The 55268-nt window shown below is 73.1% G+C and carries 55 protein-coding genes and 1 pseudogene (1 of these 56 only partly in view); 29 read left to right on the plus strand and 27 right to left on the minus strand.

Features of this window, described 5'->3' with window-relative positions:
- Positions 1-22: 22 nt before the first annotated feature.
- The 4 genes from AB2U05_RS30565 to AB2U05_RS30580 all read right to left on the minus strand — a co-directional run bounded on the left by AB2U05_RS30565 (position 23) and on the right by AB2U05_RS30580 (position 4169).
- Entirely contained in the window at positions 23-1672 is a 1650-nt protein-coding gene (locus AB2U05_RS30565) for a phospholipase D-like domain-containing protein (RefSeq protein ID WP_369184875.1), read from the minus strand.
- Between the two features lie 113 nt (positions 1673-1785).
- On the minus strand, positions 1786-2427 hold the full coding sequence (pcp, locus tag AB2U05_RS30570; RefSeq protein WP_045710702.1) for a pyroglutamyl-peptidase I: 642 nt from the start codon (positions 2425-2427) through the stop codon (positions 1786-1788).
- Between the two features lie 33 nt (positions 2428-2460).
- Entirely contained in the window at positions 2461-3429 is a 969-nt protein-coding gene (locus AB2U05_RS30575; RefSeq protein ID WP_369184876.1) for a DUF979 domain-containing protein, read from the minus strand.
- Positions 3426-4169 carry a DUF969 domain-containing protein gene (locus AB2U05_RS30580; RefSeq protein ID WP_369184877.1) on the minus strand — a complete coding sequence of 248 codons (744 nt, stop codon included), beginning with the start codon at positions 4167-4169 and terminating at the stop codon, positions 3426-3428. Before AB2U05_RS30580 ends, AB2U05_RS30575 begins: the two co-directional genes overlap by 4 nt.
- A 191-nt stretch (positions 4170-4360) precedes the next feature.
- Between AB2U05_RS30580 and AB2U05_RS30585 the strand changes: the two genes are divergently transcribed.
- The 8 genes from AB2U05_RS30585 (at position 4361) to AB2U05_RS30620 (ending at position 12918) form a co-directional block, all read left to right on the plus strand.
- Complete coding sequence (locus AB2U05_RS30585; RefSeq protein ID WP_045691985.1) at positions 4361-5068, plus strand: GntR family transcriptional regulator; 708 nt, start codon at positions 4361-4363, stop codon at positions 5066-5068.
- Between the two features lie 38 nt (positions 5069-5106).
- Positions 5107-5865 carry a LamB/YcsF family protein gene (locus AB2U05_RS30590; protein WP_208615383.1) on the plus strand — a complete coding sequence of 253 codons (759 nt, stop codon included), beginning with the start codon at positions 5107-5109 and terminating at the stop codon, positions 5863-5865.
- A complete protein-coding gene (locus AB2U05_RS30595) occupies positions 5862-6479 on the plus strand; it encodes an allophanate hydrolase subunit 1 (protein WP_369184878.1) in 618 nt (205 codons plus the stop codon). The genes AB2U05_RS30590 and AB2U05_RS30595 overlap by 4 nt, the downstream gene beginning before the upstream one ends.
- A gap of 68 nt (positions 6480-6547) precedes the next feature.
- Positions 6548-7438, plus strand: coding sequence for a biotin-dependent carboxyltransferase family protein (locus tag AB2U05_RS30600; RefSeq protein WP_369184879.1), 891 nt, complete (start codon positions 6548-6550; stop codon positions 7436-7438).
- Between the two features lie 233 nt (positions 7439-7671).
- Positions 7672-9147 (plus strand): cytosine permease, encoded by a 1476-nt coding sequence (locus AB2U05_RS30605; protein WP_369184880.1) that lies wholly within the window; start codon positions 7672-7674, stop codon positions 9145-9147.
- A gap of 521 nt (positions 9148-9668) precedes the next feature.
- On the plus strand, positions 9669-10025 hold the full coding sequence (locus tag AB2U05_RS30610; RefSeq protein WP_045691980.1) for a beta/gamma crystallin domain-containing protein: 357 nt from the start codon (positions 9669-9671) through the stop codon (positions 10023-10025).
- A gap of 559 nt (positions 10026-10584) precedes the next feature.
- Positions 10585-10872 carry a hypothetical protein gene (locus tag AB2U05_RS30615; protein WP_369184881.1) on the plus strand — a complete coding sequence of 96 codons (288 nt, stop codon included), beginning with the start codon at positions 10585-10587 and terminating at the stop codon, positions 10870-10872.
- Positions 10873-10908: 36 nt separating this feature from the next.
- Positions 10909-12918 carry an AAA family ATPase gene (locus AB2U05_RS30620; protein WP_369184882.1) on the plus strand — a complete coding sequence of 670 codons (2010 nt, stop codon included), beginning with the start codon at positions 10909-10911 and terminating at the stop codon, positions 12916-12918.
- A gap of 101 nt (positions 12919-13019) precedes the next feature.
- Here AB2U05_RS30620 and AB2U05_RS30625 read toward each other — a convergent pair whose 3' ends face one another.
- From AB2U05_RS30625 to AB2U05_RS30635, 3 genes are all read right to left on the minus strand, one after another.
- Entirely contained in the window at positions 13020-14384 is a 1365-nt protein-coding gene (locus AB2U05_RS30625; RefSeq protein WP_369184883.1) for a carotenoid oxygenase family protein, read from the minus strand.
- Positions 14385-14434: 50 nt separating this feature from the next.
- Positions 14435-14932 carry a nuclear transport factor 2 family protein gene (locus AB2U05_RS30630; protein WP_078859493.1) on the minus strand — a complete coding sequence of 166 codons (498 nt, stop codon included), beginning with the start codon at positions 14930-14932 and terminating at the stop codon, positions 14435-14437.
- 149 nt (positions 14933-15081) lie between these two features.
- Entirely contained in the window at positions 15082-16578 is a 1497-nt protein-coding gene (locus AB2U05_RS30635) for an MFS transporter (RefSeq protein ID WP_369184884.1), read from the minus strand.
- Positions 16579-16729: 151 nt separating this feature from the next.
- Between AB2U05_RS30635 and AB2U05_RS30640 the strand changes: the two genes are divergently transcribed.
- Positions 16730-17134, plus strand: a complete 405-nt coding sequence (locus AB2U05_RS30640; protein ID WP_369184885.1) for a nuclear transport factor 2 family protein — start codon at positions 16730-16732, stop codon at positions 17132-17134.
- Positions 17135-17483: 349 nt separating this feature from the next.
- On the opposite strand, the gene AB2U05_RS30645 is transcribed toward AB2U05_RS30640, so the two are convergent.
- The gene (locus AB2U05_RS30645; protein WP_369184886.1) at positions 17484-18452 is read right to left on the minus strand and encodes an NADP-dependent oxidoreductase; all 969 of its coding nucleotides are present in this window, start codon (positions 18450-18452) and stop codon (positions 17484-17486) included.
- Positions 18453-18591: 139 nt separating this feature from the next.
- Here AB2U05_RS30645 and AB2U05_RS30650 point away from each other — a divergent pair, with 139 nt between their 5' ends.
- From AB2U05_RS30650 to AB2U05_RS30665, 4 genes and pseudogenes are all read left to right on the plus strand, one after another.
- A complete protein-coding gene (locus AB2U05_RS30650; RefSeq protein WP_369184887.1) occupies positions 18592-18969 on the plus strand; it encodes a winged helix-turn-helix transcriptional regulator in 378 nt (125 codons plus the stop codon).
- Between the two features lie 231 nt (positions 18970-19200).
- A pseudogene (locus AB2U05_RS30655) lies at positions 19201-19332 on the plus strand (RNA polymerase subunit sigma-24); the annotation flags it as partial.
- A 178-nt stretch (positions 19333-19510) separates the two neighbouring features.
- Positions 19511-20305 (plus strand): hypothetical protein, encoded by a 795-nt coding sequence (locus AB2U05_RS30660; protein WP_369184888.1) that lies wholly within the window; start codon positions 19511-19513, stop codon positions 20303-20305.
- 191 nt (positions 20306-20496) lie between these two features.
- The gene (locus tag AB2U05_RS30665; protein ID WP_369184889.1) at positions 20497-21654 is read left to right on the plus strand and encodes an HBL/NHE enterotoxin family protein; all 1158 of its coding nucleotides are present in this window, start codon (positions 20497-20499) and stop codon (positions 21652-21654) included.
- A 370-nt stretch (positions 21655-22024) separates the two neighbouring features.
- Here AB2U05_RS30665 and AB2U05_RS30670 read toward each other — a convergent pair whose 3' ends face one another.
- A complete protein-coding gene (locus AB2U05_RS30670) occupies positions 22025-22831 on the minus strand; it encodes an exodeoxyribonuclease III (RefSeq protein ID WP_369184890.1) in 807 nt (268 codons plus the stop codon).
- 338 nt (positions 22832-23169) lie between these two features.
- On the opposite strand from AB2U05_RS30670, the gene AB2U05_RS30675 reads away from it, so the two are divergent.
- Entirely contained in the window at positions 23170-23943 is a 774-nt protein-coding gene (locus AB2U05_RS30675; RefSeq protein WP_045692054.1) for a GntR family transcriptional regulator, read from the plus strand.
- 128 nt (positions 23944-24071) lie between these two features.
- On the opposite strand, the gene AB2U05_RS30680 is transcribed toward AB2U05_RS30675, so the two are convergent.
- Together AB2U05_RS30680 and AB2U05_RS30685 are read right to left on the minus strand one after the other, a co-directional pair.
- On the minus strand, positions 24072-25235 hold the full coding sequence (locus AB2U05_RS30680) for an ROK family protein (protein ID WP_045691938.1): 1164 nt from the start codon (positions 25233-25235) through the stop codon (positions 24072-24074).
- A 347-nt stretch (positions 25236-25582) separates the two neighbouring features.
- Positions 25583-27166: a hypothetical protein gene (locus tag AB2U05_RS30685; RefSeq protein WP_369184891.1), complete on the minus strand. Its 1584-nt coding sequence runs from the start codon at positions 27164-27166 to the stop codon at positions 25583-25585.
- A gap of 295 nt (positions 27167-27461) precedes the next feature.
- Here AB2U05_RS30685 and paaK point away from each other — a divergent pair, with 295 nt between their 5' ends.
- The 3 genes from paaK (at position 27462) to AB2U05_RS30700 (ending at position 30248) form a co-directional block, all read left to right on the plus strand.
- Entirely contained in the window at positions 27462-28796 is a 1335-nt protein-coding gene (gene paaK / locus AB2U05_RS30690; RefSeq protein WP_369184892.1) for a phenylacetate--CoA ligase PaaK, read from the plus strand.
- A gap of 234 nt (positions 28797-29030) precedes the next feature.
- Positions 29031-29702, plus strand: a complete 672-nt coding sequence (locus AB2U05_RS30695; protein ID WP_369184893.1) for a methyltransferase — start codon at positions 29031-29033, stop codon at positions 29700-29702.
- Positions 29703-29810: 108 nt separating this feature from the next.
- On the plus strand, positions 29811-30248 hold the full coding sequence (locus AB2U05_RS30700) for a GNAT family N-acetyltransferase (protein WP_045710329.1): 438 nt from the start codon (positions 29811-29813) through the stop codon (positions 30246-30248).
- A gap of 7 nt (positions 30249-30255) precedes the next feature.
- Here the strand turns inward: AB2U05_RS30700 and AB2U05_RS30705 are convergent, their stop codons facing one another.
- The gene (locus tag AB2U05_RS30705; RefSeq protein ID WP_369184894.1) at positions 30256-31707 is read right to left on the minus strand and encodes an aminopeptidase P family protein; all 1452 of its coding nucleotides are present in this window, start codon (positions 31705-31707) and stop codon (positions 30256-30258) included.
- A gap of 128 nt (positions 31708-31835) precedes the next feature.
- On the opposite strand from AB2U05_RS30705, the gene AB2U05_RS30710 reads away from it, so the two are divergent.
- On the plus strand, positions 31836-32474 hold the full coding sequence (locus tag AB2U05_RS30710; protein ID WP_045691932.1) for a helix-turn-helix domain-containing protein: 639 nt from the start codon (positions 31836-31838) through the stop codon (positions 32472-32474).
- An 18-nt stretch (positions 32475-32492) separates the two neighbouring features.
- On the opposite strand, the gene AB2U05_RS30715 is transcribed toward AB2U05_RS30710, so the two are convergent.
- Positions 32493-33077: a hypothetical protein gene (locus AB2U05_RS30715; RefSeq protein ID WP_369184895.1), complete on the minus strand. Its 585-nt coding sequence runs from the start codon at positions 33075-33077 to the stop codon at positions 32493-32495.
- A gap of 229 nt (positions 33078-33306) precedes the next feature.
- On the opposite strand from AB2U05_RS30715, the gene AB2U05_RS30720 reads away from it, so the two are divergent.
- Positions 33307-33705: a hypothetical protein gene (locus tag AB2U05_RS30720; protein WP_157881956.1), complete on the plus strand. Its 399-nt coding sequence runs from the start codon at positions 33307-33309 to the stop codon at positions 33703-33705.
- Between the two features lie 15 nt (positions 33706-33720).
- Here AB2U05_RS30720 and AB2U05_RS30725 read toward each other — a convergent pair whose 3' ends face one another.
- Entirely contained in the window at positions 33721-34392 is a 672-nt protein-coding gene (locus tag AB2U05_RS30725) for a TetR/AcrR family transcriptional regulator (RefSeq protein ID WP_369184896.1), read from the minus strand.
- 124 nt (positions 34393-34516) lie between these two features.
- On the opposite strand from AB2U05_RS30725, the gene AB2U05_RS30730 reads away from it, so the two are divergent.
- The 5 genes from AB2U05_RS30730 (at position 34517) to AB2U05_RS30750 (ending at position 38953) form a co-directional block, all read left to right on the plus strand.
- Complete coding sequence (locus tag AB2U05_RS30730) at positions 34517-35494, plus strand: alpha/beta hydrolase (RefSeq protein ID WP_369184897.1); 978 nt, start codon at positions 34517-34519, stop codon at positions 35492-35494.
- Between the two features lie 191 nt (positions 35495-35685).
- The gene (locus AB2U05_RS30735; protein WP_369184898.1) at positions 35686-36225 is read left to right on the plus strand and encodes a hypothetical protein; all 540 of its coding nucleotides are present in this window, start codon (positions 35686-35688) and stop codon (positions 36223-36225) included.
- A 135-nt stretch (positions 36226-36360) separates the two neighbouring features.
- Positions 36361-37446: a cell division protein ZapE gene (zapE, locus tag AB2U05_RS30740; protein WP_369184899.1), complete on the plus strand. Its 1086-nt coding sequence runs from the start codon at positions 36361-36363 to the stop codon at positions 37444-37446.
- A 57-nt stretch (positions 37447-37503) separates the two neighbouring features.
- Entirely contained in the window at positions 37504-38079 is a 576-nt protein-coding gene (locus AB2U05_RS30745; RefSeq protein WP_369184900.1) for a hypothetical protein, read from the plus strand.
- A gap of 103 nt (positions 38080-38182) precedes the next feature.
- Positions 38183-38953: a DJ-1/PfpI family protein gene (locus AB2U05_RS30750; protein WP_045710324.1), complete on the plus strand. Its 771-nt coding sequence runs from the start codon at positions 38183-38185 to the stop codon at positions 38951-38953.
- Between the two features lie 12 nt (positions 38954-38965).
- Here the strand turns inward: AB2U05_RS30750 and AB2U05_RS30755 are convergent, their stop codons facing one another.
- The 4 genes from AB2U05_RS30755 to AB2U05_RS30770 form a co-directional block, all read right to left on the minus strand.
- The gene (locus tag AB2U05_RS30755) at positions 38966-39742 is read right to left on the minus strand and encodes an alpha/beta hydrolase family protein (RefSeq protein WP_369186016.1); all 777 of its coding nucleotides are present in this window, start codon (positions 39740-39742) and stop codon (positions 38966-38968) included.
- Between the two features lie 138 nt (positions 39743-39880).
- Complete coding sequence (locus AB2U05_RS30760; protein WP_369184901.1) at positions 39881-40537, minus strand: hypothetical protein; 657 nt, start codon at positions 40535-40537, stop codon at positions 39881-39883.
- A 157-nt stretch (positions 40538-40694) separates the two neighbouring features.
- Entirely contained in the window at positions 40695-40919 is a 225-nt protein-coding gene (locus AB2U05_RS30765; protein ID WP_369184902.1) for a hypothetical protein, read from the minus strand.
- Between the two features lie 40 nt (positions 40920-40959).
- Entirely contained in the window at positions 40960-41724 is a 765-nt protein-coding gene (locus tag AB2U05_RS30770; protein WP_369184903.1) for a MerR family transcriptional regulator, read from the minus strand.
- A gap of 467 nt (positions 41725-42191) precedes the next feature.
- On the opposite strand from AB2U05_RS30770, the gene AB2U05_RS30775 reads away from it, so the two are divergent.
- The gene (locus AB2U05_RS30775) at positions 42192-42731 is read left to right on the plus strand and encodes an NUDIX hydrolase (RefSeq protein ID WP_369184904.1); all 540 of its coding nucleotides are present in this window, start codon (positions 42192-42194) and stop codon (positions 42729-42731) included.
- 68 nt (positions 42732-42799) lie between these two features.
- Positions 42800-44416 (plus strand): phytanoyl-CoA dioxygenase family protein, encoded by a 1617-nt coding sequence (locus AB2U05_RS30780; RefSeq protein ID WP_369184905.1) that lies wholly within the window; start codon positions 42800-42802, stop codon positions 44414-44416.
- A gap of 93 nt (positions 44417-44509) precedes the next feature.
- Here the strand turns inward: AB2U05_RS30780 and AB2U05_RS30785 are convergent, their stop codons facing one another.
- Together AB2U05_RS30785 and AB2U05_RS30790 are read right to left on the minus strand one after the other, a co-directional pair.
- Complete coding sequence (locus AB2U05_RS30785) at positions 44510-44743, minus strand: DUF397 domain-containing protein (protein ID WP_369184906.1); 234 nt, start codon at positions 44741-44743, stop codon at positions 44510-44512.
- Positions 44740-45567 (minus strand): Scr1 family TA system antitoxin-like transcriptional regulator, encoded by an 828-nt coding sequence (locus AB2U05_RS30790; protein WP_369184907.1) that lies wholly within the window; start codon positions 45565-45567, stop codon positions 44740-44742. The genes AB2U05_RS30785 and AB2U05_RS30790 overlap by 4 nt, the downstream gene beginning before the upstream one ends.
- Before the next feature lie 131 nt (positions 45568-45698).
- On the opposite strand from AB2U05_RS30790, the gene AB2U05_RS30795 reads away from it, so the two are divergent.
- Positions 45699-46019, plus strand: coding sequence for a hypothetical protein (locus AB2U05_RS30795; protein ID WP_369184908.1), 321 nt, complete (start codon positions 45699-45701; stop codon positions 46017-46019).
- 8 nt (positions 46020-46027) lie between these two features.
- The gene (locus AB2U05_RS30800; RefSeq protein WP_369184909.1) at positions 46028-46255 is read left to right on the plus strand and encodes a hypothetical protein; all 228 of its coding nucleotides are present in this window, start codon (positions 46028-46030) and stop codon (positions 46253-46255) included.
- A gap of 224 nt (positions 46256-46479) precedes the next feature.
- Here the strand turns inward: AB2U05_RS30800 and AB2U05_RS30805 are convergent, their stop codons facing one another.
- From AB2U05_RS30805 to bioB, 4 genes are all read right to left on the minus strand, one after another.
- A complete protein-coding gene (locus AB2U05_RS30805; RefSeq protein ID WP_045691916.1) occupies positions 46480-46926 on the minus strand; it encodes a hypothetical protein in 447 nt (148 codons plus the stop codon).
- 79 nt (positions 46927-47005) lie between these two features.
- Positions 47006-47743 (minus strand): dethiobiotin synthase, encoded by a 738-nt coding sequence (gene bioD / locus AB2U05_RS30810; protein ID WP_369184910.1) that lies wholly within the window; start codon positions 47741-47743, stop codon positions 47006-47008.
- Complete coding sequence (locus AB2U05_RS30815; RefSeq protein WP_369184911.1) at positions 47740-49044, minus strand: adenosylmethionine--8-amino-7-oxononanoate transaminase; 1305 nt, start codon at positions 49042-49044, stop codon at positions 47740-47742. The genes bioD and AB2U05_RS30815 overlap by 4 nt, the downstream gene beginning before the upstream one ends.
- Before the next feature lie 35 nt (positions 49045-49079).
- Positions 49080-50288 (minus strand): biotin synthase BioB, encoded by a 1209-nt coding sequence (gene bioB, locus AB2U05_RS30820; protein WP_369184912.1) that lies wholly within the window; start codon positions 50286-50288, stop codon positions 49080-49082.
- 248 nt (positions 50289-50536) lie between these two features.
- Between bioB and AB2U05_RS30825 the strand changes: the two genes are divergently transcribed.
- The gene (locus AB2U05_RS30825) at positions 50537-51385 is read left to right on the plus strand and encodes a hypothetical protein (protein WP_369184913.1); all 849 of its coding nucleotides are present in this window, start codon (positions 50537-50539) and stop codon (positions 51383-51385) included.
- A 130-nt stretch (positions 51386-51515) separates the two neighbouring features.
- On the opposite strand, the gene AB2U05_RS30830 is transcribed toward AB2U05_RS30825, so the two are convergent.
- The 3 genes from AB2U05_RS30830 to AB2U05_RS30840 all read right to left on the minus strand — a co-directional run.
- Positions 51516-54026, minus strand: coding sequence for an RNA helicase (locus tag AB2U05_RS30830; protein ID WP_045710308.1), 2511 nt, complete (start codon positions 54024-54026; stop codon positions 51516-51518).
- A 69-nt stretch (positions 54027-54095) separates the two neighbouring features.
- Positions 54096-54821 (minus strand): hypothetical protein, encoded by a 726-nt coding sequence (locus tag AB2U05_RS30835; RefSeq protein WP_369184914.1) that lies wholly within the window; start codon positions 54819-54821, stop codon positions 54096-54098.
- A 3-nt stretch (positions 54822-54824) separates the two neighbouring features.
- Positions 54825-55268, minus strand: partial view of a hypothetical protein gene (locus AB2U05_RS30840; RefSeq protein WP_369184915.1) — the end only. 1836 nt of this gene lie beyond the right edge of the window; the window shows 444 of its 2280 coding nt (coding positions 1837-2280); the start codon falls outside the window, past its right edge — the gene reads right to left on this strand; the stop codon is at positions 54825-54827.

Consider the following 55268-nt stretch of genomic DNA (forward strand, 5'->3'; position numbering starts at 1 on the left):
TCCGCCGCCCCGCCGAGTGGGCTCAGCCGCAGATGCCGCGCGCGTAGTCGTAGGTCGCCGTCGCCTGCGAGTACTGCCACTGCGGGGCCAGCAGGCCCGTGTTCAACTGCTCCGCGGCCTTGGCGTCCTCGACGACGTAGCCGAAGTCCTGGAGGTAGGCCGGGTAGAGGTTCTTGGAGCCGATGAAGAACGCCGAGCCGTCGACCGAGACCAGCTTGTGGTGCAGCGCGTACGGGTGGCCGTCGGCCCAGGTGGGGGTCGGGGCGGCGCGGAACGAGGCGAGCTGGAGGTTCTGGCACATCGCCGTGCGCGCGCTCCCGCTGCTGCCGGTCAGGGTGGTCAGGTGGTTCAGCAGCGCGTCGCTGACCTCGTTGAGCGACTTGATCTGCGAGTAGCCGCCGCTGCCGACCCGGCCGCGGTTGGCGGGGTCGCTGACCACGATCCGGACCTTGACGCCGGCCGCGAGCTTGGCGGCCAGGGTGTCGTACAGCTTGACGTCGTAGCGCGGCATCGGCGGGCAGGTGCCGTTCAGGTCCTGCTGGGAGATCTCGATGTGGCCGGTCGCGCTCGCGATGAGGGTGCGCAGCGCGCTCTCCTCGGGGTTGACGGTGGCGTAGCCGCGGTCGGTGTTGGTGTAGTCGTGCACGCCGATCGGCCCGCAGCTGACGGCCGGGGAGGTGGCCGGGGTGAACCGGTGGCCGGAGGAAGGGTCCGCGTCCCGGATGCCGACGCCGAGGCCGCCGACCGCGATGACCGGGGTGCTGCCGGTCGCGGCGGCGGGTGCCGGGTTGGCGTCCCGTTCCAGGGTGGGGTTGCAGGCGGCGCCGCGGGAGGAGGCGAACCAGGCGGCGGAGAGCGGGCCGGTGTTGCGGCAGGTCCAGTCCCAGAGCGTGTCCAGGTAGCGCCCGGCGGTGGTCGCGGCCGGGCCGGTCAGCGCGAGGTCGACGTCCGACACCGGGTGCGTGGTGTCGAGGTAGTCGTCCTTCCAGTTGTTGATGCCGCCAGTGATCACCCGCTGTCCGTCCACCACCAGGAGCTTGGAGTGGTTCCAGGAGAACGCCGTCTTGGCGGTGGTCATCGACGCGACGGTGAGCGTGATCCGGTCGGCCGCGTCGCCGAGCCTGCCGACCAGTTCGTCGCGGTAGCGGGTGGGCAGCGCGGTGACGTTGAGGAGCGGGGCCGCGCCGACCAGGATCCGCACCTGGAGGTGGTTGCCCTTGGCCGCGGCGGACTTGAGCCCGGCCACGATGGCGTCCTCGAAGGCGCCGTTCGGGAACGGCGCGAGGGTGGAGATGTCGACCGTGCGGGTGGCGCTGCCGATCGTGTCGGTCATCCGGGCCAGCAGCTGCCGGGTGCCGGGCCGGTCGGTGCACTTCGGGTCGCCCCAGCAGGCGGGCGTCTGGAGCAGCCAGCCGGCCGGGTCGTCGGCGGGTGCGTCGAGGGCGTTGCCGGCGGTCCGCTGCCAGACCGTGCCCTCCAGGCCGGGGGAGACCTCACGCAGGGCCTGTTCCACGGCGTCGAGGTGCGGGGTCGGGCTGCTCTGAACGCCCCCCGGTGGTACGGGCGTTGCGGGGTCGGCGAAGGCCGGGGCGGTCGGCACGGCGGCGAGGACGGCGGTGGCGAGCGCGAGCGACGCCGCTCGGAGGAGACGGTGGGACTGCGTGTGGAGCAAGGACGTACCTTCGGGACAGAGGGCGGAGTTTGATGATTGTTCATACGATAACCGCCAAAAATTACCCGCACGTCACCTGTGTCTCCATCAGATCCCCGCAGAGGGACGCCGCGTCAGTGGGTGGTCCCCTCCGGGGTGCGCAGGTCGGTGGGGCGGGTCGAGGCCGTGAGCAGGGCGCGCACGGCGTGGGCGGCCGTGGCGGCGGGCAGGGAGGGCTGAGCCCGGTCGAGGACCTGTTCGGGCAGCGCGGGCAGGTGGACGAAGCCGCCGCGGGTGGCGGGGCGTTCGGTGGCGATCAGGTGCATCAGCGCGTAGAAGACGTGGTTGCAGACGAACGTCCCGGCGCTGTGGGACAGGGAGGCCGGCAAGCCGGCCTCCCGGACGGCGGCCACGCACGCCTTCACCGGCAGCGCGGCGAAGTAGGCGGCGGGGCCGCCGGGGACGACGGGCCGGTCCACCGGCTGCCGGCCCGCGTTGTCCGGGATGCGCGCGTCGTCGACGTTGACGGCGATGCGCTCGACGCCGACGTCCGGGCGGCCGGTCGCCTGGCCGAGGCAGAGCACCACGTCCGGGTCGCTGCCGCGCACCGCCGTCCGCAGTTCCTCGGCCGCCCGCCCGAAGACGCAGCTCAGCCGGACGGGGGTGACCTCCATCCCCGCGGGCGGCTGCTCGGCGACGAGGCGGGCGACCTCCCAGGACGGGTTGAGGGCGGCGCCGTCGAACGGCTCGAAGCCGGTGAGCAGGACCCGGGTCATGGGCGGGCGGAGCCTTCCTGTGAGGTGGAGAGGTCAGAACGCGAACAGCGACATGATGGCGATGTTGCACACCAACAGGACGCCCGCGGTGGGCAGTTGGGCCTTGATCGGCCCGTACTGGTCCTTGAGTTCGAGCAGGGTGGCCGGGACCAGGTTGAAGTTGGCGGCCATCGGGGTGGCGAGGGTGCCGCAGAAGCCGGCCAGCATGCCCACGGCCAGGACGACCGCCGGGTTGCCGTGCAACTGGGTGATCAGGACGGGCCAGCCGATGGCGGCGGTCATGACGGGGAACGCGGCGAAGGCGTTGCCCATGATGACGGTGAACAGGGCCATGCCGAGGCAGTAGAGCGCCACCGCCGCGTAGGTGTTGCCGTCCGGCAGGAAGTGCGTGGTGATCCGGCCGACCTGGGTGCCGACCCCGGAGGCCTGGAAGATCGTGCCGAGCACGGCGAGGAGTTGGGGCAGCAGCAGCGCCCAGCCGATGGCCTCCACCAGTGAGCGGCCGGCGTGCAGGGCGGTGACGGGCCTGCGCTCGCGGGTGAGGAGGAGGGCGACGGCCAGGGCGACGAGCGTGCCGATGCCGAGCCCGAGCAGCGCCTCGCTGCCGGACTGGAGCAGCAGGCCGCTGCCCAGGTGCACGTCCTTGAGGAGGGTGGCGCAGGTCAGCGCGACCAGCGGCAGGGTGAGCGCGGGGACGAACAGCCGGCTGCCGAGACGGGCGGCGGAGGCGGCCCGCTGCTCGGGGGTGGTGGTCGTGGGCGTGCCGCGACCGGTGAAGCCGAGGCCGCCCAGGCAGATCATGGCGAGGACGGCCGCACCCAGGGGCGCGGCGGGCGCGCTCTTGTCGGCGACCCACGTGCCGTAGACGAAGCTCGCGCCGAACAGGCCCCAGAAGGCGGCGCTGCCGAACCGCTTGGGGTTGCTGCGGTCGGCCGCCATCTGCACGGCCATCGCGAGGAAGACGGCGCCGACGAGCCAGTACAGCCATTCGACCTTGATCACTTGCTGTCCTCCGCGGTGAGGGTGGCGGCGGCGCGGGCGCCGGCGGGGGCGTCGGCGGGGCGGCCGGACGCGGCGGCCAGGTCCCGGGCGAGGACGGTGTCCAGCCGCAGCAGCCGCAGGCCGTGGACGAGGGTGGCGCAGACCGCGGTGGGGACGGCCCACAGCGCGAGCTGCACCGGCTCCAGGCTGGTGTGGTAGGTCGCGTTGACGAAGCCGGTGATCAGGAGGATTGAGCCGACGGCGAGGAAGCAGTCCTCGCCGAAGAACAGGCCGACGTTGTCGGCGCTCGCGGCGAAGGAGCGCAGCCGTTCGCGGGCCTTCTCCGTCAGGGTGCCGTGGCGGCGCTCGACGGCGGCCTCCGCCATCGGCGCGATCATCGGCCGCACCGCCTGGGGGTGTCCGCCGAGCGCGGTGAGCCCGAGGGCGGCGCCGAGCTGACGGATCACCAGGTAGCAGGCGAGCAGGCGGCCGGCGCTGACCTTCGCGAGCCGGTTCATCAGGGTGCGGGCCTGCTCCTGCAGGCCGTGGCGCTCCAGGAGGCCGATGACCGGCAGGGTGACGGCGAAGAGGGTCACCGAGCGGCTGGAGGCGAAGCCCGTCCCGAACGTCTCCAGGACCTTCACCGGGCTCAGCCCGCCCAGCAGGCCGGTGACGATGCCGGCCGCGCCGACGACGAGGAGTGGATTTCGCCGGGTGGCGAATCCGGCCACCACGATGAGGATGCCGACAAGAACGATCATGTGGCTGGTCGCCTTTCGGAGGGGTCCACGCCGGGTGCGCGGTCGTCTGCGACGCCACGGGCGCGGGAGGTCCCGGCCGGTGGGCCGCGACCTCGCGGGGGGTTGCCGAGAGGTTAGGGGATTGTGGAACAATCCGACAAGAGTTCAGGAGCGGCTCCGTACGAGCGGAACGCGGCGGCAGGAGGCAGGACTTGACCGGGGTTTTCGACGCACTCGCGGCCGACCGGGGCCGGCTCGAACGCGCCAGCGCCGCCCAGCGGGTGGCCGAAGTGCTGCGCGAGCACATCACCGAGGGCCGACTCGCCTCCGGAACGCGGCTGTCGGAGGAGGCGCTGGGCGAGGCGCTCGCGGTCTCGCGCAACACCCTCCGGGAGGCGTTCCGGCAGCTGGCCGACCAGCGCCTGGTCGTCCACGAGCTGAACCGCGGGGTGTTCGTCCGGGTCCTCGAACCGGAGGACGTCGCCGACATCTACACGCTGCGCCTGGCCCTGGAGATGGCCGGGGTGCGCGCGCTGCGCAGCGCGGCGCCGGAGCGCCTGGCCGCCGTGCGGGCCGCGCTCGCGCGGGCGGAGGCGGCCGAACTGCTCGGTGACTGGGCCGCGGTGGGCACCGCCGACCTGCACTTCCACCAGGCCGTCGCCGGGCTGGCCGGCAGCGGGAGGATCGACGAGTGCATGACCCGGCTGATGGCGGAACTGCGGCTGGCCTTCGCCGCCGTCCCCTCCCCGCGCGCGCTCCACGAACCGTTCCTGGGGCGCAACCAGACGCTCGCGGGGCTGCTGGAGTCGGGCGAGATCGACGACGCCGAGGTCGAGTTGACCAGGTACCTGGACGACGCGCGCGCGATGATCGTCCGCGCCATGGCCGAGCGCGGGCAGGCCCCGGGAGCCGGGCGGTGACGGACGGACGGGCGGAGCCCGCGGCCGTACCGGAACCGGTGATCGACCTGAACGCCGACCTCGGCGAGGGCTTCGGCCGCTGGACGCTCACCGACGACGCGGCCCTGCTGTCGGTGGTCACCAGCGCCAACGTCGCCTGCGGCTTCCACGCCGGGGACCCGTCCACCATGCGACGGGTGTGCGCGCTGGCCGCCGAGCGCGGGGTGCGGATCGGCGCGCAGGTCTCCTACCGGGACCTGGCCGGCTTCGGGCGGCGGGCGATGGACGTCCCCCCGGACGAGCTGGCCGACGAAATCGCCTACCAGATAGGGGCGTTGCAGGTGTTCGCGCAGGCCGCCGGCGCCAAGGTCGGCTACGTCAAACCGCACGGCGCGCTCTACAACCGCACGGTGCACGACGAGGAACAGGCGGCGGCCGTGGTCCGTGGCGTCCGGCTCGCCCTGCCCGGAACACCGTCGCCGGTGCTCGGGCTGCCCGGCTCGCGACTGCACGAGGCGGCCCGGCGGGCCGGACTGCCGGTCGTCGCCGAGGCGTTCGGCGACCGCGCCTACACCCCGGAGGGCACGCTGCTCTCCCGCCGGGAACCGGGCGCGGTCGTCCACGACCCCGACGCCGTGGTCCGCCGCTCGGTCGGCATCGCCCGCGACGGCCTGCTCGCCGCCCACACCGGCGAGCGGATCCGCCTGCGCGCCCGCTCGCTGTGCCTGCACGGCGACACCCCCGGGGCGGCGGACCTCGCCCGCCGCGTCCGGACGGCGCTGCGCGCGGCCGGGGTGCGCGTCGAGGCGTTCGCATGAGAGTGCTGCGGGTCGGCCCGCACGCCCTGCTGGTCGAACTCGCCGACGCCGACCGGACCGCCGCCTTCCACGCCGAACTCCTGCGCAGGCGCGCGGTGTTCGGGCTGCCGCCGGTGGACGAGATCGTCCCGGCCGAGCGGACCGTGCTGCTCGACGGGGTGGCCGACCCGCGCGCCCTGGCCACCGAACTGGCCACCTGGCGGGTGCCGCCCGCCCCGGAGCGGCTCGGCCCGGTGGTGACCGTCCCCGTCCGCTACGACGGCGCGGACCTCGCGGAGGTCGCCGCGCTCTGGGGCGTCGCGGAGGACGCCGTCGCGCGCATCCACTCCGCGACCGAATTCCGCGTCGCCTTCAGCGGGTTCGCCCCCGGCTTCGGCTACCTCACCGGCCTCGCCGAGCGGTACCACGTCCCGCGCCGGGCCGTGCCCCGCAGCGCCGTGCCGGCCGGCGCGGTCGCCCTGGCCGGCCCGTACACCGGCGTCTATCCGCGCTCCTCCCCGGGCGGCTGGCAGCTGATCGGCCGCACCCGGGCCCCGCTGTGGGACGCCGCGCGCGAGCCGGCCGCCCTGTTCGCCCCGGGGACGCGGGTGCGGTTCGTCATCGAGGAATCGTGATCGAGGGATCGTGATCGAGGAAGCGTGTATCGAAGAAGCATGATCGAGGAAGCATGATCGGGGGAGCCGTGACAGGGGAACCGGCGAGCGGCGGACCAGCGACCGTCACCGTCGTCAGCGCGGGTCTGCTGACCACCGTCCAGGACCTCGGCCGGCCGGGCCACGCCCACCTGGGCGTGCCGCGCTCCGGTGCGCTCGACCGGCCGGCCCACCTGCTGGCCAACCGGCTGGTCGGCAACCCGGCCGGGGCGGCCGCCCTGGAGACCACGGTGCTCGGTTGCGCGGTCCGGGTCGACCGGCCGGTCACGGTGGCCGTGGCCGGGGCGCCCTGCGCCGTCCGGGTCGACGGCCGGCCCGCCGCCTGGGGCGCCCCGGTCCGGCTGCCCGCCGGCGCGCGGCTCGACCTCGGCCCCGCGACCCGGGGGGTGCGCAGCTACCTCGCCTTCGCGGGCGGGGTCGCCGCCGCCCCGGTCCTCGGCAGTCGTTCGACCGACCTGCTCTCCGGACTGGGACCCGCGCCGCTGTCCGCCGGGGACCACCTGCCGCTCGGGGCCCCGGCCGGCCCGCCGGCCGGGGCGGACGTGCTGCCCTGGGCCGCCCCGCCCGCCCGGCTGGTCCTCCCGCTCGTGCTCGGCCCGCGTGACGACTGGTTCACCGCCGGGGCCCTCGACGCCCTGGCACGCTCCGTCTACCACGTCTCGACGACCAGCAACCGGATCGGCCTGCGCCTGGACGGCCCGCCGCTGGAGCGCGCCGCCGAGGGCGAACTGCCCAGCGAGGGCATGGTGCTGGGCGCCGTCCAGGTGCCGCCCTCCGGCCGCCCGGTGGTCTTCCTCGCCGACCACCCGACCACCGGCGGCTACCCCGTCATCGGCGTGGTCCCCGCCGCCGCCCTCCCCGCCGCCGCCCAGGCCGCCCCGGGGACCCCGGTCCGCTTCACCCCCGTCCGCCTGCGCTGACGGACCCGTCCCACGCGTCGTCGATCGACCGGATACTCCGCGCGGGCGGGCGACCTCGGCGGCGTCCCCGCGGCCGCGCTCGTCGTGGGGCCCCGCTCATGATCGCCAGGATGGTGCCGAGAGTCGAAATGGACAAAGTAGGATGACTCAACTCCCGCGCTACGCGCGAAGAGTTCCATGTATGTCCCATTTGACCGATTTATCTCCCGCTTCACACGCACGGAGTCACCCTCATGGACAACCTGTCCACCGTCGACGCAGACGGCGCGATAGAGACACGCGGCATCGAACCCGTCCCCGACCACGAGCGCGGGGGCAGAGTCCGCGAGCTCTTCCCGACCTGGGTCGCGGCGAACATCAGCGTCCTGCTGCTCACCATGGGCGCCGCCCTGGTGGTGTTCAACCACTTGAACTTCTGGCAGGTCCTGGTCGTCGCCGCGTGCGCCGCGCTCGTCTCGTTCGGGCTGGTCGGCGTGCTGTCGGTCTCCGGGAAGTGGGGCGGGGCGCCGGGCGCGACCCTCTCCCGGGCCACCTTCGGCGTGCGCGGGAACCTCTTCCCCGGTGCGATCCTCTGGATCGCCCGGTTCGGCTGGGAGACGATCAACGCCGTCACCGGCGCCTACGCCGTGCTGACCGTCCTCGACCTGGTCTTCGGCGTCAAGAGCAACACCGCGCTGATCGTGGTCACCCTGTTCGCCTTCGTCGCCTGCACCTTCCTGGTCTCCGGCATGGGCCGCAAGGCGCTGAACGTCTGCAACACCTGGTCGACGTACCTCTTCGGGATCTTCAGCGTCCTGGTGCTGGGCTACCTGATCGCGACCATGCGGTGGAGCGAGGTCTTCGCCAAGCCCGCGGGCACCACGGCGATGATGATCGCCGGCGTCGGGACCATCGCCGCCGGTGGCATCAGCTGGGTCCCCACCGGCCCGGACTTCGCCCGCTACCTGCCGCACGCCGCCTCCGGCCGGAAGATCGTCGGCGTGACGGTCTCCGGTGCCGGCATCGTCATGGTGCCGATGGTGCTGATGGGCGCCGTGATGGCGGTGGCCTCGCCCGGCCTCGCGGATGCCGCGGACCCGGTCTCCTTCCTCGGTGACCTGCTGCCGACCTGGCTGGCCGTGCCCTACCTGCTGACCGCGATCGTGGGCATGCTGCTGATCAACAGCCTCTCCATGTACTCGGCCGGCTTCACCGCGCAGACCATGGGCGTCCGGCTGCCGCGCGCCCTGGCCGTCAGCATCAACGCCGTGATCTCGCTGGTCGGCGGCCTGCTGCTGATGCTGGTCGCCAAGAGCTTCCTGGGCTCCTTCATCACCTTCCTGATCCTGCTCGCGGTCTCCTTCTCGGCCTGGATCGGCGTCTACGCGGTGGACATGTACCGTCGCCGCTCGCGCGCGGTGCGCTACGACCCCGCCGCGCTGATGGACACCAGCAGGAACAGCCGCTACTGGTACGTGGGCGGCTTCTGCTGGCAGGCGATGGTGTCCTGGGTCCTGGCGCTGCTGATCGGGCTCGCCTTCACCAAGTGCGACTGGTTCGCCGGCCCGCTCTCCGGCACTCCGGTCGGCCGGTACGGGCTCGCCTGGGCGGCGACCATCGTGATCTCCGGCGTGATCATGGCCGTGCTCCCCACCCCCCGGGAGAACACCCCCGCCACCCCGGAGGCCGAGCGGACCGAGCGGACCGAACGGGCCGCCGCCACCGTCTGACCGCACGACGCCTCTTCCGGACCGCCCGGTCGCCGACTCACCCGAGCCGGCGACCGGGCGGTCCCGTTACCGCCCCCCTGCGGCGATCCGTTGACGGCTCTCGTCCGGTGGCCGGTGCGGCAGCAGCGGCCTCGCAGGATCGGCCGCCCGTCCCCTCCCGGCAGCGCGCGGCACGTCATTGCGCGAACTCGCCGGCCCCACCCTCCTCTCCCGGCCACGTGCCCCTCGGCGCCCGTCCGGCGCGGTCGGCGGTCCGGCTGTCACTCCACGTCGGAGCGGGCAGGAGGCGGACTCCGGTCGACGATTCGTCCGCCCGGTCCCGGAACCGCTCGCGACACACCAGAACAACACGCCCCACGCCGCTCGGAAACTCCGGACGGGAATGGCCGAGAACAAATGAGAGCGAGGGCTGTTCGATTGACCCCCAGAAAGGCGGTCCGGATACTGATCGGGTACGACGCAACGGAAACTCGTTGCGCACCGGACTCCGATTCGACGTTTCATCAGACTGGGGAGAATCCATGATCTCGAAAGCGAAGAAGGCCGCGAGCTCGCTGGCCGTGGCCTTCGCCGCGGCGGCCACGCTCACCGTGGCCGTGCCGTCCGGCAACGCGTTCGCCATCGACCACGTCCAGTGCGACGGGAGCCGCAACGACTTCCTGAAGATCTGGTCGCACCTCGACGGCCGTGACAGCGTCGACTGCTACGCGAACGCGGGGTCGATCGGCTTCGGCGGGCGGTGGGTCGACCGGATCTCCACGGGGAACAACGACCTGGTCTACAGCGACGCCAACGGCGACTCGGTGAGGATCAACCGCTGGACCGACATCACGTTCCCGAACCGCCCGCCGAAGGTGAACTCCATCCGGATCCTCTGACGAATCGGCGGGGCGGGCCTCGAACGGAAATTCGTTCGGCCTTATTGTCGTGAGTTCCGCACCACTTGGGTCGCCGACGAATTTCCGTGACCCGAATCGGCTCCGCCCCGCTTCGCCGGTGCCGGTCACGCCCTCCGGGTGTGACCGGCACCGGCATGTGGTGCCGCGGCGCGCGAACTACCCCTGGGTCGGCATGCTCAGCGAGCGGTGCCGTAGACGCGAATCTTTCGCGTTAAGCAGTTACGCTGGGCGCATGACTGAGCGAGCGAGCACGCGGCCCGGCGGGCGGAGTGCGCGGGTTCAGCAGTCGGTGTAGGGGCGCTCACCGTGCCGGCGCTCGCCGCGCGGGCGGGGGGGGCGGCGCCCCCGGCCCCTAAAGGCTAAGTAGTTGCGTTTAGCGGCGAGGCGCCCCCGGCGCCCGCTATCTCACCAGCCGCACCGAATACCGGCTGCTCGCCGAGCCTGCCGCCGAGCCCGTCGCCGAGCTGCCGGCGACCGCGGCCTGACGGTCCGCCGTACGACCGCCCTTTCCCCGGCCCTCGAAAGGCCCGCCATGCCCGTGCCCGCCACGCCTGTGGTCGATCCCCCCTTCAGCATCCTGTCCGAGGACTTCGCCGCCGACCCCTACCGCTACTTCGCCGGACTGCACCAGTGCGCCGGGGCGGCCTTCGCCCGCGCGGAGCTGGAGACGGTGGCCGCGCTGCTGCTCCCGCTGCTCGACGGGGTCCGCCTCGCCCCCGGCTTCCGCTACCGGGAGACCGGGCTGTACACCCGCGGCCCCGTCGCGCTTCCCCTGGAGTTCACGCCCGTCCGCGCGACAGCCGGCACGTTCCGGCACCTTGGTTAGGATCGCGCCACCGGTACTTGGGGGAAGGGAGCCGCGATGGTGTCAGTCGGGGAGCGGCTGAGCAGTGCGCGGGTCCAGGCCTTCATAGGCCGGGACGAGGAACTCGACCGCTTCGCCCGGGCGCTGACCGGGGATCCACAGGCGCCCTTCGCCTTCTACCTGTACGGGCCCGGCGGCATCGGGAAGTCCACCCTGCTGCGGCGCCTGGCGGACCACGCCCGCGCGGCGGGCCGGCTGCTGGTCGAGCTCGACGGCCGCTTCGTCGGCCGGGACCCGGCCGACTTCGAGCGGGCGGCCGGCCCCTTCCTCGACGTCCCCGGCACGGTCCTGTTCCTGGACTCCTTCGAGCACTGCCAGTGGCTGGAGGGCTGGCTCTGGCACCGCTTCCTGCCCCGCGCCGCGGACGGCGCCCTGGTCGTCCTCGGCGGCCGGCTCGCGCCGCAGCCGCAGTGGACCGCCGACCCGGCCTGGGCCGGCCTGCTGCACGTGGCCGAACTGGAGCCGTTCTCCGAGGAGCAGGCCCGCACGCTGCTGGCCACGGCGCAGATCCGCCCCGAGATGCGGGAGCTGGTGCTGCGCTTCGCCGGCGGCAACCCACTGGCCCTGTCCCTCGCCGCGGCCGCGGGCTCGACCGGCTGGAGCTACGACCAGACCTGGGCCCCCTCGGCCGACGTGCTGCGGACCCTGCTGGTGGGCCTGATCGGCGAGGTGCCGTCGGCCGCCCACCGCCGCGCCCTGGAGGTGGCGGCCCAGGCCTACTCGACCTCCGAGGAACTGCTCGCCGCGGTGCTGCCCGACCACGACGCCCACCTGCTCTTCGCCTGGCTCCGCGAGCTGCCCTTCATGGAGGCCACCCACCGCGGCCTGCACCCGCACGACGCCGCCCGCGAGACGCTCGCCGCCGACCTGCGCTGGCGCGCCCCCAACGCCTTCGTCGCGATGCGCAAGCGGCTGGCCGAGGAGTACCTGCGCCTGCTGCGCGAGGCCCCCGAGGAGCGGGTCTGGACCGTCACCGACGAACTCTTCTACCTCTTCCGGGACGGGCAGATCGTCGCCCGGCTGCGCACCTGGTCCCGCGAGGACGAGGTGCACGACCGTCCGCTGCACCCGGACGACCTCGGCACGGTGCTGCGCATGGCCGCGGAGACCGAGGGCCCCGAGTCCGCGGCGCTGGTCCACTACTGGGCACAGCGCCAGCCGCAGGCCTTCAGCGTCTACCGCCTGGTGAGCACCGGCCGGATCGTCGCGTTCACCGCCCGGCTCGCGCTGCCGGCCCCGCCCGACCCCGAGGACCTGGCCACCGACCCCGTCGTGGCGGCCGCCTGGGCGCACACCGACGCCACCGCGCCGGTCGGACCGGGCGAACACATCGGCATCAGCCGCTTCACCGTCTACCCCGAGCGGTACCAGGTGCCCTCGCGCGTCATCGACCTGAGCAGCTCGCGGGCCCAGGCCGAGTCCGCCCGCGCCCGCGGCCGCGCCTTCGGCTTCGCGGTGTGGCGGGACGCCGAGGCCTGGGCGGCCCGGGTCAAGGGCAGCCTCGCCGACACCGGCGCGCGGCCGCGGGTCGGCGAGCACACGTACGGGGTGTTCTGCGTCGACTGGCGCCAGGTGCCCGTCGAGACCTGGCTGCGCCACTTCATCGCGTCCACCGAGGTGCCGACCCCGTCCGGGCCCTCGGGCTTCTCGCGCACCGCGTTCGACCGGGCCGTCCGCGAGGCCCTGCCGCACTGGCGCGACCCGGCCGCGTTCGCCGCCTGCGCCCTGGCCCGCACCCGGCTGGCGGCCGACTTCGCCGACCCCGCCGAGGAGTTGCGGGCCCTGCTGCGCCGGAGCGTGGACGACCTCGCCCGTGACCCGCGGGGGGTGCGCGCCCGCGAGGCCCTGACGGCGGGCTACTTCTCCGGCGCCCCCACGCAGGAGGCCGCCGCCCGGCGCCTCGGCCTGCCGTACGGCACGTACCGGCGCCACCTGCGCCAGGGCCTGGACCTGCTCTGCGAGTCGCTGTGGCAGCAGGAGTTGCGCGGGCCGTACGGGGAGCAGTAGGGCCGGCCGACACCGCACCGCCGCCGCGCCGCACCGCCGCCGCCCGGGCGAGCGGGGGCTCGTCCGGGCGGCGCGATCGGGCGGCGCGATCGGGGCAGGCGTCAGGCCGCGGCGCCGTCCGGGGCCGGGTCGGGGATCCAGGAGCCGTGCAGCCCGGCCGCCACCCGGTGCGGCAGGTGGACGGTGGCGACCCGGTCGAGTCCGGAGGCGTCGATGACCAGCAGCTGCGAGGCGTCCTGCTTGAGGTCGGAGACCACGGTGAGCAGGTAGCCGTCGTCCTCGCGGGTGGCGCCGGCCGCGGGGACGAAGACCGCCTCGCTCGGCATCCGGGCGTCGCCGGCCCGGTGGATCCGGCGGGCGCCGGTGGTGCGGTCGTACTTGACGATGCCGTAGCCGCCGAAGCCCTGCTCGTCGGGGAAGGAGACGGCGTACTGGTAGCGGTTCTCGGCGCCCAGGTACGCCTCGTTGAGGGTCGGGAACTCCACCGGCAGGTCGTCGATGATCTGCTCGTCGACCGTGCCGGCCGTGGCGTCGATGACCCAGCGGCGGGTGTAGGAGCGCGAGACGGGCTCGCTGCCGCGGCCGGGCGCGCCGATCCACCAGTTCCAGGAGAGGCGGAAGCCCTCGCGGTCCACGGTCGGACCCTCCAGGACGATGCGGCCCCGGCCGTCCTCGTAGGCGTTGGAGACGTGCAGCATGTTGCCCGGCTCGATGGTGAACCAGCGGACCTGCGGGGCACCGTGGGGCCCGCGCGGCAGCACGCCGATGCGGGCGGGCTGCTGGTCGCTCCAGCCGTACGGGATGCCGGAGCGGTCGTTCGGGTCGAAGGTGACGTTGCCCTCGACGAAGACCACGTGGTGGCGGGTGAGGGCGAAGTCGTGCTTGAGGGCGGCACTCGCCCCGGGGACCTCGGCGGTGTGGACGATCCCGCCCTTGGCGTCGGCGACGTGGTAGGTCAGGAACGGCGGGACGGGCGAGGAGCCGAAGAAGTGCAGTTCCCCGGTGAGCGGGTCCTCCTTGGGGTGCGCGGTCATCGCGGTGCGCAGCTTGCCGGCGAAGTCGTAGGCGCCGACGGTCTCCAGCTCCTCGGTGAGCTCGAAGGGCAGGTTGGCCTCGCACAGGGCCAGCAGGCGGCCCGCGTGCTCGATGACGTGGGTGCCGGCGGCGCTGGCGGTCAGGTCGGGGCCGTGCTCGGTCATGTACGGCGCGCCGTCCAGGGCGGGGGTGCGCACCCAGCGGTTGCGGTACCACTCGGCGCGGCCCCCGCCCAGCCGGATCCCGTGGACCATGCCGCTGCCCTTGAACCAGTGGGTGGGGGTGACTCCGGGCTTGGGGTTGTGGCCGTTGCGCAGCAGTCGGCCGGTCAGCTCGGGCGGCAGCGTGCCCTCGACGGTGAGCTCGGTGGCGACGACCTCGTCGACCACGGGGGTGAAGTGGCCGGTCAGGTAGGGCTTTGCGGCAGTCATGGGGAGGAACCTCTTTCGGGGAGACGTGGGGTGGCGGCGGTGAGGGGTCGTCACGGGGTCCAGTCGGCCGGCAGGCCGGACTGGGCGAGGACGGCGTTGAGGCTGTAGTAGTCCTGGTCGGAGGCGATCCGGTCGTGGTCGTCCAGGTCGAGCAGGGTTGCCATCGGGACGGCGAACGGCTTGGGGGCGCCCTTGAGGTGCCCGGCGTAGACGGCCTCGACGGTGATGTGGCCGCCGTCGCGGTGGGCCGCGCGCACCGTGACGTGCACGTCGTCGATCACCGCGTCGGCGCGGGCCTTCCAGCCGGCGATCTCCTGGCGGCCGTGGAAGACCACGCCCACGGCCTGGTCGGTGTAGGTGCCCTCGGCGTCGAACAGGGCGCCGAGCGCCTGCGGGTCGGTGCCGTTCCAGGCGGCGGCCCAGGCGGCGACGACCTTCGGCAGGCAGTGTTCGGCGGGCTGCGCGGAGGCGGCGGTGCCGGTGCCGAGCACGGCGCAGACGGCGGCGGCGCCGACCAGGGCGGTCGCGGCACGGGGTGAGCGGGACATGGTGGTGGGGCTCCTTGGGGTGAGGGCGGATCGTGCTTGGTGAGTTGGGTGTCGGTGGGTCGGGTGTCGGTGAGTTGGGTGTGGTGGGTTGGGTGTTGGTGGGTCGGGTGTCGGTGGGTCGGGTCTCGTGGTGAGGCCGTCGAGCGGGCTCAGCCGGTGTGGGGGAGCCGTCGCGGTCGTGGAGCGGAGGCCCGGCCGGCGGCAGGAGCGGTTGCGGTCGTCGTCCGCGGGCCGGTGCAGCGGGCCAGGACCACCGCGAGGAGGGCCGTTGCGGCCAGGACGGCGGCCGAGGCCGTGAAGGCGGCCCGGTAGCCGGCGGTGAGGGCCGCCAGATGGGCCTGGTGCGTCGCCGTGCGGGCGGTGACCGAGCCGGCCAGCCCGGCCAGGGCGGCCAGGCCGATCGCGCCGCCGACCTGGCGGGTGGTGTTCACCAGTCCGCCGGCCAGGCCCGTGTCCTGGGGCGGCAGGCCCTCCATGGCGAACGCGGTGAGCTGGACGAAGGCGATGCTCAGCCCGAGGCTCACCAGGACGCTCGGGCCCAGCACGTCGGCCAGGTAGCTCCCGTCGGCGCGGATCCGGGACAGCCACAGCAGGCCGGCGGCCTCGGTGAGCAGCGCCGCGGTCACCGTCGCGGTCGCGCCGATCCGCCGGGAGAGCCGCGGGGCGAGCGTGGAGCCGAGCATGTTGGCTGCGGCGAGCGGGAGTTGGCCGACTCCGGTGGCCAACGGGCTGGAGCCGAGCACCTGTTGCTGGTAGAGCGGCAGGAAGAAGAACAGCGCGATCCACACGGATCCCAGCAGGGCCATCAACAGGTTCCCCGCGGCCACCCGGCCGGTGCGCAGCAGCCGCGGCGGCACCAGCGCGTCCGGCCGGCGGCGCTCGATCACGGCGAAGGCCGCGAGCAGGACGGCCGCGGCGCCGAGCGCGCCCAGCACCCGGTCGTCGGTCCAGCCGGCGCCGCGCGCGGTGGTGAGGCCCCAGACCAGGCAGGTCAGGGCGAGGGTGACGGTCACGGTGCCCGGCAGGTCGAACCGCCCGGCCGCGCGGCCGCCGGTCCGCGGGCCGCAGGGGCGCGCGGAGTCCGTCCGCGGGACGAGGGCCGGCAGCGCGAGCAGCACCAGCGCGGCCCCGATCGCGACGGTGTGGAAGATCCACGGCCAGCCCCAGGCCTGGGTCAGCGCCCCGCCCAGCAGGACGCCGCACGCCCCGCCCGCACCGGAGACCGCGCCCCACACCCCCAGCGCCCGGCCGCGCCCGGGGCCGGGCGGGAACAGGTCCACGGCCAGGGCCAGTGCCGCCGGGGCGATCGCGGCGGCGCCGAGGCCCTGGAGCACCCGGGCCGCGATCAGCACCCCGGACGAGCCGGCCAGTCCCGCCATCGCCGAGCCCGCCGCGAACAGCCCGAGACCCCAGCCCAGCACCCGGCGGCGACCGAGCAGGTCGCCCGCCCGTCCGCCCGCCAGCAGCAGCGCACCGAACACCAGGCCGTACGCGTTGACCACCCAGGTGGTGCCGCTCTCCGACAGGCCGGCCCCGGCGCGGATCTGCGGCAGCGCGACATTGACGATCGAGGTGGCGAGCATGACGGTGAACTGCGCCGCGGCGAGCACCGCGAGCGCAACCGCCTGTCTGTGTGGGAGGTTCATGCCGCACAGCCTGGGCCGGGGCGCTGTCCACTCTCCAGGTCATGCCGGTGCGGACACTGTCCACTCCTGTCCGCGGCTGTCCACCCGCTCGCACAGATGCGTGCTCGACGCGCGTATATCGTGCCGGAACGTGAATCCCCATGAGACTTCCATGACCGCCCCCGCCACTCGCACCGACGTCGCCGCCGCCCTCACCGATCTGCTCTTCACCCCCGGTCTGGACCTGGCCGAGGCCGTCGACCGGCACTTCGCCCCCGACTACCGCCAGCGCACCGACGGCCGCTGGGACGACCGGGAGGAGTTCACGGCCCACATCGCCCACCTGCGCACGATCGTCGCCGGCGGCGATATCCAGGTCCTGGAGGAGCTCGTTCAGGGCGACCTCTACGCGGAGCGCCACATCATCGACGTCCACAAGACCGACGGCTCCTCCGTGCGCATGGAGGTCTACCTCTTCGGCGAGTTCGCCCCGGACGGCCGGTTCCGGCGCATCGAGGAGACCACCCTCATGCTCCAGGGTTCCGACGCCGACCGGAACCTCGGCAGCGCCCGCTGATCCGGCGTCCGACGCTGTCCGGCCCGCGAGTGCTGGAGGGGCGGGGGCCGGCCCGCAGGACCCACGGCGGGGCGTACGCGGTGGAGAGCGCGGCCTCCTCGACGGCCTTGCGGCCCTCGACCGCAGCTCGACCACGGCACCTCGACCACGGCACCTCGACTCAGCCGATCAAGCGGCTGGAGGCGGCCGGCCCGGTGAGCCGCGAACGGCGGCCGGACGACGAGCGCGCCGCCCTGGTCAGCCCGACCGGGCGCGCCGCCCTGGCGCGGGCCGGGCACGCCGGGCCAGGGCGTGTTCGATTCCCGCCGCGATCGGGGAGGCGCTGGGGCCGGCCCCCGGGCGGTTGCCGTCAGTTGGTGACGGTCAGGACGAGCTTGCCGCGGGTGCGGCCGGCCTCGCCGCGGGCGTGGGCCGCGCCGGCCTGCTCCAGCGGGAAGGTCTGCTCCACCTCGACGGCGACCTCGCCGCCGTCGATCAGCCCCGCGATCGTCGTCAGCGCCGTGCCGTCCGGCTCGACCAGGAACGGGGTCACCCGCACCCCGGCGGCCTCGGCGGCCTGCGCCAGCTCCGGGGAGACGCCCTGCGGGATCGCGACCAGCAGGCCGCCGGGGCGCAGCACCTTCAGCGAGCGGGCGCTGGTGCTGTCGTGGGCGTCGCCGACCAGGTCGATCACGACGTCGACATCGGCGACGGCCTCCTCGAAGCGGGTGGTGGTGTAGTCGATGGCCTCGTCGGCGCCCAGCTCCTTGAGCCAGGGGTGGCGGGCGGCGCTGGCGGTGGCGATCACGTGGGCGCCCAGGTGGCGGGCGAACTGCACCGCGAAGTGGCCGACCCCGCCGGCCGCGGCGGTGATCAGCACCCGCTGGCCGGCCTGCACCTGAGCGGTGTCGACGACGGCCTGCCAGGCGGTCAGCGCCGCGAGCGGCACGGCGGCGGCATGCGCGTGATCGAGGGTGGCGGGCTTGCGGGCCCACTGGCGGGCCGGCGCGGTGACGTACTCCGCGTAGGCGTTCGCGACCCGCGGGAACCACGGCATGCCGTACACCTCGTCGCCGACCTTCAGCGTGGTCACGCCGAAGCCGACCTCGGCCACCACGCCGGACACGTCCCAGCCGAGGGTGAACGGCGGCTCGCCCAGCAGCCCGGCCATGCCGGAGCCGCCGCGGGTCTTCCAGTCCACCGGGTTGATCCCGGCCGCGTGCACCCGCACCAGCACCTCGGTGGGCAGTGGCACCGGGCGTGCCACCTGCTCGACCCGCAGCACCTCCGGGCCGCCGAAGGTGTCCTGGACCACCGCGCGCATCATCTCTGCGGACATGCGTCATCTCCTGAAACAGCGTTCTGCGGAGGGCCGTTGGCGGCCTTCCCTTGACGCTGGCGACGCTATCCCCGGGGGTATAGTTACCTGCAAGGTCCATTACTTCCCGATGGGAAGTTCCCTGATGAGGAGCTTGCACGTGGCGACCAGCTGCCCGAGCGGGCAACACCCGCACCATGACGTCTACACCGCCCAGTGCCCCTGCCGCCCCCTGCTCGACCTGCTCGCCAACAAGTGGTCGGCCCTCGCCATCGGCGCCCTCGAAGAGGGTCCCCAGCGGTTCGGCGAACTCCAGCGCAGGCTCCAGGGCGTCAGCCCCAAGGTGCTCACCCAGACCCTGCGCCGCCTGGAGGACGTCGGCATCCTCGACCGGACCGTGTACCCCGCCGTACCGCTGCACGTCGAGTACGCGCTCACCGACCTTGGCCGCAGCGCCGCCGTCCCCCTCAACCACCTGCGCAGCTGGGTCGAGGACAACCTCGACCACGCCTTCCGCGCGGAGCCGGTCGCTGGTTAGCGGGCAGCAGCCCGAGCGGCTGACCGGGGCCGGTCACCGTAGGCCTCGATTGCCCTGGCGGCGACGACGAGTACGCCGAAGCCCTCGAAGTCCTCGTCGACGAACGCCGCCTCGCCGCGTTGACACCCATCCTCGAGCGCCGGTACCTACCCGCCGAACTCGAAGCGCGCATTGGACGGTTGGAATGAGCCGGCAGCAAGGTCAACTGACGCAATCCGTCGGCCGGCAATGATCGACGCCCTGGACGGTCGGATCCGGATGGTCCGTTCGGTGGCCAACCCCGACAAGCTCGCCCACCTGGGCCCGGTCGCCGACGCCTGGGCCGTTCATCGGGAGATCAGACGGGCGCGCCGCTCGTCCTGAGGCGCGCCGAGGTCGAGGGCGACACGGGCCGCGGTCGCGGGTCGGAGGGCTGGAAGAGGCCTATCGTGAGGTGCGTTCCGTACACGCACCGACACCCCGCGACCGGCCGGGGCCCGTACCCCGGCGCCCTGCGGCCGAGCTGCCGCAGGGAGGGCGGCGCGCACCCCAGGGAGACGCCATGACCGACCTGTTGCAGTCCTTCGAGGAGGCCGCGAACCGCTCCTCCGCCATGCTCGACCTCGCCGGGGACGACCCGGACGCCCAGCAGGTCCGGGCCCGGGTGGAGATGGGCCGCGAACTCGCCGAGGCCGTCCGGGAGCCCTGCCGGAGGCTGCTGGGACCGGAGTTCGACGGCCTCGCCGACGCCGAGACGCCCCGGCTCAAGGCCGCCGCCACCGGACTCGGCCGACTCGCGGCGGAACTCGACGCCCTGCTTGGCGACTTCGGGGACTGGGAGCAGGCGGTCTCGGAGGACTGCCGCCGCCTCGACCGCAGACGGGTCGACCTCGGGGTCCGGACCCAGGAGCTGGAGCAGCACCTGAGGCAGACCAGGGAGCAACTCGACGCGATCGAGGCGCGATTGGAGGCGGCACGGCGCAGGCAACAGAACGAGCCCTGGCCAATCGACTCGATCGACGCGCTGGTCAGCAGTCTGATCGACCTCCTGCAGGGCGTCCAGCGGCAACAGAGCCAGCTGGAGCGGGAGATGGGCGACGGCGTGCGGCAGGAGCACCTGCTGCGGGCCCAGGACGGCGCGATCCGGCTGATCGTCGGGGCCGGCGGCGGACTGCTGAGCGCGCAGCACAGTCTGCTCCTCGGACTCGACGACGCGAAGGGCCAGTTGGACGAGGCGGTACTGACCGCCGGGGAGGCCGAACGGTTCCGGATCCTCGCCAAGGCGGCGGCGGAGGTGCTGGACCGTCTGCGGTCCTGTGCGGCGAGGGTGGCCGGTGCGGCCCGGCCCGCTGCCTGACCGGAGGCCCGAGCGGGCCGGCTGTTCACCCGTCCGAGGTATTTCACCGGGACACGCGGTCCGCCACTCCGGGCCGTCGTGCACGAACTACTGGCACAGGGCCACCATTTCGCCAGTTCGCTTTCCCCGAGAGGAGCAACGCTGTGAGCGCTGTCCACACCAAGCCGCCGACGACTGCCACGGCGAAAGCCGTGACCGCGACCCACGGAGCGGCCGCCGCGATCCAGAGCTACGCCACCCTGGTCCAGCTGCAGCCCGACATGTACTTCGACAAGATCAAGGACCGGCCGGAGGTGGTCGCCGAGCTGAACAAGGTCGGCAAGGACCGCGGGACCAAGGCGGTCGAGGCGCTGACGAACATCAACGCCCATCTGGCCAAGGCCCGCACGCACGCCCAGAACTGGACCACCACCCTGGTCCCCACCATGTTCGACGGCCTGGAGGACATCCGCGGCTATGCCGGCGTCCACAGCTCGGTCCGGACGACGCTGCTGGCCCGCATCGAGGAGGCGGAGAGGCAGGCCGACACGATCGATCTGGACACCCTCAAGAAGCATCTGCTGGAGGCCAAGGACGGACTCGACTCCCTCAAGCTCGCGGCGCAGGAGCGGCGGGAGAAGGCGCGGGCCATGGCCGCAAGCCTGGCCACTTTCCAGAACGACCTCACCGGCGACGTCCAGGCCTTCACCGCGGACGCGACCGCCGTCGACCTGCTGGCCGCGGACAACGGACTGGTCAAGGCCCTCAACGACACCATCAAGGCGTGCAACGCCGCCATCGCCAAGGACACCGCGATGATCGCGGGCGGTGCGGTGGCCATCCTGGTCGGCGTCGGCCTGGCGGCCCTCGGTGGCGTGCTGCTCTTCGTGCCGGGCGGTCAGGTCCTCGGCGGTGGGCTGATCATCGGTGGCGTCGTGGCCGCCGGCACGGGCATCGGGCTCACCACCTACGGGGCGATCGACCTGAAGAAGCAGAAGGAGACGCTGGACGAGACGGCGCAGGAGCTCACGCTGTTCCAGACCAGCCTCACCTACTTCACCACCGCCCACGGCACGGTCACCCACTTCAAGGACTCCGCGACCAAGGCCGCCGACGGCGCGCGGGACCTGCACACCCGATGGGCCGCCGAGGCGTCCTCCCTCGACCAGCTCACCAAGATCGTGGGCGACAGCGCCCAGAGCGCACGGAACGCGCGCACCGCTTTCGGCGTGCTCAGCGACGTCAAGGCCGCCCTCGTCGCGGGCACGACGGAATGGGACGACGCGCTGAAGACCGCGAACACCATCCACGAGATGCTCACCGGGGTGAAGGAGAACGTGAACACCAAGGAGCTCAAGCTGGCCGCGTAGGCTCCGTCTCCGGGAGCCCGGGCCGGGAGAAAAGGGAAGGGCCGGTCGGATCCGACGATCCGACCGGCCGTTCCCCGTGGGGTCGAGTATTACGCGCCCCAACTCCTAAACATCGGGGAAAGCCCTATCGCTAGCCCTCGATCTTGCGCGACGGCTCGTCAGTGCGGCCAGCAGGTCGTTGTGCAGGATCGAGGGCTAGCTAGTCAGTGGTGGCAATGCCTGCGCTGGGGAGCGGTTGGGCGGATCGACTTGTCAAACCGGCATCGGGTGAGATCGCACGCCTCGCCTCTTGTTGCGAATGGATCTGAGCTGGGGGTGGCGCGGACTGGAGCTTCCCTCGAACCCTTCCTCAACCGTGGCTGGTGGCACGTCAGTTGTCGCCGAAGTCGAACTCTGCGGTGACCGGCGCGTGGTCGGACCAGCGCTCGGCGTGGGTGGCGGCGCGTTCGACGTAGGAGGCGATGCATGTGTCCGCGAGGCCGGGGGTGGTGACGATGAGGTCGATGCGCCAGCCGGAGTCGTTGTCGAAGGCGCGGCCGCGGTAGGACCACCAGGTGTAGGGGCCGGTGCGGTCGGGGTGGAGGGCGCGGACGACGTCGACGTAGCCGGCCTCGTCGTAGACGCGGGAGAGCCAGGCGCGTTCTTCGGGGAGGAAGCCGGCGGACTTCTGGTTGGCCTTCCAGTTCTTGAGGTCCTCGGGGCGGTGGGCGATGTTCCAGTCGCCGCAGACGACGACCTCGCGGCCGTCGGCGGCGGCGCGGGCGCGCAGGGCGGTGAGGTGGACGAGGAACTCCGCCATGAAGCGTTCCTTCTCGTCCTGGCGCTCGGTGCCGACTTCGCCGGAGGGCAGGTAGAGGCTGGCGACGGTGAGGCCGGGGAGGTCGATCTCGACGTAGCGGCCGGAGCCGTCGAACTCCGGGGAGCCGAAGCCGATGGCGGTGCGCTGCGGTTCCCGGCGGGAGAGGATGGCGACGCCGGCCCGGCCCTTGGTGGCGGCGGGGGCCCAGACGGCGTGCCAGCCGTCGAGGTCGCGCAGTTCGACGGGCAGCTGCTCGGGCTCGGAGCGCACCTCCTGGAGGCAGATGACGTCCGCCTCGGTGCCGGCCAGCCATTCGACCAGGCCCTTCTTGGCCGCCGCTCGGATTCCGTTCACGTTCACACTGGTCACCACGATCACCCGGGCAGCCTACCGAGCGCCGGCGCCGGCCCCGAAGTCTGACGCGCGGCGGTGCGCGGCGGTGCGCGGTGCGGTCGGTGAGGACCGCGCTGACGTGAACGCGGCATGAAGGGGGGTGACGGTCGCGTTGACGCCTGTCATTGGTCTTGACCATCTCCGGAGGGAGCCCCTAGGGTCGCTTACTGCAAGGACCTTTAATAAAGAAGGACGGATAAAGGCCCGCTCTCCCACCTGCCGCGTCAGCGGGCAGCGGGCCGGCGATCCGCCCTTCTCGCCGCAGCGGCGAACAGGCGCACAACAGCAGGACCGGAAGCGACCGGAACAGGGTGGAGGACACGGTGGGCACGACTGGACAGCTCTCGGCGGTGCCGGAGCCCAAGTACTGGCACCTGCGCACGGTGTTGCTGAAGGCCATCGACACGGAGTTCTCCACCGGCCAGGTCCTGCCCAACGAGCGTGAGCTGTCGGCCCGCTTCGGCGTGGCCCGGGCGACGCTGCGGCAGGCCCTGGACCAGCTGGAGCTCGAAGGCCGCCTGGTGCGCCGGCGCGGGATCGGCACGCTGATCGCCGCCCCGCGGGTCGGCGTCCCGGTCAACCGGCAGGAGGAGGGCTGGCCGGGCGCCGCCCGCAGCCAGGCCTGGCGGACGGTCGACTGCACCACCGCCCCCGCCTCCGCGGCGCTGGCCAAGGGCCTCGGCATCGCCGAGGGCGCCACCGTGCACACCGTACGGCGGGTTCGGCTGGTCGAGGGCCGCGCGATGGCCACCGAGTCGCTGCACGTGCCGGCCGCCGCGCTGCCGCACCTGCCCGGCTTCCGGGCGGAGAGCGACCGGGCCCGCTCGGTGCTGCGCCAGCTGGAGCGCCTGGAGGTGGACGGCGAGTCCCGCGCGGTCGAGCTGGGCGTCGCCGAGGCCGAGGAGGCCGCCCTGCTGGAGCGCCCGCCCGGCTCGCCGGTGCTGGTCATGACCACCCAGTACGCCGCCGCCGGCCGCCTGGTCGCGCTCGCCGTCTCCACCTACCGGGCGGACACCTGCAAGCTGACCTTCGGCGAGACCGGGCTGGTCGAGGTCACCCCGGTCGGCGCGGCCGAGGGCGTCCGCACCGCCTCCTGAACCATTTCCCGACACCCTCAGACCGGGGCCCGGACGCCAACTGGCGCCCGGGCCCCGGTCGTTGAAGGAGTTGAAGGAGTTGAGGGAGACAGAGGAGTTGGTGGAGCTGCGGGAACCGGCCCGGTGGCTCAGATCCGGGGCGGGTCGACGGCGAACAGCTGCTCCTCGACGTGGTCCAGGGCGACGCGCAGCGCGCCCATCGCCACCACCTCCGAGCCGAGCGCCGCGAGGGCGACCTCGGGGGCGCGCAGGGTGAACTGGGCGAGCCGTTCGCGCAGCGGCTCCAGCACGCCGTCCAGCCCGGCCGCCCAGCCGCCGATGACGACCAGTCGCGGGTCGATGGCCAGGACGAGGGCGGCGACGCCCTGCACCAGCCGGGTGAGGAAACGGTCCATCGCGACCTTCGCGACCTCGTCGCCCTCCCGGGCCAGCCGCAGCACCCGGGCCACCGCGGCCTCGTCCAGCGGGTTGAGCGGCTTGCCGGTGGTGGAGAGCAGCCGCTCGGGGGTGACCTCCTGGCCGAGCAGGTGCAGCGCGCCGATCTCGCCGGCCGCGCCGCCGTAACCCCGGTGCAGGCGGCCGTTGATGAGCGAGCCGGCGCCGGGGCTGAGCCCGGCCATCACGAACACGACGTCGTCGGCGCCGACCGCCGCGCCCTGCCAGTGCTCGGCGATGGCGGCGAGGTTGGCGTCGTTCTCGATCAGGACGGGGCAGCGGAAGGATCGCCGCAGCCGGGCGCCGAGGTCGAGGCCGGTCCAGCCGGGCATCGCGGTGCCGAGCTGGACGGTGCCCTCGCGGTCGACGATGCCGGGGGTGCCGATGCCGACCGCCCACAGGTTGTCCCGGGAGATGCCGGCCTTGCGCAGCACCTCGGCGACGGCGGTGCGGACGGCGGAGAGCCGGTCCTCGGCCTCCAGGGTCTCGTCGACGGGCTTGAAGTGACTGCCCACCACCTCGCCGGTGAGGTCGGCGAGGATGACCCGGATGTCGTGCACCCCGATCTCGATGCCCAGGATGTGCCCGGCCTCGGCGCGGAAACGGAACCAGCGGGCGGGCCGGCCGCGCCGTCCGGGGCCCGGCTGGCCGTCCTCCCGGGGCTGCTCGACCTCGGCGACCAGGCCGGTCTCGACCAGGCCCTCGATCACGCCCTCGACGGTCGGGCGGGAGAGGCCGGTCTCGCCGACGAGTTGAGTGAGGGTCACCGAGTTGCCGGAGCGCAGCGCCCGGAGCGTGACGGCCGCATTGATCCGCCGCAGCAGGGAGGAGTCTCCTCCGGTGAGCCGATCCGCCAATGCGTTGCCCTTCGCCGTTCGCGCGACTGCCCTGGCGCGCGGTGTCGAGTGCGCGGTGCCCACCGAATGGCCCGCGGGGGTTGCCGCCCGGACACGGCACGGCGGCGAAGGAAGCCGCCCGCACACCGGGGCCGGAGGACATGCCGGAGCCTACCGGGGGCCGGGCCCGCGCGGCGAGGATCTTCGCAGCTCACCCCGGCTTCGGTATCGAAATGGTACGGATCGGGTGGCGGTGCGTGATCCGGACTTCACCGGACGGCCACGAGCCCGGGTCACGGCACCTCGGCCTCGGGCTCAGCCCCAGCCTCGGCCGCAGCCTTGACGTCGACGGCCCGGCCCGGCCCGACTCAGCCCACCCGGGCCGCGAACAGGCGCTGCCCCAGCAGCCCCATCGGGTGCCCGTCCGCCGGCAGGGCGAGGACGGTCGGGCAGCCGGCGGCGGTGAGCGCCGCCCGCCAGGCCTCGGCGGGCTCGGCGGCGAGGCCGCGGGCGTCACCGGTGACCAGCAGGTCGAGCTGCTCGGCGGTGGGGGCGAGCAGGAGCAGCCGGCCGCCGGGGGCGAGCAGGGCGGTGAGGGCGGCGGCCTCTTCCTCGGGCCGCCCGGTGGCGGTGGCGACGACCAGGTCGTAGCGGTCGCCGTCCGGGCTGAGGTGGTGTTCGGCGTCCGGGCGGGGGCGGGCGGTGAGGGCGCGGGCGACGGTGGTCTCGGCGCCGTCGCGGTCGAGTTCGAGCACCCGCAGCGGGGCGGGCCCGGTGTGGGCCTCGGCGGTGGCGCGCACCAGGGCGCCGAGCGCCGCGCCGAGGTAGCCGCGGGAGGCGGCCCAGCGGACCGGGGCGGCGCCCGGGCGGGGCGCCTCCTCGCCGCTGATCAGCTTGGGGAGCCGGGCGGCGCCGCGCCGTACGCGGTCCAGGGCGTTGGCCGGGCCGAGGCCGTCGGCCCAGCTCTCGGCGGCGGGGCGCCAGGACTCGCGGACGTCGGCGGCGGCGAGGGCGGGCGCGCCGAGGTAGGACGGGCCCTGGGCGCCGGCATCGTGCGGCTGGGCGTCGCCGTCCTGCCGGGCGCCGCCGTCCTGGCGGCTGATCAGGCCGTGCCGGGCGAGCGCATCGAGCCAGCGCCGGACCCGGGGCCGCTCGGCCGGGGTGACCCGGGCGGTGGCCAGGATCTCGGCCTCGTGGTGGCCCTGCGCAGGGTCGGTGAGCACGCCGTACTGCTGGAGGGTGAGCAGCAGTGAGGCGAGCACGGCCCGGTCGAGGTGGGCGCCGAAGTCGCGGACGTGTTCGGCGGTGACGCCGATGCTGTGCTTCCAGGCGGCGGCCTCGGCGGCTTCGGCGTCGGCGCGCAGCCGGCGGTCGGCGTCCTCGTCCTCGCTGTGCGGGGCGCGGACGTGGGCGAGGACGGCGCCGAGCGCCTCGACGGCTTCGTACACGTCGTCCTGCCGTGGTTCGGGGCCGACGTGCAGGATCAGGCGCAGCGTGCCGAGGTCGTGGTCGCCGAGGCCGGGCTGGCGGCTGAGCCGCCAGAGCAGCGCGGAGGGCAGGCTGAGGTGGGTGGCGCCGGTGGCGGCGAGGGCGGCGAGCAGCTCGTCGGGCTGCTGCTCGGGGTCGCCGCAGTGCACGGTGCCGCCGGCGAGCAGGGTGGCGAGGCCGAGTTCGACGGCGAGGTCGGTGGCGGGGTGCAGCACGGTGTGCCGGATCGGCAGGGGGCCGAGGACGCCGGCCCAGTGGCGGAGCCGCTGTTCGGCGGTGCGGGCGGCGGAGGGGGCGAGCGCGGCGTGCTGGGCGACGCGTTCGGCCAGGGCTCTGGGGAGGCCGCCCGGCGGGGAGACGCCGAGCAGCAGTCCGATGCCGCTGATCGCTCGGCTGCCGACGACGACGGCGGGTCGGTCGCCGAGTTCGCGCAGCGCGCTGACCAGGGCGGGAGTCGAGGCCAAGGTGATCACTCCGGGGTGTGGGGGGAAGCCGCACCACTGTTCCACGCGTCCGGGCCGGGGGAGGCGGTCCACGGGTCAAAATTCCGTAATGATTTTCATATCGGCCAGCTAAGCGGGCGGGTGATCTCCCTGCGAAGCCCCTGAAACTTCGCATTCCGGAACTTTGCCAAGACGGGAGGGAGCCGGGAGGCGAGGGTGTCTTGACAGGTGATCCACCCGCTCGGTTACCTGGGCCGAGCCCGTCCGAACCGAACGATCGGTAGGCCCCCGGGGGTCGACCCGCGAAGGAGCGACGATGACCGGCAGCGCACCCACCCCGCAGCGGCGCCTCGGCGACCCGATCCCGCCCGAGCTCCTCGACGCCGGCGAGCGGATGGACGCCGACGAGCTGCGCGCCCACCAGCTCGACCGGCTCCGGGCCACCCTGCGGCACGCGTACGACCACGTCGAGACGTACCGCCGGAAGTTCGACGCGGCCGGCGTGCGCCCCGAGGACTGCCGCACCCTGGCCGACCTCGCCCGCTTCCCGTTCACCACCAAGGCCGACCTGCGCGAGGGCTACCCGTACGGCATGTTCGCCGTCCCCCTCGACCAGGTCCGCCGGCTGCACGCCTCCAGCGGCACCACCGGCCGCCCGACCGTCGTCGGCTACACCGAGCGCGACCTCTCCACCTGGGCCGACCTCGTCGCCCGCTCGATCCGCGCCGCCGGCGGCCGGCCCGGAGACAAGGTGCACATCGCCTACGGCTACGGGCTGTTCACCGGCGGCCTCGGCGCGCACTACGGCGCCGAGCGGGCCGGCTGCACGGTGATCCCGGCCGGCGGCGGCATGACCGCCCGCCAGGTGCAGCTCATCCAGGACCTGCGGCCCGAGATCATCATGGTCACCCCGTCCTACCTGCTCACCCTGCTCGACGAGTTCGAGCGCCAGGGCGTCGACCCGCGCAAGACCTCGCTGCGGGTCGGCATTTTCGGCGCCGAGCCGTGGACGGAGGAGATGCGCCGCGAGATCGAGGACCGGCTGGACCTGCACGCCGTCGACATCTACGGCCTCTCCGAGGTGATGGGCCCCGGCGTCGCGCAGGAGTGCGTGGAGACCAAGGACGGCCTGCACATCTGGGAGGACCACTTCTACCCGGAGATCGTCGACCCCTTCACCGACCGGGCCCTGCCGGACGGCGAGAGCGGCGAACTCGTCCTCACCACGCTCACCAAGGAGGCCCTGCCCGTCATCCGCTACCGCACCCGTGACCTCAGCCGCCTGCTGCCCGGCACCGCGCGGGCCGCCTTCCGGCGGATGGAGAAGGTGACCGGGCGCAGCGACGACATGATCATCCTGCGCGGGGTGAACCTCTTCCCGACCCAGATCGAGGAGATCCTTCTGCGCACCCCGGGTGTCGCCCCGCACTTCCAGCTGCGGCTGAGCCGGCGCGGGCGGATGGACCACCTGACGGTGCGGGTCGAGGCCCGCCCGGAGGCGCCGGCCGGGCAGCGGGAGGAGGCGCGGGCGGCGATCGTGCGGGCGGTCAAGGACGGGGTGGGCGTCACCGTCGAGGCCGAGGTGGTGGATCCGTACACGCTGGAGCGCTCGGTCGGGAAGATCAAGCGGGTGGTGGACGAGCGCGGCTGAGGCGCGCCCCGGAGCGATGAGGTCGCCGGAGACGGACGGCTGTCCGGGGGGTGATGTCGTACGTCTCCGGCGACTACAGAAATGTAGACGTTCGACCGGGGCGGCGTCCAGCCCGGCCGCCGGCCCGTCGCCCGCGTCCTCGGTGCGGGTCCTCGGCGCGGGTCCTCGGTGCGCGGGCCGACCTCGCTCCCTCACGGTGCGTGAGAACCCCCCTACGGGCCCTATGCTGCGGGCATGCCGAGTGAGCTGCGAACTCCCCAGCCGGTCGACGACCTCGCCTTCATCCGGCGTGAGACCGAGCTGAAGCCCGTCCCCTTCCTGCCCGAGATCAGCCTGCACATGGCGGAGGACGCCATCGCGCTGTGGGAGACCACCGAACGGGAGCGCGGCACCGCCGACCTACCGCCGCCGTTCTGGGCGTTCGCCTGGGCCGGCGGGGTCGCGGTCGCCCGGTACGTCCTGGACCACCCCGAACTCGTCGCGGGGAAGGCCGTGTTGGACATCGCCGCCGGCTCCGGCCTGGTCGGCGTGGCCGCCGCCCTGCGCGGCGCGCGGACGGTGCGGGCCGCCGAGATCGACGCCTACGCGGTGGCGGCCATCGGCCTCAACGCCGAGTCCAACGGCGTCCGGGTGGAGGGCGCGCTGGTCGACCTGGTCGACGGCGACGGCGCGCCCGCCGACGTGGTGCTCGCCGGGGACGTCTTCTACGAACGGGCCATGGCCGCCCGCTTCCTGCCCTTCCTGGAGCGGGCCGTCGCGCGCGGCGCCACCGTCATCGTCGGGGACCCCGGCCGCGCCTACCTGCCCCGGGACCGGTTCACCTCGCTCGCCGCGTACCGGGTGCCGGTCGTCGCCGACCTGGAGGACACCGCGGTCAAGACCACCACGGTGTGGCGGCTGGGCTGATCCTGACCGAGCCGAGCCCGGCCGAGCCCGGCCGGGCCGGGCCGGGGCGGCCGTCCGTGACGTGGAATTCCCGGCAGCGCACGGGACCGTCCTGCTAGACAGGCCGCCATGACCGACGAGATCGTCCTGCGACCCGCCACCCCCGACGAGATCCCCGCCCTGCTCGCCCTCTGGGCGCGCGCGGCCAAGGGCACCAGCATCACCGACGACGCGGCCGGCGTCGCCGCGCTGCTGGCCCGCGACCCGGAGTGCCTGATCGTCGCCGCCCCGGCCGACGACCCGGCCCGCCTCCTCGGCACCGTCATCGCCGGCTGGGACGGCTGGCGCTGCCACCTCTACCGCCTGGCCGTCGACCCGGACCACCGCCGGCGCGGCATCGGCGCCGCCCTGCTCGCGGCCGCCGAGCAGCGCTTCACCGCGCTCGGCGGCCGCCGGGCCGACGCCATGGTGCTGGACGACAACGCCCTCGGCCACCGCACCTGGCAGGCCGCGGGCTACCAGCCGGAACCGCAGTGGAGCCGCTGGGTGAAGCCGCTGCAGGGCTGAGTCCCGCTCAGCCGCGGAGGCGGGCCAGCCAGGCCTCGACCTCGTCGGAGCGGCGGGGGAGGGCGGCGGACAGGTTCTCGTTGCCCTCCTCGGTGACCAGGATGTCGTCCTCGATCCGCACGCCGATGCCCCGGTACTCCTCCGGCACCGTCAGGTCGTTCTCCTGGAAGTAGATGCCCGGCTCCACGGTGAGCACCATGCCCGCCGCCAGCGGCCCGTCGACGTGCTCCTCGGTGCGCGAGTGGGCGCAGTCGTGGACGTCGATGCCCAGCATGTGGCCGGTGCCGGCCAGGGTGAAGCGGCGGTGCAGGCCCAGTTCGTAGACCTTGTCGGCGCTCAGGTCGCCGAACAGGCCCCAGGCGGTGAGGTGTTCGGCGAGGACGCGCTGCGCGGCGTGGTGGAAGTCGCGGAACTGCCCGCCGGGCTTCACCGCGGCGATGCCGGCCTCCTGGGCGGCGTACACGGCGTCGTACACCTTGCGCTGCAGGTCGGTGAAGCGGCCGCTGACCGGCAGGGTGCGGGTGACGTCGGCGGTGTACAGCTCGTTGGTCTCCACCCCCGCGTCGAGCAGCAGCAGGTCGCCGGGCTGGGCGTGGCCGGTGTTGCGGACCCAGTGCAGGGTGGTGGCGTGCGGGCCGGCCGCGGCGATGGTGCTGTAGCCGACGTCGTTGCCCTCGATCCGGGCGCGGACGAAGAAGGTGCCCTCGATCAGGCGCTCCGGCGTCGCGGAGTCGGTGCCGAGGACGCGCACCACGTCCTCGAAGCCGCGGGCGGTCGCGTCGCAGGCGAAGCGCAGCTCGGCGATCTCGAACTCGTCCTTGACCAGCCGCAGTCCGGAGAGGAAGACCTCGAACTCGGCGTCCCGCTCGGCGTCGAGCCGGTCGGCGAGGGTCCGCTCCAGCGCCGCGTCGTGCCGGCGCAGCACGCGCACCGGGGCGCCGCCGGCGGCGGCCGCGCGCAGGTCGTCGTGCACGCCGCGGACGTCGCGGCAGGGCAGGCCGAGCAGGCGCTCGCTCTCGGTCAGGCTGTTGCGGCGGCCGTCCCACAGCTCGCCGTGGTTGTCGAGCCAGAACTCGCCGTTCGTCAGGCTGGACCGGCCGCGCAGGTAGAGCACGGCCTCGTGGCCGCTCGCGCCGGTCGGCTCCAGCACCAGGACGGCGTCCTGGGACTGGTCGCCCGTCAGGTAGACGTAGTCGGAGGACGGGCGGAACGGGTAGTCGGTGTCGTTGGCCCGCACCTTCGGGTTGCCGGACGGGACGACCAGCAGCTCGCCCGGGTACGCGGCGGAGAGCGCCGCGCGCCGGCGGGCGGTGTGCGTGGCCTGCGCGATCGGCTCCAGGTCGCGGCGCTCGGTGTCGGCCCAGCCCTGCGTCATGCTCGCGGCCAGCTCGTCGGTCACGCCGCGGGTGAGGCCGTTCTTCCGGTACTTGACGGCTTCGGCGGGCTGGGCTTCGGACATGGCGTCTCCAGAGGGGGAGGGTCGGTGCGGGGTGCCTTCGCTACGCTGCCCGGTGGGTGTGCGCGGCAGGCGTACGGCAAGCGTTCCGTACGGTATAACGAACGGTGACGGGAGAGAAGAGGTCGAGGGTGAACGGTTTCGAGGGCTCGGTGCGGGGCGTCCTCGCCGCCAACCTCAAGCGGGTACGGGCGGCGCGCGGGCTCTCGCTCTCCGAGCTGTCCCGGCAGGCCGGCATCGGCAAGGCGACGCTCTCCCAGCTGGAGTCCGGCGCCGGGAACCCCACCCTGGAGACGGTGTTCGGCCTCGCCCGGGTGCTCGGCGTCCCGATCTCCGACCTGGTGGAGGCCGGGCCCGCCGACCAGGTCACGGTGGTCCGGGCGGCCGAGGTCGACGTGCTCAGCGGCCGGGGCGTCGACCTGCGCCCGCTGCGCCGGATCGAGTCCGGCGGCGAGGTGTTCGAGGTCTACGACCAGGTGGTGCGCACCGACGGCACCCAGATCTCCGCCGGCCACACCGGCACCGAGCACACCGTCGTCCAGTCCGGCCGGCTGCGGGTGCGGGCCGGGCGCCGCGAGGTCGAGCTCGGCCCCGGCGACTACATCGGCTTCGACGCCGCGCTGCCGCACGCCTACACGGCCGTGGGCGGCGAGCCGGTCCGCTCCGTCCTGCTGCTCCAGTGCCGCGCCGAGCCGCACCCGCACCTCGCGGACGGGGCCGGGGACGCAGGCGGGACTGTGGGCGGCGAGCGGCTGCCGCACCAGGACTGAGCGAGCGGTTCGTTCGGTTTACTGAACGGGCTGGAGGGCAGTAGCGCGACGCCGGCGGTAGTAGTGCACCGTGAGGACGGCGAGCAGCGGCCCCCACGCGGCCAGCGGCCAGTAGGCCGCGCAGAAGACCACGTCCCGCCAGGCGGACACGTGCAGGCCCACGCCGGGGGTGCCGTCGACCCGGTAGCCGAGGCTGACCATGGTCAGCGAGTACGGCCACAGCAGGGTGTTGAACGCCGCGCCCAGGCCGGCCGGGATCACCGCCGCGAGCACCGGCACCCGGCGCCCGCCCAGGACCGGGATCCACCGGGGCCACACCTCGCCCCACTCGCTGACCAGCCCGACCGCCAGGAACGCCAGCAGTTCGCTCACCACGCTCAGCGCGATGACGTACCACCACTCGCCGCCGAACCAGTCCGGCGGCGGGGTGCCGTCCGCGGGGGCGTCCATCAGCGGCAGCCGGAAGTCGACGGCGAGGACCCGCCAGAGCCCGGCCGGCAGCACGGTCAGCGAGGTGAGGTAGGCGGCCCGCACCGCCCAGCGGGGCACGCCCGGTGCCGTTCGACCGTGCAGCCGGGCCGGCGGGGTGTGAGCGGCGGTCATGGCGAACTCTCCTGGTGCGAGCTGGGGTTGAACGATCCGACGCATCGAGGATCGCGCCGCGGGCGGGGGTGCCGCGTCCGTCTCCGGCACCGCCCGTCCCGCCCCGTTCACCCCTTCGGGGGAGGCCGCCTGCTACCGGGACGGTAGCCCGCCCGGGCGATGCGCCGGCCCGGCCGACGCCCCGCGCGCTCGGCTATCGTGAGGCCGAGGAAACGGGAGGGTGGTGGGCATGAGCGAGACGATCGCCGAGTTCGGCTGCGAGGTGTGCTGCGCGCCGAGCGCGGAAGCGGTCTGGCGCGACCGGGCGACGGTCTTCGCACACGGGACGGACGTGGTGGACGACTCCCACTTCATGGTCTCGACCCGCCGCTGCCGCACCTGCGGACAGCACTTCGCCTCGATCTTCACCGAGTTCATCGACTGGAAGAACGGCGACGACGCCCAGTACCTCACCCTCCTGCCGGTCACCCCGCCCGAGGCCGACGCCCTGGCCGCCGGCACCCTCACCCCCTTCCGGCTCGGCACCCTCGGCGCCGGCCGCCGCTACCTGAACCACGACCGCCCCAGCGGCGGCCCGTCCCGGGTCTACTGGCGCACCGGCCCCTTCATGGTCGTCGAGGGCCACTGACGCCCGGAGACCTGATCACCGGTACGCCCGCGCGTCGCTGATCGACTCCTCGATCCGGGAGAGGTGGGCGGCGAGGATCTCCTCGAACGCGGCGCGGCGGTCCGCGCCGAGCGGGCGGACGTCGCGGGCGAAGTGCGCCAGGGCGGGGAAGCGTTCGGGATCGGCGCCGAGCACCGCGACCCGGAACTGCTCCATGGCCTGCTCGTACTCCGTGGCGGTGATGCTGCCGATGCCGCCCTCGGAGGCGATCAGCGAGGCGATCAGGATCACGATGCGGTGGTACCGCACCGGCACCTCCTCGTCGGGCAGGCCCGACGCGCGCAGGGCCTGCAGCAACTCCTCCATGACCAGCCGGGATCCGGTGCCGCCGGACGCGTAACGCCCCCACAGCGCGGCGAGTTGGGGCTGCTCGCCGAAGGCCTCGCGCAGGCGCAGGCCCAGGGCCGTGATGCGCTGCTTCCAGTCGCCCTCGGGGCGGTAGCCGTCCATGGCCGCCTGGAGGACCCGGTCGGCGACCGCGCGCAGCAGCTCGGTCTTGTTGCGGAAGTGCCGGTAGAGGCTGGAGGAGTCGGTCCCGAGCGCCGCGGCGAGCTTGCGCACGCTGAACGACTCGGCGTCGCCCGTGCGCAGCAGCTCCGCCGCCGTGTCCAGGATCTCCTCGGTCGACCATCGCCTGCGGCCAGTCATCTCGCCCCTCTCGTCCGGGCACAGCCTAAACCATGCACTCTCCGTTGCGCTTTCCGTTGCGCTTGGTGTTGCACGCGGTGCGTGCATAATGAGGGCGGCGCACTGTTCGAGGGGAGAAGGACACATGAGCGAGACCACGACCACGAGCACGACCACGACGGCGACCGCGACCCGGCCGCCGGAACCGGACTTCGCGGCGATCACGCCCGCGGAACTGCGCACGTACCGCGACGCCGAGAACCGCTTCCGCGCCTCCGACGCCGCGCGGGCGATCCTCGGGGAACCGCACCCCGGCGCCGCGATCGCCTGGCAGCAGCTCGCGCTGCCCGGCCGCGACCTCCCGGTCCGGGTCTACCGGCCGGCCCCGCCGGAAGGGGGCGCTCGCACCGACCTGCCCCTCGTGGTCCACGTCCACGGCGGCGGCTTCGTGGGCACGGCCGCGCAGTGCGACTGGACCAGCAGCCACCTCGCCGCACGGCTGCCCGCCCTCGTCGTCTCCGTCGAGCACCGTCTGCTCGCCCCCGACCGCCCGCTCGCGCACGCCGCCGACGACGGCTGGGACGTGCTCCGGCACGTGGTCCGACACGCCGCGCGGTGGGGCGTCGACCCGGCGCGCGTGGCCGTCTTCGGCGAGAGCTGCGGCGCGCTGATCAGCGCGCTGACGGCCGTTCGGGCCCGGGAGGCCGGCCTGGAGCTCAGGGCGCAGGTGCTGGTCAACCCCGTCGTCGACGTCACCGAGTCGATGCCCGACTACCCCTCGATGGCCGAGTACGCGGACCGCCCGACCCGGGCCCTGCCGCTGCTGCGACTCCTCCGGCGGCTCGCCGTCCCGCCGGGAGCCGACGCCGCGGCGGTCTCCCCGCTCTTCGTCGCCGACCTGGGCGGCCTCGCCCCGGCGCTCCTCGTGGTCCCCACCCAGGACGCGGTCGCCGACCACGGCCGCCGCTACGCCGAGCGGCTGCGCGCCGCCGGGACCCCCGTACGGCTCTCCGAGTACCCGGGAGCGAAGCACGCGTTCCTCACCCTGCCCGGCGTGGAACCGCAGGCCGCGGCCGCCCAGGCGGAGATCCTGGCGTACCTCCGCGCGGCCCTGACGAAGTAGCGGAAGCGAGGGGGAACGTGCCCGGGGCGGCAGCGGAAGCCGCCCCGGGCGCCGGCGGGCGTCGCTGCCGGTTCGGCCCGGCAGGCTGCGGGCCGACCGCCCGTGCGGTGCGCGGCGGGCGAATTCGGATCGCCCGGGCAGGTGCCGGGGTGACATCCTGTGCGGGCTGGTCCGGGAGCGGGGGAGGGCTCGTGGGTTACGAGGTGGAGTGGGTGGAGCTGCCCGAGGCCGCGGGGCGGGCGCGGAGCCGGTGGGAGGACTGCGCCGGGAGCGGCCTGGTGTGCGATCACGAGCCGAGGTGCGCGGAGGCGTACTTTTCGCTCGCGGAGCCGTTCCGGTTCTGCTTGAACGTCGCCGGGATGGCGGTGTGCCGGGACGGGATGCGCCGTGCCGCCATGAGCTACCGGGCCGAGCGGCAGCCGTTTCCGGACTGGCCGTTCGAGGGCGCCGAGGACTGGCGGTCCGCGAGCCGGGCCCGGCGGGACGCCTACAGGGCGGCCGAGCGGGCCGCCGCCGCGCAGACCGTGCCGGGGGGAGTCGGCGTCCCGGAGTTCAAGCTGTCGAGCAACGGCCCGTGGATCGTCGGCCCCCAGGAGATCGCCGGCGCCCTGGGCCGCTACGCCCTCGCCCCGGCCGGCCTGCGGGCCGAGCTGGAGGCCGCGGAGGTGTGGCGCGACTGGCTCGGCTGGCTGCGGGAGACGGTGACCCGCGGGGGCTTCACGGTCGGCTGAGCGGCCGCCGCCGGTCGGGCGTTGTCGCAGGCCAGGGGCATCTGGCAAGATCACCAGCGCTCGCCGGGGGCAGCGGACACCGCCACCGGCTTCGGTGGTGTCGGCGTGGGACCGGGGGGCCGTCAGATGATGGAGATGTTCGAGCGTGCCGCCGCGGAAGCGGGCTTCGCGCTCGACGGCTCGCAGACCGCGGCGGCCGAGCGGCTCGCCCGGCTCGGCGCCGACCTGTCCGCCCGCCGGCGCCTCTTCGGTGCCGGGAAGCCGCCGCGCGGTGTCTACGTGTGGGGGCCGGTCGGGCGCGGCAAGAGCTGGCTGACCGGGGTCTTCTACGAGGCGCTGCCGCTGCGGAACAAGCGCCGGGTGCACTTCCACGAGTTCTTCCGGGAGTTCCACGCCGTCCACGCCCGCCACCGCAAGGAGCGGAACGCCTGCGACCTCGCCGTCGCGGAACTGCTCAGCGACTGCCGGCTGCTGTTCTTCGACGAGTTCCACGTGCACGACCCGGGCGACGCGATGATGATGGGCCGCGTCCTCACCTCGCTGGTCGAGCAGAAGGTCACCCTGGTGGCCACCTCCAACTACCCGCCCGCCGGCCTGCTGCCGAACCCCGTTCACCACCACATGTTCGAGCCGACCATCAAGCTGCTCGAAAGCTCCCTGGACGTCCTGGAGGTCGCGGGCCCGCACGACTACCGCTCCCGCGCGAAGTCCCGTACCAGGACCAGCCGTTCGCGGTTCGAGGGCGGGGGCTACCTCTGGCCCGGCAGCGAGCGGCAGCTGCGCGAGGCCGGGCTCGAACCGCCGGCCGCCGCCGAGCGGCAGACCGTCCGGACCGGCGGCCGCGAGCTCACCGCCCGCGCGGTGCGCGACGGTCTCGTCTGGTTCGACTTCCACGAGCTGTGCGACGAACGCACCTCGACCGTCGACTACCTGCGCCTCGCCGACCGCTTCGACACCTGGGTGCTCTCAGGCCTGCCCGAACTCACCTCCGGCCGCCGGGACGCGGCGCAGCGCTTCGCCAACCTCGTCGACGTCCTGTACGACCGGGACGCGACGCTGTACCTCGTCGCCGACGCTCCGCTCGCGGACTGCCTCCGGGGGGACGCGCTGCCCATCGACGTCAACCGGACCGTCAGCCGTCTCGGCCTCCTGCCGGTTCCTCCGTTCGGTGGTCCCCCGAGCGCGTCCACCGTGCGGGCGGCTGCCGTTCCACCACGCTGATGCGGACGCCGCCCGCGACGGCGCGGGCGGCCGGAGCGTGAGAGCAGGGTGAACGACATGGAACACCGTAGTAGGGGATTCGGCGGGGCCGGGTTGGTCGCGGCGGCGATGGCGGGCTGTGCGGTGGCGGTGCTGGCCGCCGGCCCGTCCTGGGCGCTGCGGCAGCCCGACCCGCGGCCGGCGCTGGGGGGCGTCGTGCCGGGCCCGCCCGAGGCTTCCACGCTGCCCGCCGTGGCCGCCAAGCCGTCCCACTCCCACCTGGAGGTGGTCCGGATCGACCCGGACCCGGCGGCACCCGGCGGCACCACCACGATCCACGCCTTCGTCGCCAACTTCGGCCCGGACACCACCGCCTCGCCGTTCACGGTCACCGTCACCCTGCCGGAGGGGGTGACCCCGCAGGCCCCGTTCTTTCCCACGGACTGCAAGGTCGGGGCGCGTGGCAGGCAGGTGCACTGCGTGTTCGGGCCCGGCCTGCCGAGCGGCGGCAGCGCGACCGCCCTCGTCCGGATCTTGATCTCCCCCAAGCAGGAGCCCGGGATCCTGGAGGGCGGCTCGGTCGAGGTGCGCAGCGCGGACGACCCGGGCGGCGCCCGCCATCGGGAGTCGTTCGACATCAGGGTCGCCGAGTAGCCGAGCGGCGTCGCCTGACCGGGTTCTGACATCCCTTCGGGAACCGGCCCGGCCGCCGATCCGACTGCCTGGGTGATCATCCATCAAGGGAGTTGGTTCGACGATGACTTCGAGCACGGGCACCACCCGTCGCACGGTGCTCCGCAGGGCAACGGCAGCGGCAGGCGCTCTCGGTGTCGGCCTGGCCGGTGTCCCGACCGCCGCATCCGCTGGGCAGCGCGAGCGGATCCGCGTGGCCGTCCTGCTCTACGACGGCTTCACCGCCCTGGACGCGGTCGGCCCGTACGAGGCGCTGTGCCGCGTCCCGGGCGTCCGTGTGGTCACGGTCGGCCGCAAGGCCGGTCCGGTCCGCACGGACACCGGGCAGCTGGCACTCGGCGCGGAGCGGGCCATGACGGACGTGCCGCACGCGGACGTGCTCCTGATCCCCGGCGGCGGCAACCGCGGCACGATCGCGACGATGAACGACCCGTCCGTCCTGGCCTGGGTGCGCCGCATCCACCAGCACTCGACGTGGACCACGTCCGTCTGCACCGGCGCCCTCGTCCTCGGCTCCGCCGGCCTCCTGCGCGGCGTCCCGGCCACCACGTACTGGGCCTCGCGGCCCTACCTCGCGGAGACGTTCGGCGCGGTCGTCACGCCGGGCCGCTTCGTCGAATCGGGCAAGATCATCACCGCGGCGGGCGTGTCCGCCGGCATCGACCTGGGCCTGCACCTGGCCGCCCGCCTCTCCGACGACGAGGTCGGCCGGGCGATGCAGCTCGCGATCGAGTACGACCCCGAGCCGCCGTTCGACACGGGCAGCCCCGAGAAGGCGGACGAGGCCACCCGGCAACTGGCCCTCAAGCTCGTCGCCGACGCGGCGGCGCCCTGACGCAAGGGGGCGTCAGATCCGCCGGAACGGTCGCCCGGCCAGGCCGGCCCCCACCACTTCGCCGTTGTCGTCACGGCTGAAGTGCCCCCGCCGCCCGCCCGCCGGCCGCTCCGGGGCGAGGGTGGTGTCGAGCCAGTCGAACGTGACCTGCTGGAATCGCGCCATGGCCCCCATGTGGCAGTGCTCGCCCGCGCCCTCGGACTCGGACAGCGTGACCAGGGTGTGCGGGCAGGTCAGCGCCGCACGGACGAGCTGGGGCTGGCCGTGGAAGAACTGGTCGTGCTCGGCGTCCAGGACGAGGGTGGGGCAGTCGATGAGCGGGGCGACGCCGTCGAGGGTGTAGTCGGCGGTGCGCCGGATGTAGTCCGCGGCGGAATCGGCGCCGAACGTCCACACGCCGTTGCGCAGGGCCCAGCGGAGCTGGGTGGAGGCCTGCATCATCAGGCTCAGGACCGGGTCGGCGAGGTCGTCGCGCCCGGCTCCGACCCACTCCCGCAGGAACGGCGGCATGAGCCGGGTGTGGGCCTGGTGGTAGTCGTAGAGGCCGTCGTCCAGCACCAGGGCGGCCAGCCGGTGCTCGTGGGCGGCGGCACGGGCGGAGAGGTGGCCGCCGAGGCTGTAGCCCATGAGCGCGAGCCCGTCCGGGGCGATCTCGGGGCGGGTGAGCGCGAAGTCGAGCACGGGGGTGACGACGGCCTCCCAGTCCGGGCGAAGGACGAGGCCCTGTTCGCGCAGCGCGGCGCCCTGGCCGGGGCCGTCGTAGGCGAGCACGTGGTACCCGCGGCGCAGCGCCCTGGACCTCCTCGCCGGCCCGCTCTACTGGCGCCTCGCGGTCGTCCACACCCCGACCGCCCCGGACCACCTGGACCGCCTCACGGACAAGCTGCTCGCTGCCTTCCGGGCCTGACGTCCGAAGCCGAACCCCTCCTACGGCCGCGGTGTGCTGACCCAGCGCCACGAGGTGAGACGAGGGTGCCCCGGCAGTTCGGCGCGGCCGGTCGCCCACAGCAGGGTGCGCCAGGGATCCGCGCCGCCCGGCGCCTCCGGAAACAGACGGGCGAGCACCCGGGAGCACAGAGCGGAGGGCGGGGTCCAGGCAAGCCCGAAGCCCTCCGCCGCATCGTGCATGTGCACCAGCGTCTCCACCACCCCCATCGCCGCGAAGCCTTCAGGATCCGACACCCCGGCGGCGTGGTGGGCGCGCACCTCGGACGAGGCCGTACGCACCATCGCGACCAGCAGCGCGCCGCACGCCTCCAGCACCTGCACCAGGCCGGCCGGACCCGCAGTGCGCTCCGCGAAGACGAAGACCGTGGGTCCGTCCGGCCTCTTCCGGTTCAGCGCGAACGGCACATGGGTGTCCAGCGGCGGGCTCTGCGGCCCCAACTGCACGGCGTAGTACAGCAGGTCGTTGGCGAGGTGCTCGACGGTCTCCCAGCAGTCCCACTCCAGCGAACCGGCCTTATCGCCCCACCCCTCCGAGGGCGCGTCCCGCAGGACGCCCACGGCGAGCCGCACGGCAAGGTCGACGTCGTCCGCGGTGACGGGGGACGACACTGATCCGGTTTCGGCTGATCGAGACATCGCAGCACCGTATCCCAGGGGAGGAGGGCAACCGGCTCCTGGCGGTCGAACGGAGCTCGTGGTCCCGGCGGCAGGAGTGGCCAACTCCCGGACAGCCCTTGCGATCCGCTGGACCTCATCGAGGCTGCGCTCAGCCAGACCTGAGAGGCCTGGTGCGTCAGGCGGTAGTCGCCCCGTCGTCGTGCCGCGCCGCGCCGTCCGGGATGCGTCCGAGCCGGAAGAACGTGATGAACCCCTGGACGGTGAGGGCCAGGAGGACGGAGGGGAGCACGGTCCACGGCAGCACCCCGCCGATCGTCAGAGCCGTGAAGACGACCAGGGCCGCGACGAGGGTGGGCAGGACGGCGGACACGGAGATGCCGATGCGGATGTGGCGGGTCATGAGTACTCCTCTGGGAAGAAGGGGCGAACGGAATGAACGGTCACTTGGCGGCGCGGGCGCGGTCGAGATAGGCGGCCAGGTCGTGCCAGGCGTCGGCCGGAGTCGCCGGGTCGCCGGACATCGCGGCCGGCTCGTGCCGCCAGGCCGACCGCACCGCGGTCGAGACACCGCCGTCGCCCCCGGTGAACAGCGAGCTCAGCTCATCCATGCGTGCGACCAGCTTCCTCACCCGGGGCGCCGCCGGATCGACCCCGGCGAGCCGCAGCGCCTCGGCCCGGCGGTACAGCTCCGGCCACTCCACCTCCAGCAGGTAGTGCGCGGCAGGACCCAGCCCTGCCGCCCGGTCCCGCAGAGTCCGCAGCTGGTCGCTGTCGAGGTGACGCCGCAGCGCCTCCTGGCCCTGCGGTCCCGCGCTGCCCATCGACTGGAGCGCGCCGATCAACGCGGAGACGTCCGGCGCCCGGTCGGACGCCAGCTCGCCGTGGATGTGCGCCAGCCGCTGCCTCAGGGCCTCCAGGGACGCGATGGACGCCTCGACGCCGGCCAGGTGCTCACTCACCAGCCGAACCGGGTCGACTCCGACCTCCAGGCACGTCGCGATGCTCTCCAGTCCCAGCCCGAGACGACGCAGCGCGAGCACCTGGTACAGGCGGATCACATCCTGCTCGGTGTACTCGCGGTGCCCGGCGGCCGTACGCCTGGACGGACTGAGAAGCCCGATCTGGTCCCAGTGGTGCAACGTACGAACGGTCAGCCCACTCGCCTCGGCGAGCGGCCCGACCTTCCACGTCTGGTCGATGCTCATGCACCAACGATGCCCCCTGACGTCGCGTGAGGTGCAAGCGCCCCGGGTTCGCCCGACGACCGGCGGGCGTGGGCTGCCGGTGCACGAGCGGGCTTCGAGGACGGTCGAAGCCCGCGTCGAACTCGTATTTCCCGAAGGCGAGCGCCGCACGGGACCTTATCGACGCCGCTCTCAGCCAGACCTGAGAGGACGTTCCGCGGCCCGTCGCACGGCGGCGAGATGGTCCGCTTCGGCGCGGTCGCCCTGTCGGTAGAGCACGGTGGCCAAGCGGGTGGTGGCCATGGCCACCACCCGGGCCTGGGTGGTGTCGGCCTCGGCGGCCCGGCGCAGGTCGGCGAGGACCTGAGGGTTGTCGCGGCCGGTGATCAGGTGGTCTCCTGGACACGCCCCAGCCACTGGCAGGCGCCGGCCGACCGTCGACGACGAGGCCGGCACCTGGCCTCGGGCCAGAGCCGTACAGTCCTGGCATGACCGACACCACCGCACCATGGCGAGAAGTCGAACGAGCCACCGTCTTCAGCAAGTTCGGCCGATCCGTGGACCGCGTCGACTTCGAGCTGCCTGACGGACGGAAGGAGGAGTTCTACCTCAAGCGCGAGCGCCCGGCGGGGGCGGTGCTCGCCCTCACCCCCGACCGGCATGTCATCCTCGCCCGCCAGTACCGGCCCGGCCCCGACCGCGTGCTGTACGAGCTGCCGGGCGGCTTCCTCGAACCCGGCGAAGAACCGGCGGACGCCATCGCCCGGGAGCTCCTGGAGGAGACCGGCTACCGGGGCGAGATGCGCGCCGCCGGGCCGTACTGGCACGACGCCTACTCCAACGCCCAGCGCTTCGCCTTCCTTGCAACCGACTGCGTCAAGGTCGCCGAACCGCGCCCGGAGCGCACCGAGTTCATCGAGGTCGTCATGCTCACCCTGCAGGAGTTCCGCACCCGCGTACTTCGCCAGGGAGGCCTGACCGACACCGCCGCGGCCTACCTGGCCCTGGACGCTTTCTCGCTCCTGTAACCCGGGGAGACGACGGGCGGGCCGGGCCACACCATCTCACGCTCACCCGCCCACCCCGGGAGGTCCCCGTGGCCGAACAGAGCACCGCCCGCACGACGCGCCCCACCAACTGGTACACCAGCACCCTCGCCTCGCTTCCCGCCCGCGCTGTCGCCCTGGTTCTGGCAGGAGGCAAGGGCAGCCGCCTGCGCGCCACCACCGATCCTGAGCTGAACCGCACGCCGAAGGTGCTGCTGCCGATCGACACCCCTGCCGGCCGAATACCGATGCTCGGCCACGTCCTCACCCAGCTCACCGCCGCTGGATTCCGCCGCATCGCGGTGCTCACCAGCACCGACCCGGCCAGTGGCGCCGATGCCGTCGAGGCCTTCGCCCGGACCCACTCAACCCGAGAGGTGGAACTGACCATCCACCGCGAGGACCACCCGCTCGGCACCGCCGGAGCCGCCTACGCGGCGCTGGTCCATCTGCCCGACACCCCCACCGCCGTGGTCCTCCCCGCCGACACCCTCTTCCCGTTCGCCTTGTTGCCTTCCGTCATCGCCGCGCACACCGCCCGCTCGGTTGCCGTGACTTGGACCGTGACCACCGAGCCCGGCCGTTTCGCGCAGAACGCGGGCCGGCTGTTCCTGGGCCCGGACGGCGAGTTCGTCGTCCACGCGCTGGAGGGCGTGGACGCCCACCTGCCCGCCGGGTGCCGCCGGGGCTTGCGGCAGGCCACCAGCACCGGCGCCGTCGCCCTCACCCCGGCCCCGTTCCGGACCCTGTTCGAGGACTACGCCCAGCGCCTCGCGCACCCCGCCGAGGCGGACCTGTACCGGCAGTTCATGCCCTGGGCGATCAGCCAGGGCCGCTCGGTCGGCGCCTACGACATCCGCACCCCGGCCCCCGACCTCGGCACCCCCGATCGCTTGGCCGTCTTCGGACGCACCGCCAGAGAGGAATCCAGGACTGTGCCCACCACCAAACAGCCGGCGTTGACCGAGCAGCAGGCCCGGCACTTCCGCGACCTCGGATACCTGCGGCTGCCCGACCCCGGTCTGCCCCGTAACCTCCTGGACGAGGTCGCCGAGCTGGTTCGCGTCCGCGCCGCCCGGCTGCCCGCCGGACACACGAAGGTGTACCGGCTCTACCAGCACGACCGAGGCCTGATGCACCGCCTCGTTGCTCATCCCGCGCTCGCCGGGCCGCTTACCGCCCTGCTCGGCCCGAACGTGGTCTACGTCCTCAATCGGCACAACCAGGGATCCCTCAATTCCCCTGAGGCTCAGGAGGTTCGGCTGCACCGCGACATACTCCAGCCGACCCGGGGCCTGCTGACCGCCGTGGTCTACTTCGAGGACGCCACCGTGGAAACCGGCTGCACCTGGATCGTGCCCGGGTCCCACCGCGCTGCCTACGTCGGTGTCCCGCAACCCGATGGCGGTGGGACCTGGATGGATGAGCACCCCGAGCTGGCCGATCTCACCGATCAGGCCGTTCCCGTGCCCGTTCCTGCCGGTGGTGTGCTGCTCTTCGATGCCACCGTCTTCCACACCGTGGGCCTGAACATCGGTGGGGCGACCCGCGCCAGCGCCGTCCTCGGATACCGCAGCGCGGACGAACTCGACGCCCACCCCGATCCCGACCGGCAGGTCGTGGTCGCCGGCGCCCAGCTGTACCGCGGCAACGACCGGCCGAACTGACCCGACCGCGAATCGAGGAGGCGGTGCGACAGAACCGCCTCCTCGACGCTCCGGGTGGGGATCGATCCTGTCCGTTGGCGAGAACAGAGAAGGTCAGACGGAGCCGAACTCGCCGGTGGCGGTGGCGGAGATGAAGGCGATGAAGGCTTCGGGGGAGAAGACGAGGTGACTGCCGGGCGACTTGGTGTCGCCGATGAGGATGATGCCGTGGGAGGCCTGGAAGTTGGTGGCCACCTGAACGCAGTCGCCCTGGCCCTGAGGGTCGCTGTGGGTTGACTTGAACCAGCCGGCGGTGGAGAGGTCGATTACCGAAGCGGGCAGGGTCATTTCGGACGTTCCTCCATTGCTCTTTCCAGCCACGCCAACGAATCGTCAGGCGTAAGCGCCGCCGCTCGGAGCGTATCGTAGACCAGTGCCATATTGGTCACTTCGTCCGGGGACTCCAGGAGCTGGCCGGACAGCAGGCCCTCCAAGTAGGCAACCCGAGGCGCGTCGTCGAAGTGGAGGAGGGTCAACGAGCCGCCGATGGCGCCGTGAGATCGATCGATGGGCAGGATTTGGACGACAGCGTCCCTGCTGCTGGCGAGCTCGATCAGGCGCCTGATCTGGCCGCGCATGACTTCCGCACCGCCGACAACTCGTCGAAGGGCCGCTTCGTCCAGAACTGCCCAGATGAAGGGCGGCTTGGGGAGATGCAGGACTTGCTGACGAGCCTTTCGGAGCGCCCAGAGGTCGCGGACCTCCGTCTCGGATGCTCTGGGGAGACCAAGGCGCAGGAATGCAAGGCCGTAGTTCTCGGTCTGCCACAAACCGGGAATCGACAGTGAGAACTTCAGATGGGTGTTCGCGACCGGTTCAAGTGCCATGTAGCGCCGAGACCAGTCTGGAAATGAATCGCTGCTCACGAGCGGGAAGAACCGGGTGAAGAAGCCGTCTGACGACGGAAGCGCGGTGTCGAGCAGGGGCGGGAGGTCCGGCGGCGGAGTCCGGTGCGCAGCCTCGATGTTGGCCATGTGGGACTTGCTGTAACGAACCCGCGAGGCCAGATCGTCGATGGACATGCCTGCGCAGGTTCGGTGGCGACGGATCTCCGACCCGAAGAAGTGCCGGGGGGACCGGTCGGGCGTGAGCTCGCGCGGGCGTGCGGACATTTGGGGCCTCCGGATGTCTTCAAGAGGGGTGGGGACATGCCGCTTCTTCACAAGCCTAGCCCCAAGGCGTGACGCTTGAAGCACAGACGGTGACAGCCGAATCCGGCTAACTCATCAGCGGAGCAGCAAATATGACCAACAATCAATCTGTCGAAAACCTCGTCCTGCGGCGGAACTTCCCGCCGTGCCGGTGTGCGCAGTGTGGTGACGCAGTTCCCGAAGCGCGCATGAGTGCCGACGCCATTGCCCCGGCGGCGCCGCCCGTGAGGCGGGTGGCGCCGCCGTCCGTCGCCTACCGGCCGTCCGTCGTCGGCGAGCGGGTCTTCGACGTCCGCTCGGGCAGGTGGGGGGCCTTCATGGGGTGGCAGCGTGGGCGCGCCTACCTCCGGCCCGCCACCGGCGGCGTGGAGTGGGACACCGAGGCGCGTTGGATCACGAACACCGAACAGTGAGATGCCCGATGAGCAAGATGATCGACAAGATCACGGCCGAGGACCGTCGCATCGCGGCCGACATTCTCGACGACCTCCAGGCCGTCCTTCACGCCGCCGACGTGAAGCTCCCGTCCCTCGGTATCGACTGGCGTTCGGCCAAGGCCACCGGGGTCATCCTGATCGACCTCGGGGCCGCGCGGCCGGAGATCATCGAGCGGCTGGTCGTCGTCCTCCGCAGATGTATGCGGCCGTAATCGGCGCTGGAATCATCGTTGTTGGGAGTCTGGCGATCGCGGGTGCGGTCGTGACGATGATTCCTGAGCGCGTTTCCGATTCTGCGGGCGCGTTGGTGTTCGTCCTCATCTTCCTTGCCTCGTCCACGGGTGGATTCGCGTTCGTGGCGGGGTGGATGAAGACGCACAAATAGCGGCGCGGGCTTCGAGGACGGTCGAAGCCCGCGCCGTCGTGTTCTCTTCCCTCAGCTGTCGTTGAGGGCGTAGGTGCGGAAGGTGGCGAGCAGGGGGAGGACTTCGGTTTTGTTGGGCTCCTCGGTGACGGCCCTCATGGCGTCGATCACCGTGTGGGCGATGACCTTGGTGACGCCCAGGTCGTCGGCGGGGGCGAGCATGCCCCAGGCCTTGAGGGTCTGGGTGAGCAGGGCGCTCATCCGGGCGCCGATGTTGGCGCTGACGGCGTCCGACAGCTCCGCCATCTCCTCCTCGCTCATGGTGGCGCGCAGCCCGAAGGCCAGCGCCATCAGCGTGTCCATCGCGTGTTCGCCGTACGCGGCGACCAGCGCCGGGAGCGGCCGCTCCCCGTCGCCGCCCGCCGCGAGGGCGGCCAGCGCCTCGTCGTCGTCCTTCCACGCCGCCTCCAGGGCGGCCAAGGCCCGCAGGGCCTCGTCCACGGTCAGCCCGTCTGTCATGGGAGGAACGGTATTGAGGCGGTAGTCGTGACACGCGCGGTCGGCGCGTGGGGTTCACACCTTCGAGCGAAGACAGGACCTAATCGGGGCGGTGGAGGTCGGCGAAGTGCTGTGCGTCCCAGGTGCCGCCCAGTTCAGGGGCCAGGGAGGCGAGGGCGAGCGCGCCGAAGTCGTCAGCGGCACCCGCGCGTTCCGGGAGGGCGCCGAGGAGCGGGGCGCCGGCGGAGCGGGGGAGGTCGGCGAGGTTGCAGCGTTCGGCGAGGCCGGGGTCGGAGGGCCAGGAGCCGACCAGGACGCCGGCGAGGGGGAGTTGGCGCGAGGAAAGCGCCTCTGCCGTGAGGGCGACGATGTTGAGGGTGCCGAGGGCGGCGGAGGCGACGAGGAGCACCGAGGCGGGCAGGCCCGAGGCGATGACGGCCCGGGCCTGGTCGGCCAACGTGCGTCCCTCGTCGTCGTAGCGGACCAGCAGGCCGCCCGCGCCCTCGACCAGGACGAGGTCGTGCGAAGCGGCAAGGGAGGCGACCGCCGTGGCGACGTCGGCGGGGGAGAGGTACGGCAGGCCGGAGCGCCGCGCCGCGGTGTCGGGCGCCAGCGGCTCGGGGTAGCGGGCGAGCTCCATGAGGGTCACGTCGCCCGCCAGGCGCTGGACTTCGGCCGCGTCGCCCGGTTCGTCGCCGGTGACGCCCGTCTGCCCGGGCTTGAGCACCGCGACCCGCTGCCCGGCCCGCAGGGCCGCCGAGGCGACGGCCGCGGTGGCGATGGTCTTGCCGACGTCGGTGTTGGTCCCCGTGACGAAGAGGATGCGGGCGGCGCTCATCCGGCCACCGCCGCGGCGGTCACGGCGGCGGCGATGCGCGCGACGTCCTCGTCCCCGGTCACGTACGGCGGCATGGTGTAGATCAGGTCCCGGAAGGGCCGCAGCCAGACACCCTCCCGCGCGGCGGCCTCCGTTGCCGCCGGGACGTCCACCGGGTGGTCCAGCTGGACGACGCCGATGGCGCCTTGAACGCGGACGTCCCGTACGCCGGGCATCTCGGAAGCTGCCGAGAGTCCGGCGGAAAGGCCGGAGGAGATGCGCTTGACCTCGACCGCCCAGTCCTGCCCGAGCAGCAGGTCCAGGGAGGCGTTGGCGACGGCGCACGCCAGCGGGTTGCCCATGAACGTCGGCCCGTGGGCGAGCACCGGCATCTCGCCGCGGCTGATCCCGTCCGCGATCTCGCTGGTGCACAGGGCGGCGGCGAGGGTCAGGTAGCCGCCGGTGAGGGCTTTGCCGAGGCACATGACGTCCGGCGAGACGCCCGCGTGGTCGGCGGCGAACAGGGCGCCGCTGCGGCCGAAGCCGGTGGCGATCTCGTCGAAGACCAGCAACACCCCGTGCCGGTCGCAGAGTTCGCGCAGCATGCGCAGGTAGGCGGGCGAGTGGAAGCGCATCCCGCCCGCGCCCTGGACGACCGGCTCGACGATGACGGCGGCCAGCTCGTCCGCGTGACGCTCCATCAACTCCTCGAACTGCGAGGCGTATTCGGGGTCGAGCGGCGCGTCGAACCCGGCCGGCGGCTCGGGCGCGAACAGCTGCCCGGGCAGCACCCCGCCCCACAGGTGGTGCATTCCGCCGTCCGGGTCGCACACCGACATGGGGTGGAAGGTGTCGCCGTGGTAGCCGCCGCGCCAGGTGAGCAGCCGGCGCTTCTGCGGCCGTCCGATGGACTGCCAGTACTGCAGGCACATCTTCATCGCGACCTCGACCGCGACCGACCCGGAGTCGGCGAGGAAGACGTGCCGCAGCGGCTCGGGCGTGATCTCGACGAGCCGCGCGGCCAGCCGGACGGCGGGTTCGTGGGTGAGCCCGCCGAACATCACGTGGCTCATCCGCCCCAGCTGCTCGCGCACGGCCTCGTTCAGCACCGGGTGCCGGTAGCCGTGGATGGCCGCCCACCAGGACGACATGCCGTCGACGAGCTCGCGCTGCCCGCCCGCGACGGGCTCGGCCAGTCTCAGCCGGACGCCCGAGGCGGATTCGACCACGTACGGCGTGACGGTGCCGGGCATCGGCCCGTACGGGTGCCAGACGTGGGCGCGGTCGAGGGCGATCAGCGTGTCGGCGGACAGCGGGGGCATGGTGGGCGGTTCTCCGGTTTCTCCCGTGGGTGTCGTCAGGCGTTGGGCGCGAGTTCGGTGCCGGCGCCGCGGCGGCGGACCTTGACCTGGTCGCTGTGCGAGTCGTCGGCGGCCGCGTCGTCGCCGTGCGCGTGCCCGCCGCACGGACCGCATCCGCCGCCGCTGCCGCACGCCGACGCGCCGCTGCCGCACGCCGAGGCGGCGCTGCCGCAACCGGACGCGGAGGAGGCGGCGACATCGGCCCGGTGCCGCGGCAGCGTGGCCTCGCCCGTGCCTTCGACCTCGAACCCGGCGTCGCGGATCATGTCGAGGTCGGCCTGCCCGGCCTGGCCCTCGCTGGTGAGGTAGTCGCCGAGGAAGATCGAGTTGGCGATGTGCAGCCCGAGCGGCTGCATCGTGCGCAGGTGCAGCTCGCGCCCGCCGGCGATGCGGACCTCGGTGTCCGGGTTGACGAAGCGGACCATGGCCAGGATCCGCAGGCAGCGCTGCGGGCTGAGGTGCCACTCCTGGGCGAGCGGGGTGCCCTCGAAGGGGATGAGGAAGTTGACCGGGACGGAGTCGGAGCCGAGCTCGCGCAGCGCGAACACGACGTCGACGAGGTCCTCGTCGCTCTCGCCCATGCCGGCGATCAGGCCGGAGCAGGCGGACAGGCCGGCGCCGTGCGCCTTCTGTACGGTGTCCACCCGGTCCGCGTAGGTGTGGGTGGTGGTGATGTCGCCGTAGGTGGCTTCGGAGGTGTTGAGGTTGTGGTTGTAGGCGTCGGCGCCGGCCGCCTTCAGCCGCTCGGCCTGGTTGTCGGAGAGCAGGCCGAGGCAGACGCACAGCTCGACCTCGGGGTCGGCCTCGCGGATGGCGGCCATGGTGTCGGTGACGCGGTCGATGTCGCGGTCCGTCGGGCCGCGGCCGCTGGCGACCAGGCAGACCCGCTTGGCGCCGCCCGCCACACCGGCCTTGGCGGCCTCGGCGGCCTGGTCCGGCTTGAGCCAGGTGTACTTGAGGATCTCGGCCTTCGAGCCCAGGCGCTGCGAGCAGTACGAGCAGTCCTCCGGGCAGAGGCCGCTCTTGAGGTTCACCAGGTAGTTGAGCTTGACCCGGCGGCCGAACCAGCGGCGGCGGACCTTGCCCGCGGCGGCGACGACGTCCAGCAGTTCGACGTCGGTGGTGGCGAGGACGGCCAGCGCCTCCTCGCGGGTCGGGGCTTCGCCGCGCAGGCCCTTGGCGGTGAGGGTATCGAGGAGATCCATGGGGCCGATCCTGCCAAGCGGCCCGCGAGCGGCGCCAGAGGAAACCCGCCAGAAGATCGGCTGATGGATGTGCCACTTGCCACAGTGTCGAAGCTCACGGCGTCGGCGCTGGTCACACCCTTGACGTGGACGCCGCGAGCGAGTTACCGGCGAGTAGTTCGCGCGCGTTCGGCCGGTCCGCGAAAGCGTGATCAACAAGGGCCGACCCCGTGATCCACGCCACCTGGCGGGTGCTTAGAATCTGCGCCATGACCACGCAGGGGGAGCGCACCCCGACTCCGGGAGAGGGCCAGGACGGCCAGGCAGAGCAGCGGCGATCCGGTCGGGGGGCCGGGCTCGGGAGGGCCGCCGTCGGACGGCTGACGCCCCGCCGGGCGGTGGGCTGGGTCGTGGTGCTGGGCGTGGTGGCGGCCGGCGGCTGGATCATCACCCGCCCGATGCCCGGCGACTACATACCCGGGCTCGGCCCGTCCAGCAAGGACGCCTCCAAGACGCCGCCCGTGCGCGGCACCCTGCCGCCGCGCACCGACGGCGAGGGCCTGAACATCGACGACTACTTCCCCGCCCAGCGCCCGGTCGACGTGGCCGGCTACAAGGCCAAGCGCAACGGCGCCCGGCAGGGCGAGAACTGTGCCGAGGCGTTGCAGGACCGCTCCCAGGACCTGTTCAAGGACGGCGGCTGCCAGGCCTACCTGACGGTCAGCTTCACCGGGCAGGAGCGCCCGGTGCTCAGCAGCGTCACCCTGCTGCGCTTCACCGACCAGGCCGCGGCCACCAAGGCCGCCGACGCGCTGCGTGCCAAGCCGGGCGCGCTCGCCTTCATCCTCCCCGACACCAACCCGGCGCCCGTGCCGACCGCCGGAGCCGCGAAGCCGGCCGGCGGCGACGCCCGGGTCGAGGCGGTCGGGCACTACGTGACCGTCACCAGCTCGCGGGTCAACGACGGCCGCTTCGGCGGCCCGACCGCCGGCCCGAGCGGCACCCCGGCGGCCGCCCCGACGCCGTCCGCCTCCGGGGCGCCGAGCACCGAGCAGTCCCTGGACGAGGCCAACCGCGCGCTGTCGTACGCGGCGGGAGCGCCGTTCGCCTGGATGTGACGCGAGGGCTTCGTCCTGATGTCACAAAGCGGCGGTGACGAAACCGTGGGGGTCCGACCGGCAGAACCCGGCCGGACCCCCACGGCATTGACGGTCCGTCAGTGGAAGTGGAGAAAGCGGGCGAGGGCCGTCAGCCCCCGAGCCGGTCCACCGAGGTGACCCGCAGCACCGCCCGGCCCTCCTCGTCCGAGCCGTACAGGTCGACCTCGGCGCTGATGCCCCAGTCGTGGTCGCCCTCCGGGTCGTCGAAGATCTGCCGGACCTTCCAGGCGGAGTCCTCCTCCTCGATGATCAGCATCTTCGGGCCGCGCGCGTTCGGGCCGGTGCCCAGGTCGTCGTACTCGTCCCAGTAGCCGTCCATGGCGTCCGCCCAGCGGTCCGCGTCCCAGCCGTACTCGCCGTCCAGCTCGCCGAGTTCGTCCCAGTGCTCCAGCGCGCACAGCTCCACGCGGCGGAACATCTCGTTGCGCACCAGCACCCGGAAGGCCCGCGCGTTGGCGGTGACCGGCGCCGCCTTGTCCTCCAGCGTCACCTCGGCGGTGGCCGCCTCGGTCGGGTTGGCCAGCTGCTCCCACTCGTCCAGCAGGCTGGAGTCGACCTGGCGGACCAGCTCGCCAAGCCAGGCGATGACGTCCTTGAGCTCGTCCGTCTTCACGTCCTCGGGGACGGTCTGCTCCAGCGCCTTGAACGCGCCGGCCAGGTAGCGCAGCACGATGCCCTCGGTGCGCGCCAGCTCGTAGAAGCCGACGTAGTCCGAGAAGGTCATCGCCCGCTCGTACAGGTCGCGGACCACGGACTTCGGCTGCAGCTGGTGGTCGCCGATCCACGGGTGGGCCCGGCGGTACACCTCGTAGGCGTGGGTGAGCAGTTCCTCCAGCGGCTTCGGGTACGTGATGTCCTGCAGCCGCTCCATCCGCTCCTCGTACTCGATGCCGTCGCGCTTCATCTCGGCGACGGCCTCGCCGCGCTCCTTGTTCTGCTGGGCGGCGAGGATCTGGCGCGGGTCGTCGAGGGTCGCCTCGACGACGGAGATGACGTCCATCGCGTAGGTCGGCGAGGTCGGGTCGAGGAGTTCGAAGGAGGCCAGCGCGAAGGTGGACAGCGGCTGGTTGAGCGCGAAGTTCTCCTGCAGGTCCAGGGTGAGGCGGACGATCCGGCCCTCGGCGTCCGGCTCCGGCAGGCGCTCGACGACGCCGCCCTCCAGCAGCGAGCGGTAGATCGCGATCGCGGTGCGGATGTGGCGGCGCTGGGCGGCCCGGTCCTCGTGGTTGTCGGTGAGGAGCTTGCGCATCGCCTCGAAGGCGTTGCCGGGGCGGCCGATCACCGACAGCAGCATCGCGTGGCTGACCTTGAAGCGGGAGACCAGCGGCTCCGGCTCGGCGGAGATCAGCTTGTCGAAGGTCTCCTCGGTCCAGCCGACGAAGCCCTCCGGCGCCTTCTTGCGCACGACCTTGCGCTTCTTCTTCGGGTCGTCCCCGGCCTTGGCGATCGCCTTGTCGTTCTCGATCACGTGCTCGGGCGCCTGCGCCACCACCTGGCCGACGGTGTCGAAGCCGGCCCGGCCGGCCCGCCCGGCGATCTGGTGGAACTCGCGGGCGCGCAGGATCCGCACGCGCTGGCCGTCGTACTTGGACAGGGCGGTGAACAGCACCGTGCGGATCGGCACGTTGACACCCACGCCGAGCGTGTCCGTCCCGCAGATCACCTTCAACAGGCCCGCCTGGGCGAGGCGTTCGACCAGCCGGCGGTACTTCGGCAGCATGCCCGCGTGGTGCACGCCGATGCCGTGGCGCACGTAACGGGACAGGTTGCGGCCGAACTTGGTGGTGAAGCGGAAGTTGCCGATCAGGTCGGCGATGGCGTCCTTCTCCGCCTTCGAGCACATGTTGATGCTCATCAGCGACTGCGCCCGCTCCACCGCCTCCTTCTGCGTGAAGTGCACGACGTAGACCGGCGCCTGGCCGGTCTGCAGCAGCTCCTCCAGCGTGTCGTGCATGGTGGTGCGGCGGTACTCGTAGAACAGCGGCACCGGGCGGGTCGCGTTGCGCACCACCGTGGTCGGCCGGCCGGTGCGGCGGGTCAGGTCCTCCTCGAAGCGGCGCACGTCGCCGAGCGTGGCGGACATCAGCAGGAACTGCGCCTGCGGCAGCTCCAGCAGCGGGATCTGCCAGGCCCAGCCGCGGTCCGGCTCCGCGTAGAAGTGGAACTCGTCCATGACGACCTGGCCGATGTCCGCCCGGGCGCCGTCGCGCAGCGCGATCTGGGCCAGCACCTCGGCGGTGCAGCAGATGATCGGCGCGGTCGGGTTGACGCTCGCGTCGCCGGTCATCATGCCGACCTGCTCGGTGCCGAACATCTTCACCAGGTCGAAGAACTTCTCCGACACCAGCGCCTTGATCGGGGCGGTGTAGAACGTCCGCTGCCCCTCGGCGAGGGCCGCGAAGTGCGCGCCCGCCGCCACCAGGCTCTTGCCCGAACCGGTCGGCGTCGCCAGGATCACGTTGTTCCCGGAGACCAGCTCGATCAGCGCCTCCTCCTGCGCCGGGTACAGCGTGATCCCCCGCTCCTGCGCCCAGGCGGCGAACGTCTCGTACAGCGCGTCGGGCGTGGCGGGCTTCGGCATCAGATCAAGGAGGGTCACCCGGCTATCTTGCCTGCTCGCCGCCACCCCGGGCAAAGCCTGCGGCGGCGAGCGGCCTGCTCGGACGGCTCAGTGCGCCGCGAGGTCCGGGACGGCGGGCGCGGTGGCGGGCAACTGCGCCTTGTCGCCGCACTCGTACTCCTCGGCGGCGACCCGCGCGACCTTCAGCGCGATGTCGGCGTACGCCTGACGGGCCTTGGCCGGCGAGGCGCCGTCGATGGTGCTGCCGCCGACGTCGATGCGGATGTACTGCGCGTTCGGGCCGGCGGGCGGCACGTGGACGTCGCAGCGCACGTAGAACTGGACGCGGCGGCTCGGTTCGGTGGTGGCCAGGGCCGCCGCTCCGCCGCCGACGTCCAGGGTGGCGACCGGGCGGCCCTGCGCGGACTCCGCGGTGCGATCGGCCTCGATCCCGTGGAGGGCGGGGCCGACCTGCACCGAGAGGAGCGCGCGACTGCCGTCGCCGCCGTCCGGGAACCAGTCGAGGACGCAGGTGGTGCCGCGGTTCGCCGGATCCTGCGGCCCGGTGGGCGTCTGGAGCCGCGCCGCGCCCTGCTGGGTCGTCCGTCCGGACTTCCCGGCCAGCGGCTTCAGGTCGTCCCGGGAGAGCGCCGACCAGCAGGCGCTCTGCGGGAGTTCCTGCGACTGCCACGGCTTCCAGAGCCACAGGGCGCCGCCGTCGAGGACGGCCAGGGCGAGGGCGCCGGCCAGCCAGGGCAGGGCCCGCCGGTGCCGCGCGGGCGACGGCGGCGGGCCCTCGGGCGGGCCGGGAGCGGGGTGGGTGTCGTCGGCCATGGTTCAGTCCGCCTTCGAGGCCATCGTCGGGTCGTAGAGGTCGTGGCCGGCGGACCAGCCCTGGGTGATGGTCTGCTTGGCGCGCGTGGCCAGGTCGTCCACCCGGTTCTGGTCGAGTCCGGCCTCGCGGCCGGCGTCCTCGACGGCGTTGACGACCGCCTGCTGCGAGCCCTGGACCGTCGCGCCGGTGGTCTTGTGCGCCTCGTCCCGGCCCTGGTTGGTGGTGTCCACGTGGTAGCTGTCGGCGACCTGGGTCATGATGTCGCCGATCTGGTCGTTGATGAAGCTGCCCGCCTTGGGGATCTTGTCCACCAGGATGCCGCCGCTGTTGTCCCAGACCATCTTGGCGATGTCCTTCTTGGAGTCGATCGCGTCGTTGATCGCCTTGTCGGATATCGCGTGGTTCTGCTGGATCTCGTCCGACATCGCGTGGGTGATCAGGCCGGC

Source organism: Streptomyces sp. Y1 (assembly GCF_041053115.1).
Classification (GTDB): domain Bacteria; phylum Actinomycetota; class Actinomycetes; order Streptomycetales; family Streptomycetaceae; genus Kitasatospora; species Kitasatospora rubellomurina.

What these genes read in the sequence shown, in the direction of transcription:
- AB2U05_RS30770 (WP_369184903.1), bottom strand. Translation starts at nt 41,724, where the DNA reads ATGAGCATCGACCAGACGTGGAAGGTCGGGCCGCTCGCCGAGGCGAGT.
- AB2U05_RS30745 (WP_369184900.1), top strand. Translation starts at nt 37,504, where the DNA reads ATGGAACACCGTAGTAGGGGATTCGGCGGGGCCGGGTTGGTCGCGGCG.
- AB2U05_RS30660 (WP_369184888.1), top strand. Translation starts at nt 19,511, where the DNA reads ATGACCGACCTGTTGCAGTCCTTCGAGGAGGCCGCGAACCGCTCCTCC.
- pcp (WP_045710702.1), bottom strand. Translation starts at nt 2,427, where the DNA reads ATGACCCGGGTCCTGCTCACCGGCTTCGAGCCGTTCGACGGCGCCGCC.
- AB2U05_RS30800 (WP_369184909.1), top strand. Translation starts at nt 46,028, where the DNA reads ATGAGCAAGATGATCGACAAGATCACGGCCGAGGACCGTCGCATCGCG.
- AB2U05_RS30760 (WP_369184901.1), bottom strand. Translation starts at nt 40,537, where the DNA reads ATGTCTCGATCAGCCGAAACCGGATCAGTGTCGTCCCCCGTCACCGCG.
- AB2U05_RS30695 (WP_369184893.1), top strand. Translation starts at nt 29,031, where the DNA reads ATGCCGAGTGAGCTGCGAACTCCCCAGCCGGTCGACGACCTCGCCTTC.
- AB2U05_RS30610 (WP_045691980.1), top strand. Translation starts at nt 9,669, where the DNA reads ATGATCTCGAAAGCGAAGAAGGCCGCGAGCTCGCTGGCCGTGGCCTTC.
- AB2U05_RS30815 (WP_369184911.1), bottom strand. Translation starts at nt 49,044, where the DNA reads ATGCCCCCGCTGTCCGCCGACACGCTGATCGCCCTCGACCGCGCCCAC.
- AB2U05_RS30795 (WP_369184908.1), top strand. Translation starts at nt 45,699, where the DNA reads ATGACCAACAATCAATCTGTCGAAAACCTCGTCCTGCGGCGGAACTTC.
- AB2U05_RS30715 (WP_369184895.1), bottom strand. Translation starts at nt 33,077, where the DNA reads ATGACCGCCGCTCACACCCCGCCGGCCCGGCTGCACGGTCGAACGGCA.
- AB2U05_RS30835 (WP_369184914.1), bottom strand. Translation starts at nt 54,821, where the DNA reads ATGGCCGACGACACCCACCCCGCTCCCGGCCCGCCCGAGGGCCCGCCG.
- AB2U05_RS30805 (WP_045691916.1), bottom strand. Translation starts at nt 46,926, where the DNA reads ATGACAGACGGGCTGACCGTGGACGAGGCCCTGCGGGCCTTGGCCGCC.
- AB2U05_RS30705 (WP_369184894.1), bottom strand. Translation starts at nt 31,707, where the DNA reads ATGTCCGAAGCCCAGCCCGCCGAAGCCGTCAAGTACCGGAAGAACGGC.
- AB2U05_RS30730 (WP_369184897.1), top strand. Translation starts at nt 34,517, where the DNA reads ATGAGCGAGACCACGACCACGAGCACGACCACGACGGCGACCGCGACC.
- paaK (WP_369184892.1), top strand. Translation starts at nt 27,462, where the DNA reads ATGACCGGCAGCGCACCCACCCCGCAGCGGCGCCTCGGCGACCCGATC.
- zapE (WP_369184899.1), top strand. Translation starts at nt 36,361, where the DNA reads ATGTTCGAGCGTGCCGCCGCGGAAGCGGGCTTCGCGCTCGACGGCTCG.
- bioB (WP_369184912.1), bottom strand. Translation starts at nt 50,288, where the DNA reads ATGGATCTCCTCGATACCCTCACCGCCAAGGGCCTGCGCGGCGAAGCC.
- AB2U05_RS30645 (WP_369184886.1), bottom strand. Translation starts at nt 18,452, where the DNA reads ATGTCCGCAGAGATGATGCGCGCGGTGGTCCAGGACACCTTCGGCGGC.
- AB2U05_RS30750 (WP_045710324.1), top strand. Translation starts at nt 38,183, where the DNA reads ATGACTTCGAGCACGGGCACCACCCGTCGCACGGTGCTCCGCAGGGCA.
- AB2U05_RS30595 (WP_369184878.1), top strand. Translation starts at nt 5,862, where the DNA reads ATGAGAGTGCTGCGGGTCGGCCCGCACGCCCTGCTGGTCGAACTCGCC.
- AB2U05_RS30640 (WP_369184885.1), top strand. Translation starts at nt 16,730, where the DNA reads ATGACCGCCCCCGCCACTCGCACCGACGTCGCCGCCGCCCTCACCGAT.
- AB2U05_RS30620 (WP_369184882.1), top strand. Translation starts at nt 10,909, where the DNA reads ATGGTGTCAGTCGGGGAGCGGCTGAGCAGTGCGCGGGTCCAGGCCTTC.
- AB2U05_RS30635 (WP_369184884.1), bottom strand. Translation starts at nt 16,578, where the DNA reads ATGAACCTCCCACACAGACAGGCGGTTGCGCTCGCGGTGCTCGCCGCG.
- AB2U05_RS30825 (WP_369184913.1), top strand. Translation starts at nt 50,537, where the DNA reads ATGACCACGCAGGGGGAGCGCACCCCGACTCCGGGAGAGGGCCAGGAC.
- AB2U05_RS30775 (WP_369184904.1), top strand. Translation starts at nt 42,192, where the DNA reads ATGACCGACACCACCGCACCATGGCGAGAAGTCGAACGAGCCACCGTC.
- AB2U05_RS30765 (WP_369184902.1), bottom strand. Translation starts at nt 40,919, where the DNA reads ATGACCCGCCACATCCGCATCGGCATCTCCGTGTCCGCCGTCCTGCCC.
- AB2U05_RS30720 (WP_157881956.1), top strand. Translation starts at nt 33,307, where the DNA reads ATGAGCGAGACGATCGCCGAGTTCGGCTGCGAGGTGTGCTGCGCGCCG.
- AB2U05_RS30790 (WP_369184907.1), bottom strand. Translation starts at nt 45,567, where the DNA reads ATGTCCGCACGCCCGCGCGAGCTCACGCCCGACCGGTCCCCCCGGCAC.
- AB2U05_RS30625 (WP_369184883.1), bottom strand. Translation starts at nt 14,384, where the DNA reads ATGACTGCCGCAAAGCCCTACCTGACCGGCCACTTCACCCCCGTGGTC.
- AB2U05_RS30700 (WP_045710329.1), top strand. Translation starts at nt 29,811, where the DNA reads ATGACCGACGAGATCGTCCTGCGACCCGCCACCCCCGACGAGATCCCC.
- AB2U05_RS30725 (WP_369184896.1), bottom strand. Translation starts at nt 34,392, where the DNA reads ATGACTGGCCGCAGGCGATGGTCGACCGAGGAGATCCTGGACACGGCG.
- bioD (WP_369184910.1), bottom strand. Translation starts at nt 47,743, where the DNA reads ATGAGCGCCGCCCGCATCCTCTTCGTCACGGGGACCAACACCGACGTC.
- AB2U05_RS30785 (WP_369184906.1), bottom strand. Translation starts at nt 44,743, where the DNA reads ATGACCCTGCCCGCTTCGGTAATCGACCTCTCCACCGCCGGCTGGTTC.
- AB2U05_RS30630 (WP_078859493.1), bottom strand. Translation starts at nt 14,932, where the DNA reads ATGTCCCGCTCACCCCGTGCCGCGACCGCCCTGGTCGGCGCCGCCGCC.
- AB2U05_RS30580 (WP_369184877.1), bottom strand. Translation starts at nt 4,169, where the DNA reads ATGATCGTTCTTGTCGGCATCCTCATCGTGGTGGCCGGATTCGCCACC.
- AB2U05_RS30605 (WP_369184880.1), top strand. Translation starts at nt 7,672, where the DNA reads ATGGACAACCTGTCCACCGTCGACGCAGACGGCGCGATAGAGACACGC.